This is a genomic window from Phycisphaerae bacterium (assembly GCA_019636475.1).
Taxonomy (GTDB): domain Bacteria; phylum Planctomycetota; class Phycisphaerae; order UBA1845; family UTPLA1; genus JADJRI01.
Genome location: JAHBXN010000006.1, coordinates 1 through 57,671, shown reverse-complemented (window position 1 = coordinate 57,671; position 57,671 = coordinate 1). Strand labels below are relative to the sequence as shown.

The following is a 57,671-nucleotide window of genomic DNA, read 5'->3' as shown; positions in this document are numbered from 1 at the left end:
GCCCGCTCGCGCCCGCGCGGTGGCCGACGGCGGAGGCCAGTCGAATGTTCTCGATCATGCACGACGTGCGACCGGCGTAACTGCACCAGCTTGATGTTCCGGGGCAGACGTGGAATTCCAGCCCCGATTTTGCCGGCCGCCGGCATTCTTCGGTAAACGGATGATCCGCTTCATAGCCCCAGACCAGCGGAATCACATCGCGGGGCAGTTTGCCGATCATCGCCGGCTCCCGCTGGATCCAATCGCTCCAGAACTGGATTCGCCGTCCGTGACGTGCCGCGGCCTGGCGGACCTTCATCAGATACTCGAAGTAGACTTGCCCGGCGCCCATTTGCTCGCAGGCCGCCCGGCTCTTGCCCTGCCCCAGTTCGAAGGGCTCGTCACAGCCGACATTCAGCAGCCGGCTGCGGAAGTTTGGCAGCAACTGGCGGTAAAGCGACGCAACAAGCGCAATGCTTCGCGAGTCGCACGGATTCAGTGTCGTAGGCTTTGTTCGTGTTTCGCCCCACGGCGTTTGGTACGGTCCGTCGTACTCGGCCAGTGGCGCATAACGGCGGCGCTTCAACCATCGCTCCATGTGTCCGAGCGAATTTTGATTCGGGACAAGCTCGATGCCATGATCGCGGCACACCCTGTCCAGCGCGCGAATCTGCGCGCCGGTCATCGGCGAAGCGCCTCGCCAGATCGCTTCGTGGCCGCGGTAGGCGAAAGTGTGCTCCATGTAAAGCTGTAGCTGGTTGAACCGCCACCGCGCGAGCAGCGTCACCAGCCGGCGAAGCGTCTGCATCGTCGGAACCTTGTCCCGGCTGATATCCAGCATTACTCCGCGCACCGCGAAATCGGGCCAGTCGGCGATTCGCACCACGCCTGCCCGCTCACGGTATCGCGCGAATTCAATGCAGGATGTGGGCGCGCCGCGGCCGCCGCGATTCCGCTTCCGATCCATTAAATCCGCGATTGTGCGCATTCCGTAGCGCAGGCCCGCCATGCCGCTTGCCTTGAGTGTTGCAGCATCGGATGTGAGCGTCAGTTCATACGCCTGATCCGCCACGGTTGAGGGCGCTCCGCGGACGTCGCCGTGCGTGATCGTCAACAACAACGGGCGCGAGGCGGTTCCTGATTTCAGTGGTTGGGCGGAATGTTTCGGGCGCGGGCTTTGCCTCGCATAACATTGCGCGGCGCAGGCACGCGCCAATGCGGCGGCGCGCGAGTCGAAGCCGTGAATGGAAATGTGAACCTGCCTGGAAGTGGATGCCCGCCGATCTGTCGCGCCGCGAGCTTTTGTCATCGTAATGTGCTTCTGTCGATGAATCCCGGCCGATTTCAAGGCGTGTCCGCGTCCAGCCCGTCGCTGAACGCCGAATCGTGGTTTGTGCGAATTTCGCCGGCCATGCGGCTCTCTACTCCGAGTGCCTCGTAGCAGCCGACCCGCGCGACATAGCGGTTCGTCGGCGACATGTCCGCCGGAAGCAGCGAGAAGGCACCGCCCGTTTCGGTGAAAATTCTTCGCACCAATGCGAAGTCATGCGGCGGATGCAGCAGGATGCCGTCACGCATGACGAACAACCGCTCCATGCCGCGGTCGATCAATCGAATCTCAAACTCATCCCCATCGACCGAGACACGGCGAGAAGCGGTCAGCTTCGGCGAGAGCTTTTCCACGAAATTATCGTCTGAGAGCCCGGCCCCGCGCCGCGATTCCATGATCGCCTTGGCCAGCGCGTCCAGCACGGCCGCCTCGCGCGCGGCCGCCCACTGCTCCTGCCCGGCGTTGTCCGAAGGCAGCAGGGCCACGCCAGAGACCTCGAACATCAGCGCCCGCGGTGTACGATCGGCATGAGCGTCGGCCGACGCCGATCGGGCCGGCGAAGCAGCGCCGTTTTCGCCCGCGTCAATCCGGACCGTGTGACTCGGTTGTCCTGCAAACTGAATCGACGACTGTGGTCCACCGCGCGAACCGCATCCGGCGAGAGCTGCCACGGAAACGATACCCAGCGCACAGGCAGGGGAAATCAACACACCGCGACGGAGAATAGACAGGGTCCGCATGATCGAAGTCCATTTCGTGGTGAAGGGCGGGTCGATCCGTCGACCCGGCGCGAAATGTAGATTCGCGCCTTCGGGCTGTCAAGAAAAATGGCGATCGCGTCCATCCGGCCTGGTGGGTCCGGCGGCGACGGATCGTCGTTATTTCGCGTATTCCACCGCGCGAACTTCGCGCAGGAGGGTCACCTTGATTTCGCCGGGATAGGTCATGTCCGACTCGATCTTTTTCGCCACGTCCCGGGCAATTCGCATGGCGCCTGCGTCGTCCACTTTGCCCGCGTCCACGATCACCCGGATTTCGCGGCCCGCCTGGATTGCGTACGCCTGCGTCACGCCATCGAACCCGGTGGCAATGCCTTCAAGCTCCTGAAGTCGCTTGATGTAGCGCTCCAGCGATTCGCGACGGCTGCCCGGACGCGCCGCGCTGATTGCGTCGGCTGCCGCAACCAGCGGCGTGTAAGGACTCGTAGCCGGGATATCGCCGTGATGTCCCGCCACTGCGTTGAGCACCTCGGGCCGCTCGCCCAGCTTGCGGCATATCTCCTCGCCGATCGCCGGGTGCGTGCCCTCCGTGTCCTGGGGGACGGCTTTGCCGATATCGTGCAGCAGGCCACAGCGCCGCGCGAGTGTGCCGTTCAGGCCGAGTTCCTCGGCCATGATCTGGCAAAGATAGGCCACTTCGATCGAATGACGCAGCACGTTCTGGCTGTAGCTGGTTCGGTAGTGCAACCGGCCGAGCAGTTCAATCAGCCGGCGGTTCAGGCCCTGCACATTGGCTTCGAGCGCTGCTCTCTTACCGATCTCGATGATTTCCTTCTCGATGTTGCCGGATATTTCCTGGACCACTTCCTCGATGCGCGTCGGATGGATGCGTCCGTCCTGGATCAGTTTCACGAGGGACTGCCGCGCGATCTCCTTCCGCACCGGATCAAAGCATGACAGGATAATGACACCCGGCGTGTCGTCCACGACGACGTCGACGCCTGTCGCCTTTTCGATCGCGCGGATATTCCGGCCTTCGCGGCCGATCACCCGCCCCTTCATCTCGTCGTTGGGAATGTCCACGGTGCCGACAGTCGCCTCGGCCGTGTGCGACGACGCGTAGCGCTGGATCGCCGTGATGATGATCTCTCGAGAGCGCTGTTCGGCTTCGTCCTGGGCCTCGGTCACACGCTTGCTGATGATCTGTGAGCAGTCCCGCTCCAGCTCCTGCTCCAGCCGATCGAACAGTTGTCTGCGCGCGTCGTCCATCGAAAGTTGCGTGATTCGAAGAAGCTCATTTCGCGCCTTCACCGCCGTCTCGGCGATTTCCTTTTGCTTCGTTTCGATCTCCTCGGTGACCTCGCGAATCCGGGCTTCGCCTTTTTCGATGTTTCGCTCTTTTAAATTGAGCATGTCCAGCTTCTTGTCGAGCTGGTCCTCGCGCTTGTCGAGGCGCTTTTCAACTTCGCGAAGTTCGTTGCGCGTCGCAGCCGTTTCGCGGTCAAATTCCTGCTGCCGCCGCACGAACTCCGCTTTCGTCTCCACTTCCGAAGCGCGAATGATCTCGTCCCGGCGCGTCTCAGCGCCCGAAATGATCGCGCTGGCCGCCTGTTCCGCAGCTGCCACTTTCTTCCTGCTGGTGAGCGCCTGGTAGGCCACCACCAGGGCCGCACCGGCAATCGCGCCGATCAGCGCGGGAAGAACGTAGTCCGCCGCGGAGATCTGCGCAAGCATCACAGACCCCATCATCGAATTCCTCGCTTCCGGCAGTCCGGCCGCACCGCGTGCGTTGCCCTCGCGATGTCAACGCACGCGAGAACACACCAGGCGCCCCGGACCACACGGATCGTTAAACAACGTTAAGGGCCGCTTACCCGCGAGGCCGATCGAGGGAATTGAGAATAGCGGGATCGTGGAAGAGGAGGGCTGATCGCGACGTGCTCCGCGGCACGCTCGCTCGATCAATCGGCCCGAGCAATCGTGCGAAGGCGGATTCAACGGGAGCTTGAATCTCAAATTCGCGCGATGCACCGAGCGTAACGAAGTGCAGAAATTCAAATCGTCCCTGATGATGAGCACTCGATACCTGAATGACTTCCTGGCGCGGCCCATGCGCTTCGGCTTCATCGTGCGATGACTCACCCGGTACAAGACCGAGTGTCGCCATCAATCCGGCATGCCACACCAGCAGAATCAAGTTAGACCTTCCACGAGCCCGTACTCAAAATCCCGCGTCCGGTCCTGTTCAGGCCCGAATCCACTCACTCAAGAACGCGGCAGCAACGCATCAACCGTTTCGGCATAGACCGATCGCACGGTCGATTGCGCGGCTCCCGGCGGGTACTGAATACGCTAAATACCGAGAGAATACACACTTATCCTCCCGTTTCCCTAGTATAATTGAGCCCCGATTGCGGTCAAGCGAAAACAAACTTCCCAATTATTGGAACCCTCGGTGCCCGATGCAGTTATCAATCATTGGCGGCGAATTGGATGAAACCTAAAATGCCCTTGGTCATCAAAACACCGGCCTGCGCGCGTACGAACGATCGTCCGGGCCGCGTCGTTAATCTACCGGCCGGGTTGAATCGCCCGTCGCTCGAATTGTGTACGGGCCATTCTCGACCGCGTAGCTCGCGTTGGTGTAACTATTGGTGGAATATAAACATGAATCAGAAAGCCACGGGGGCGGTTCTTCGAGTTGCTGGATGGGCCGTCCTGCTCTCGCTCTTGCCGGCCGGACTTTCGGCTGCCGAAAGCGAGCCATACGTCTTCAACCCGGAGGGTGCCAAGAAACCCATTCTGACGGTCAAGGCCTACTCAGACCAGATCGGCATCGTTCCGGGAGAACCCTTCAACATCCTGGTCTCGATCAAATCCGAGGATGGATGGCACGTGTACTGGACCAACCCGAACGCCACGGGTCGGCCGACGGAGATCACATGGAAGCTCCCCCCCGGATTTGAATATGGCCGGAGCCGCTTTCCGGCACCCATAGCCAAATACGACAAGACTCTGAACGAGACGGCGTTTCTGCTGCCCGAACAGGCGCTGATTGTGACGCCGATCAGGGCGCCGGCGAATCTCAAGGTCGGTGATCAGATCACCCTTGAGGCAGATGTGTCGTGGCTTGCATGCAAGGCAACCTGTATTCCGGGCCATACCAGTCCGCCCATTTCCATCAAGCTTCCCGTTCTCTCCGCCGCGTCGAAACCGAAGCGCGTCAACCAGTCGCTTTTTGAAGACGCGGAGTCAGGCTTTCCGACATCCGACGGCAAAACGCCGAATATCAAGCTCTCGACAAGTCTGGAGCCCGAGGTCGCCCGGCCCGGCGGGAAGCTGACGGCCGTCGTTGATGTCGAAATCGCGCCCAAGATGCACATGCAATCGAGCAAGCCGCTGCAGGATTTTCTGATTCCCGCAGCCATCTTCGTTGATGCCACCGAAGGTCTGGACTTCGGAAGCGTGGAATATCCGAAGCCCCAGCAGCGAGAAGACAAATTTTTCGGAACGGTCAGCGAGTATGGCGGGAAAGTGACATTCCGGATCCCTGCCGATGTCGATCGCGACGCCGGTCAGTCGCCGCGGTGGATTCGGGCCATCTTTCAATATCAGATCTGCGACGACGGCGGCACCTGTTTCCCGCCGGAGCGGGTCAGTTTCGAAATTCCAGTGCGAATGGAGGGCGGCCCTGTTCCGGCGAAGTCTTCCGAGTGGATGACATCTCATGCGACGCCGGACGCTCACGTCGGCATCACTCCCGCCGCAGCGCCGACGCTCTTGAAGCCCGATGGCTCGTCCGTCGACTCAACCGTCGCGGCACAGTCCAATCTGTTTGACCGGTTTTCCAACTGGCTGCTGGAGTTCGGGTACATCGGCGCGCTGGCGGCCGCATTCCTCGGCGGCCTGATCCTGAATCTGATGCCTTGCGTTCTGCCGGTGCTCTCGCTCAAGATTCTCTCCTTCGTGAGGCAGGCCCACGAGGATCGCGCCAAGGTTTTTCTTCTGGGCCTGACATATTGTGCCGGTATCCTGACATTCTTCGGTGTGCTGGCCGCACTGTTCGCCTGGACGGGCACCGGCTGGGGGCAGCTTTTTCAGCGTCCCGTTTTTGTCATTATTGTCGCCGGCGTGGTCACGGCGTTCGCGATGAGTCTGTTCGGCGTGTTCACGGTTTTCACGCCGCGGGTCGTCAGCGACCTTGATGAAAAAGTGCAGGGCGAGGGTTACACATCCGCCTATGCTACGGGCGTGCTGGCCACTCTGCTCGGCACCGCCTGCACGGCTCCGTTTCTTACCGCGGCGATCGGTGCCGCCACCAAGATCACGATCAGCCACAGCGCGGCCCACGCCGCGATGATTTTCCTTGTCGCGGGATTCGGCATGGCGGCACCGTTCCTCCTGCTTGCAGCCAATCCCGCATGGATGCGCTTCATCCCCAAGCCCGGGAACTGGATGCACATTTTCGAAGCCATCATGGGCTTTCTGCTGCTGATCACCGTCATCTGGGTGCTCAATCCGCTTCGCGGCCAGATCGGCGACTTCGGTGTGCTGATCAGCTTGTTTTTCCTGCTGATGGTGTCGATGGCTGTCTGGGTGAAGGGAAAGATCGACTACAACGCGTCATTCAGTAAGAAGGCCGCGCTCTATTCGCTCGCCGTCATTCTCATTGCTACGGGTTGGCTGGTGCCGTTCCGATTGCTGAGCACGATCGATCAACTCGTTGCGCAGCGCATTGAGCGCAACGAACTCATGGCGGACGGCCGGCAGTTCCAGGCGATCAGGAAGTCCGGCAACCTCGGGCCGCTCAATGCCACGGCGCGCGAGGAGACGGAACTTCTCGTTCAGCGGCTTGAGTCGCTGATCGCCGAACAGTCGCGAGGAGAAGGCGAGACCGGCGCCCTGTGTGACATTCTCACGCCGCTGGAGACACTCATCGCAAAGCTGAATGCGTCGAATTCGACTTCGTTCAATCCGCCCAAGGAATTGGACTGGTCCAACGGCATTCCGTGGTATCACTATCGGCGTGATGAAGTCCACAACGACGTGTCGGCCGGATATACCGTCTTCGTTGACTACACGGCCGACTGGTGCGCGAACTGCAAGATCAACCTCGGCACATCGATCACGCACGCCGAGGTCGTCCAGTTGATGAAAGAATACAACGTGGTTCCCTATGAGGCGGACTTCACGCTGCCTGTGCCGGAAATCAAGCAGGACCTGGAACGTTTCGGCAAGGCCGGCGTCCCGATGTATCTCGTCTACTCACCGGGCGATCCGGACAATCCGCAGGTGCTTCCGGAGCTTCTGACACCCGGTATCGTGCTCGACGCCCTTCGAACGGCGGGCCCAAGCCGAATTCGACCCGGCGTGAACGCCGTCGCAACGAAGCCGGAATAGCCGGCCGCGCTGCGCATGACGCACGTCAGGCCGCGGGCTTCATGCGCATGATCGGCGGTCCGCGAAGCTCCCCGATTGGCGGGAGCTGTGGTGTCGGCCGCGCTCTGAATTTCGCGTCGTCCCGGGTGTGCTTGTTGGACAGATCGACCGGCACGCCGCGAATGAATTCCGCCACGACGCAATTGCTCGCCTGCAAGGGCGAGTCGGTCGTGATGATCACGTCCGCGATTTTGCCCGCCTCCAGTGAGCCGAGCTGATCGTCAACACCCAGGATCCGCGCCGCATCCAGCGTGATGGCCGAGAGGGCGGCCTCCTGCTCCAGGCCGTGAGCGACCGCCATGCCCGCCTCCACGCCCAGTTGTTTTGTCAGGCTTGGCTCGCCGACGGTGAAACAGAATCGCACGCCGTGCCGACGCAGTGTCGCCGCATTGGCATAGACGCTGTCCCATGGTTCGAATTCCCCGGCCGGCAGGTTCATTGATCGAGTGATGATGACGTCCGCCTTCCGGTCGGCCAGCTCCGACGCGGCCTTCCACGCCTCGCGGCCGCCGAAAATGATCGGCCTCAGCTCATACTTCTCCGCGAATCGAAGTGCTTCGAGAATCGCTTTGTGGGTGTCCGCCCGGAAGATGACCGGCCGCTCGTGGGCGAGGTAGGGGAGCATTGCTTCAAATCGCCGTTCGAAGGCCGGCTCGGCGCCCACCGATTTCATTCGATGATACTGCCTTGCGGTGCGGAAGAATTCCTCGACCGCGGCCAGACTCTTGGGGAAGTCCTTTTTCGCCTGCTCCTTTGCCTCGTCGTCCATCCACCACGGAAACTGCGATGCCATCGACGGCAATTGAACCATCAACCCCACCGGCGAAGCGAACCGGGCCTCGGGCATCGACCACCCCTCCAGATGCACAATGCCGCACTGGCCCTGCACGACGCCGCCGCCCGAAATCACCAGGGTGCTCGTGACGCCTTCGGAGCGTGCGACGGCGATGCCCGCTGAGAACGGGTTGAATGCCGAGAGCGTCATCAGATCCGGCTGAAAGCGTGCAATGTCGCTGGCATCCACGCTTCCCGCCACCGACTCGATCTCCACCAGTCCCAGCGAAACCCCCGCGCAGATCAACCCCGGATAGACATGCAGCCCCTTCGCGTCGATGGCCGTGAACCCCGCTGGTGCCGCAGCGCCGTCATCCGGGCCGACTCGACTGATGCGGCCGCCCGAAATCACGACGAGTCCTCCTTCGATCGTCGCACCGCTGATCGGATGCACGTTTCCGCCGCGGATCCAGTAATTTCCGCCTGTTGCCGTCGCGATCGGCATCGGATCGCGCGGCGCGGGGAAGCTTCTTGCTTCGATGGGGGGCGCGGGGGTTGCCGGTTCAAGCGATGGATGCACGAAGTATGTTTCGCCGTCGATCAGCGTCATGACGCATTTCGCGAATGTATCGAGCGGGTGGCCGTTGAAAACCGCCAGGTCGGCCCGCTTGCCGACCTCGATGGACCCCACCTGGTCGCTGACGCCGAGCTGAATCGCGCCGTTGAGCGTGACGAGCCGCAGTGCGTCGTTCGCCTTCAGTCCGCCGAACCGGAGCGACTTGGCCGCCTCGAGGTTCATGTGCCGAATCACCTCGTGCGAATCCGAATTCACCGTGGTGACGATTCCGGCCTGTGCCATGCGTGCGGCATTGAACGGCACTGCGTCGTAGGCTTCCAGCTTGTACGCCCACCAGTCCGAGAAGGTTGACGTCGACACGCCGTGCCTCAGTATCTCCGGTATGACGCGATAGCCCTCCAGCACATGCTGCAGCACGCCGATCCGAAAACCATAGGATTCCGCCATGTCCAGCAGGCGCAGAATCTCATCCGCCCGATAGCAGTGGCAGTGCACCCAGATGCGTCCGGCGTGAATCTCTGAGAGCGCCTCCAGCCGGAGATCTCGCCTCGGCGGCTTCGGGTCCTTTCCGGATGCCTTTTCGCGCTTGAAGGTGTCCCATTCCTTCTGATATGCCAGCGCTGCATCGAAGCTCCGCCGGAAAACCGCCTCCACGCCCATTCGCGTATTCGGGAACCGGGTGCCGCGGGTCTGCGAGTTTGACTGCTTCACATTTTCGCCCAGGGCGAACTTCACCGTGCGCGGCGCTTCCGGCATTCGCCACGCGGACACCGGTTCGCCATACTTCAGCCGCAACACCGTATTCTGCCCGCCGATCGTGTTGGCGGAACCGTGCATCGTGTGGATCATGGTGACGCCGCCCGCCAGCGCCCGGAACGCTCCGGAATCCTTCGGATTCACGACATCGGCAATGCGAACTTCGGGTGTTACGGAAAGTGACCACTCATTGACACCTCCGCTGATGCACATGTGCGAGTGCGGGTCGATCAATCCCGGCGTGACAAAGTATCCGCGCAGGTCCACCGTCGTGACGCCGTCCGGCGCTGTCAGGTTCGGACCGATGGCCGCGATGCGACCATCCTTCACCAATAAATCGGTCTGTGCCAGATCCCCGTTGACAATGGTCAGCAGCGTTGCATTTCGGATCAGCAGGCTGCCTCCCGTCCGAAACCGCGGCGTGCGGTCGGCCTCGATTTCGCACGCATACTCCGGCCAGTCGGGTTCGTCACTCGGCGCGCTGGTGGTCGTCGGCTGGCTGGCCGCCGGCGCGCTCGATGTGGTCGGGGCGGATTCATCCGATGTCGCGTCCGTGGTGGTCGGCAGGCTCGTGGCGGATTTCTCGGCTGTATCCTCGGTTTCTTTCGGGCCCCTGCCGCCGCGCGCTCCAGGCCCGCGGCCCTCGCCTTCGCCCTTCGGTCCGCGATCGTTGCGCCGGGCGACATCGAACATGCGCCCGTCGACCACCACCCACTTCACGCTGCCGTCCTTCTCGGACAGCGGGCCGGACATCAGCGTCAGGTTCGCACACTGGCCGGGCACGACCTGGCCGCATTCATTCGCCAGATCCAGAATGTCGGCGGCCACCGTCGTCAATGCCGATATCGCGGCATCTTCCGGAAGCCCTCGTTCGATCGCCTTGCGAAGCTGCTTCAGCAATTCGTCAGGCGACTTCATCTCGAACGATCCGAACGCGAATCGGACGCCCGCTTCGTCCAGCCGTTTGGCGTTGTCGATCTCTTCTTCCCAGAGGCGCACGCGCTCGTCATAGAGCCGCTTCGGTTCCCACGGCTGGTCTTCCCATGCTCGATCAAAGACCGGCGAGCGGTCGATTCCCCGTGCCTCCGCTTCCGCCTCGTCGATTTTCACCGAAGCCGCGGAATCAGCTGTTTTCTTTCCGGGCTTCTTCGGTTCCTCCGTCCACTTCAGGCTCACGATCACCGGCACATTCTCTTCCTTTAATCGCGCCGAGACCTTCCACGCCTCCTTGCCGCCCACGATGATCGGCCGCAGACCGAATTCCGCCGCAAGATCCAGGGCGCGGTGGATCTCCGTTTCGGTGTTGGCCGTCAATGCCGTCGGCAACTCGCCATCGATGATCGGCCACAGGGCCTCCAACTCCCGATCGACCGGCAGTCGCTCGGAAACGGACTGCCGTGACGACCACGCCAGAAGCTCGCGATGCCATTCGGCGTCCGAAAGCGTCTGTCGAAACAGGGCGATGGCTCCCATGGTCGTGCCCGGGTATCCACCTCCGTCACCACCGCCTCCGCGCCGACGGCCTCCGCCTGAGTCCGACCGGGTCACGAGCGCGGCATGTTGCGCCACGCGCTCACGCACGATCGAGCGGCGCGCGGGATCGTCGCCCATGGCAACGATCGCGCTTTCACCGGAGAAAATCACCGGACGCGGCGCTACGAGCGCGGTCGTGAATCCTGCGGATCGGAAGTCCTCGCGTTTCGCATCGGACGGGTCGAAGAGTTCGGCGGTGCGCCAGGAAGGATGCACCAGCCGCCGATATCCTTCCACCGTCGCCGACTGCACGCCTTCGCGCACGTCCGGCGATTCGTCCGCGAGCCGGGCGATCTCCTCAGTCGGCGGTTCCGTCCGGCTGATGCCGCGATGGCTCAGCGCATCAATAAAACCGGAGTAGGCCACCAGGCCCGATCCCTCAAACCGCTCGGCATGCGCGGGAACGGACACATCCGCCCCAACCGCAACAATCCGACCTTCTTCAATCAGAATCGTCGCCCTCTCCAGGACGGAGCCCGGCGAGATCACAACCTTGATATTGGTAATCGCCAGGGGTCGTTTTAGTGGAAGTTCTTCCGAGATCGCCGACTGTGCGGCCATCAACAGAAGGACCAGTGAAGCGATCATTCGACCAGTGCGAAGTTTCATTTCGTTCATGGGTTCCCCTGCAAGTGCGTAAAAATCCATCAGGCGGTGCTTGGAAGTATCGCAATGCACTCGGCGTTGCCGGCGACGGAAAGGTGAAGTATGGAGTGGTTGCCGCCCCCCCGTATTCGCGCCGAATCTGCGGACAGATCAAACCGCCATCTTCTTGAAAGATTGCGTTGGTTTCAACCGGAAACTCCCCAGACTTCCCCGGAAACCGTAAACACCCCTTGCTGTACGCGGGCGAAGCGGATTCCTCCCGGACTCGTTCTTTAATCAGCGGCCGGTGATAGGGTTACGGCGAGGTTCTCGCGGCGGTTCAGCGGGCGAATTGCGAGAAGGCGGATCGGTCGGGAATGTTGTATGCTTTCTATTGAAGTGAGTCGCGCTGTTGCGATATGATGCGCGTTATTCGGGCGTTCCCGGCGCATGGGTAGACGTTGGGAAAGCTCGCCTCCTCGCTTGGCCGATCACTCTTTATACCTGTCCTCGCTAAAGGAACAGCTCCCTTATGAAACTCAACACCCAACGTCTCTCCCCGTCTCCCCGGGCGTACCGCTTCGTATTCGGCGGAACGTCGATGGTTGCCGCCTTAGCAGCCATGATGATCGCGGTCGGATGCGACACTGCCCAATCATTAAGCCCCGTCGGCAACGGGTCGGTCGCGCCCAATACCCCCGGTCCGAACTCGAGCGGTGACTTCGGCGCCCCCTCCCAGGATTCTGGCAGCGGTGCACGTGCGAGCGAAAGCGTTGCTCGCGCCATCGAGGAAGCAGACATTGTCAAAATCGTTGACGGCACGCTCTACGCCCTGAATCGCTTCAAGGGGCTGCTCATCGTGGATGTGCAGGACCCGGATTCCCCGGCGCTGCTCGGCCAGCTCGACCTTCGCGGCCGCGGCGTTGAAATGTATGTTGGCGGAAATCAGGCGTATGTCCTACTGAGCGCGGACACCTACTACTACTATGGCGGCGGCTACGGGTTTGGGCGCGGCGGCGTCGATCTCGCCGTCGGCCAGAACGATCAAGCGCTCGCCATCGCACCGGATGGCCCCATGCCTCCTCGGCCCGATTTCGAGGGCAGCCGGCTTGCGATCATTGACGTGTCCGATCCGACGGCCCCCACGCTGGAGAGCAAAGTCAATCTCGTCGGATTCGCCAACGAGAGCCGTCGCGTGGGCGATGTGATCTATGTCGTAGGCTCCAACTACGCGCCCTATTTTGCGATTGGCGCGGAGAACAGCAACAGCGAGGACGCGCCCGTCGGCGAAGGTTTCGTCGCATCCGTTAACGTGGCCGACCCGGCGAACATCACCCCGGTCGAGCGCAAGTCGCTCTCCGGCGCCGCGCTCACCATGCACACGTCGGATTCAGCCATCTTCGCGGCCAGCCAGGCTTACGACTTCAACTCCGGAAATGTCCTGACCGAAGTGCAGGTGATCGACATCTCCGATCCGGACGGCTCGATCGCGCTGCGCGGCAAATTCACCGTCCCGGGCTGGATTCGCAATCGCTTCTACATGGACGCATTCGGCGATGTTTTCCGAATTGCCACGGAATCCACCGGCTTCGGGTTCCAGGCCGTCAAGCTTTTCACATACGACATTTCGGATCGGGACGACGTCAAGCCGCTCGGTTCCACCAAGATCATCGAAAACGAGTCGCTCCAGGCCATGCGGTTTGATGGCGAGCGGGCTTACGCCGTGACATTCCTAATCGTCGATCCCCTCTTTGTGATCGATCTGAGTGATCCGGCCGCTCCGGTGGTTGCCGGCGAGTTGAAAGTCCCCGGGTACTCCACCCATATCGAGCCTCGCGGCGATCGCCTCATCGCGATCGGCATTGACGATACCAACGGCAATCGACCAGCCGTGGCCTACTATGACGTGAAAGACCCGGCTGCTCCGAAGGAACTCGGCCGCGTCATCCTGGGTCCGCCGGGCTCGTACACCTCCTCCGACGCGACCTATGATGAAAAGGCGTTCAAGGTCGTCGAGGAACTCGGCCTGATCGTCGTTCCATTCCAGCACGTCGATTGGGGTGATTCAATCGGCGGCGCAATGCCGCCCAGCACCGGTACGGCTCGCAACGACGACGTGAAAGAGGATGACAACAACAGCAACGATAACGGTGATGACGAGCCATTCTACTATGGCCCGAGCTGCACCAACGGCGTGCAGTTGATCGACTTCAGTGACACAGCACTGACGCAGCGTGGCTCGTTTGAGTCCAAGGGGAACGCCAGCCGCGTCGGTGTTCTCGGCGACCGCCTCTTCGCGCTTTCCGATATCGCGCTGACGACGATCAACATCAGTGATCGCGACAAGCCCACCAAGGCCGGTGAAGTGACTTTCTTCAGCGGCGAGGATATGCGTCAATACGGCAACTGCGGTTACATCTACGACTATTATCCCGGCAACGTCGTCGATCCGGGCTTCTCGTGGAGCGACTTCCCGCTGTCACCCGAGCAGATTGACCGGCTCATCGCCGTCCTGGAGACGTGTGCCGCGGGAACGCCGCTGCCCGGCGCGGTATTGATGATGACCCTCTGCATCGCGGGCGGCACGATGCGGGCTCGCCGGCGCAATCGGCGCTCGCGCAGGTAAACGTGATGTGCCGGCCGCGGCGGCATCAGCCCGGCCGCCCGTTGATCGACACGACTCGGTTGATTGTTTGAAAAACTCAGGCCCGGCGATCCTCGCGGTCGCCGGGTTTTTTTCTGCCCGCATCGCCGACAGGGAGCGCCTTCTTCACGCCAAGCACCAGCAGATAGGCGCCGCCCGCGAGTACGATCGTCGTCGCGCCGGCCGGCAGGTCCGGACCATAGCTCAACGCCAGCCCCGTGACCGTGAAGAACATGCAGATCGCGACCGAGGCGAGCATCATGCTCAGCAGCGTGCGGCAGAACTGGCCGGCAATCGCGACGGGCAGCGTCAGCAGCGCAATGACCAGCACGATTCCGACCACTGAAATCAGCAGCACGACCGTCAGCGCCGTCAGGCAGAGCAGCAGGAGGTAGTAGGTCTCGACCGACAGACCGCGAAGCCGGGCGAACTCGGCATCGAAACATACCGCCAGCAGCGGATGGTACAAGGCCGCAACGGTCGCGATGATGATCGTGTCCAGCGCGATGAGTATCCACAGATCCACCGTGCGCACCATCACGATGCTGCCGAACAGATAGCTCATCAGGTCTTCGGAGGAACCGGGCGTCTTCTGAATAAACAGAATTCCGACCGCCATGCCGATGGCCCACAAGGCTCCGATGACGGTGTCTTCCCGTTCCTTCGCGCGAAGCGTCACCCACCCGATGATCAATGCGGCCAGAAGTGCCGTTGCAATGGCCCCTGCCAGCGGTGTCGCCCAGGTCCAGCCATGCACGATCTGCATGTATCTTGCCGCGCCCATGCCGCCGAGCACACAATGGGCGATGCTTCCGGCGATATACGTGATTCGCCGCGTCACCACATAGGATCCGACGATGCCGCACGCCACGCTCGCCAGCAGCCCGGCGGCCAGCGCCACCCGGAGATAGCCGTAATCAGGGTTCGAAATGGCCGAAATGAATTCCATAATCTTCGTGCAGACCGGGTGGACGCACTGCTCCGCGCCGTCACCGACGCCATGGCTCAGCCATGGGTGTGATCGTGAACAATCAACCGCATGTCGCGGCCGTACATCTCGCTTATGTAGTCGCCCGCAATTTCCTTCGCCGCATGCACATCCACGTGGCGATTCACGCAGATGATCGTTCGCACGAACTTCGAGACGAAGCCCATGTCATGAGACACGAGTAGCAGCGTCATCCGCTTGTTCAGCTCGTGGAGCAGTTCATACAGGTCGTTCTGTGCCGCCACGTCCAGGTTTGACGTCGGCTCATCCAGCATAAGCACCTCCGGCTCGCATGACAGCGCCCGCGCGATCAGCACGCGCTGCCGTTGACCGCCGGACAAGGCCGAGAAGGGCCGATTCGACAGTGCCGATATATTGACGCTTTCCATTGCCGCCGATGCGGCATCGATATCCTTGCGGCCATAGCGAGCGATTGGGCCGGTTCGTCCCAGTCGCCCCATCATCACGACATCCACGACTGTCACGGGAAACTTCGGGTCAAGCTGTGCGTGCTGCGGCATATAGCCGACGCGACCCCGCGTGGCCTGCGGCGGTCCCCCCATGACCTCCACCTCGCCGGCCGACGGCGTCAACAGCCCCAGCGCCAGCTTCAGCAGTGTTGTTTTTCCGCCGCCGTTCGGGCCGACGATGCATGCGAAGTCGCCCCGTGCGAGCGAGAATGATACTTCGGGGGAGAAGACGGGTGTTTCGTCGTAGCGAAAGGCGACATTGCGGAAGCGCAGCACCGCATCCGCCATGTCGGGACCGTGGCACCGACCGGCGCCCGCGGTCGCCGGCGCCGAGTCCTTCGATCCGTCGCAACAGCCTTTCGTGTGTTGATGAGCCAATGATCTCGCCTCTACGACGGCTGGAACCCGGCCGCAATGGCCTCAGTCATGCCAAGCAGATTGGCCGCCCAGTCCGCCGACATCGGCGCCAGGCGAACCACCCGCCCTCCGATTGCCTCCGCCACCGCCTGCGCTCCCGCCGCCGAATATTCCTCCTGGGCGAACACCACCTTCGTGCCGGCCTTCCGCGCCGATTTGATCAGGTCCGAGATGCGCCGCGGCCCCGGCTCCTTCCCCGCGGTTTCGATGACAAGTTGAGACAGTTCGTATCGCCGGCAGAAGTACGCGAACGATGGATGAAACACGATCAGCATCCTGCCGCCATACGGCTTGAGCGTTTCGGCGATTCGCGAATCGAGCTCGTCCAGCTCGACCTCGAACGCCGCGAGATTTCTCCTGAATTCATCCGCATTGGCCGGCTCCAGTCGCGACAACGCGGCGCAGATCGTCCGGGCCTGCGTCTTGACCAGGACGGGGTCGAGCCAGATGTGCGGGTCCAGCTCGCTGTCGCCGCAGACGTGATCCTCGTCGTGGTCATGCTCGTCGTCGTGACCGTGCTCCGCGAGGCGCAACAGCTCGATGCCGTCGCGCGTGTCGACGATTTCAGTCTGCGGAGAGACATCAGCCAGTTTCCGCAGAAGCGGACCCTCGAAACCGACGCCAATCCGAAAGAACACCCGCGAACCGGCCAGAAGCGCCATCTGCTTCGGAGAAGGATCAAATGCGCCGTGCGATTGCCCCGCCGAGAGCACGGCATGCACGCTGACCCGATCGCCGCCGATCCGCTTCACAAAATAGACCTGCGGCGGAATCGCAACCGACACACGCAAGGACGCTGTCGTGGCCGGCTGTGACGTGGGCGGGTTTGATGAATCGCAATGCGCCAGTGCCGTTACCACGGCGAGCAACGCAATCGAAGCGATCGCGGGCCGCCGCGCATGCACCGTGGGCATCCATCGGATCGGGTTGAAATGGTGTTTCCGTATCGACATGCGGACAAGCCATTGCCAATGGTTGCAGCTTCGCGATTGAAGGTGCGTATTACATTGTAATACGTGCTGCGCGCCGAAGCCACCAGCCGATCTTCCAATCCCAGATGTCAGACCGTGAAAACCTGTCGAAGTGGCGCGGGATGCCGGGCCTTTCCCGGATCTGTCGTCAGCCGCCCAGCAGAATCTGGACAAAGACGGCGACGTCCCGGCCGTCCGCTAACCCGTCGCAGTTCATGTCGGCCTCGGCGACGCCCCCGGGGTTCAATCCCAGCAGGGCATCCACGAACGCCGCCGCATCGTCCGGCGTCACAATCAGATCGCCATTCAGGTCGCCGCCCGAGCCGACGTGCAATAGCCAGGTTCGCGTACCATTCCCGGCCGCGTTCGTTGCGCGAATCGAAATTGAATACGGCGTCGCCCGGGCGATCGGTGCGGGCCAGGACACCACGCCGGTCGCATGATTGATCGTCATGCCGAACGGCCCCGCGTCCAGCGACCAGTTGATGATCGGATTCATGCAGCCGGGATCCGTCACCGCGGGCGTCGGCCCCGTGTACGATCCGGCACATGCCGACCAGCTCTGCGGCGAAATCGTCGAGACCTGCGGCGGCGCACTACCCACGCCGATCAGCATCGATTTCGTGGTCGTTCCTGCGCTGTTCGTCGCGCGCACGAAGATCTGGTACATGAATGGCGATGGAATCGGATTCGGCCATGACACTACGCCGGTCGTCGAGTTGATGGTCATGCCGGGCTGGGGATTGTCGATCGACCAGGTGATCGGGGACATGTTGATGGGGTGCGTCACCGACGGCGTCGGCCCCGAGTACGGCTGCCCGCAGACTGCCGCGGATTGGAAAATGTCATTCACCACCGGCGCCAGGCGAACCACGGTCAACGGCGTGCAGTACGATGCCGCGTTGTTGTCCTCATATGTTTCGTCTACTTCGTCCAGGTCGTCGAAGATTGTTCCGACATAATAACTGCCCGCCGCGAGATCGGCCGGAAGATCGACATCCGCATCGAAATCGACCGCATCGCCATAGGCGAGATCCCACCGCGCGTCAGCCAGCAGGGTGTCCGTCGATTCGATCAGTGGATCAGACGATAAGTAAAATCCCTGGCGGACATACGCAAAACTTCCCAAACCCAGATTCTCGATCACCGAACGAATTGTCAGTGTCCCGCCCGGCGAAATGCTTGTCGGCGTGAAGAACACCGGAATCGCCTTGCCCACGATCGAACCAAACGTGTATCCCGACGCCGCCAGATCAACGTACGGATCCGAAGGGCCCGTGTTCGGATACAGATACCGTGCGCCGTTGCGATCGTCCGCGTGCAGCTCGATGATGTTCTCCTGGCCCATCGGCCCGCCGCTTGGATATCGCGGGTTCATCGTCGCCACCAGAAACGGCGTGCCGGGTGCTTCGGTGCCCTGCGGGTCGTGCCCAAGGCCCAGTGCGTGCCCCATCTCATGCACCGCAACCAGCAGGAATGAGAAACCGTTCGTCGGTGTCGGTGCCGTGACAACGTCGCATGGCGGATTCGGATCGAAGGTATAGCCCACGCCCGACGGCAAATCGCTGAACACCATGTCCATGTCGTACCAGACCGGACCATTGTTCACGAGATACGTCACTCCCAGAACACCGGGATCAAGCGATGAGGCCGGCACCGCTGCGGTGTCGCTGTAGCCGTCGTAATTGTCGATCGGGAACTCCTGCGCGTTGCGAACAAAGCTGTAAAGAAACCGGCTCGCAGGAACGATATTCCAAAGCCCCATGGATTCCTGAATCATCGTGTCGGGGGCGCTGCCGGGCGGAAACGTGACCGGCGAAAGGTAGCGTGTGCTCCGGGCATTAACCCAGACCACGTCGTACGCGCCGTACTGAAACCAACTGAACCCATCGGCGCGGTCGCTCAAGACGATGCCCGCGATCATCGTGGGCAGCGCCACCGCCGCGGCGAGTGTGTGACGGGTCAATGGCTTCATCGCCCGCCTCCGACCTGACTGTCGTCGCGTGATGGTGACGATTGCTCCGCATCGCCGGTTCTTGCGGAATCCGTCTTCCGCGCGTCGTCACGTTCAACCGGCGCTCTGCGCTCAGTGGTGATTTGTGGAGCGACGTTTCCTTCGGCGCTGCCGCGCTGCGCGGATTGTCGGCGATCGGATTTGCCGGCGGTCTGCCGCCGCCCGGCCGTTCCCGCCGCTCCCTTCAGCGGAACCGCGCGCAATTCGACGAGCTCTCGCCGTCCCGCGGGTTCGGTCAGCTTGTGTTCACGGCTCGCATTGAGAATCGGCTGGACACACGCGATGAAATCGGCGAGCGACATGCCGGCGGCACTTTCGTCGGCCTGTGTCCGGTCGATCGCGCGAATGACGGCGCCATTCGCCTCGGCCAGGCGTTTATGGGGATCGACGCGGCGCGCGCCGCCGAGCAGCACGAATCCGTCGTTATCGATTCCCGTCACGGGTCGTAACGCACCCTGGTACACCCGATCAACGCCGGCGGAGTCGCGGACGATTTCAAACGCGCCTTGATCGAGTCCGGCGGTCGGAAATGTCTTGTAGGTCGGGAGCAGAAAGAGAAGGTGGCGCGTTCCGGTCTTGAACTGCGGCGCACAGCAGATGCGCATGCTCGTGTCGCCGACGGTTCCGCCGGGCACAATCAGCGAGAAGGTGTCGCCCGAATCGGTCAAGCGCCCTTTCAGGAACGTCACGTTGCGAAATGTGATCTCCGTTTCAATCCGCCGTGGATTCTCGGCCCAGAAACTGCGAACCGACGCGATCTCGCCGATCAGCACCTGACCTGAGAAATCAGCAAGCGTGCCGAGGCTCATCGCCTCGACGGTGGACGCCCGCACGCCGGTCGAGGAACACAACAGGCCGATCGCAAATGCCGCGAGCGCGCGCCACCTGAAACACGAACGCGAACTGCGATTCGCGACCATCGACATGATCCCGTATTCCCCTTTGAGTTGTGCTGCCGTGTGCTTACAGATCGTATCGATCCGCGCGCCGCCCAGTCAAGTCGGCCGCCCGCAGCGTCCCTGAATAAGCGCGTTTGAGTGAATCCTGAGAATAATCACTCGGCCCGGCGCGTAACGGACTTTTCGATATGCGCTCGTCTCCCCCCAAAAAAAACGAGCCGCCCTCGACGGACGGCCCGATTCGGATCATGGCATTCGTTCGGTGTTACCCAGTCCGCCGTGTTGAGTCCGGCGCCGTGGGCTGATGCCAATCACTACAAGGCGTTCAGAATCTGATCGAGCGCTTGATCCAGTTTTTCGCCGATCGGATAGGTGCCATTCTGAATTGAATTGCGAATGTCCACGATTTTGCGTGCACGAGCCTCCGGCAATTCCGCCAACTGGCTGAGGAATGCCGCGACTTCAGAAATCTCCACGCGGTCCGCGAGCGGGTCCAGGCCTTCGGGCGACGATCGCTTGAACGACTGCTGAGCGAAATCGCGAAGCGTCGACGTCGAGGCCAGGGTTCCAACTCCATTTATGTCCGTCATATCTGCTACCATCCTTGCCGCTTCGTTTGCCCCAACCCTATCTGGTTGTCTCTATTTCAAACGTTCCCATCTCGTCTGATATTCACGTCGTTTTCAGCTTCACTGTGAACGGCAATTACTGCCGCGTCATCGCTGTTCCCAGTGCTGTCGCTGATACCAGAAATATCGGTTTGACAGTGCTGATTACTCCAGTTTTTTCGGAATGGGAAACCACAAGATATAGGTCCAAGTGCCCGGTATTGAAACAGTGCCGATAGAAAGCCCGCATGCGCGATTATCGGTCAAGCCATTGAGAATCAAGCAGTAACAGCAATGAAACGAGCGAAACGGCGGCTTGTGAATTACACTAAATCGCGACTGCAGAATCGCCCTATTACACCATATGTTGTGGCGTGGTCCTATAATTTCCACACCAAACCTTCACCTAATCTTGCCTCCCTGCGTCGCTGAAAGGCCATCTTGCGCCTCAAAAAGCCGTTTTTGCGCAATGTGCCGGGCGTCCGATGAATTCTGACGCATCCGGCTCATTCGCTATAATCGCCGCCCATGGCATCAAACAGAACAACCGATCGGGCGACTCAACTCGCGAAGAATTTTGCGGAACTCGAACCGCGATACACCAACGATGAGGCGGTCGCCGAGGCTGCGCGATGTCTTTTCTGTTACGACGCGCCCTGCGCCCGTGCCTGTCCTACGCACATCGACGTTCCCCGGTTCATCCGGCAGATACTGCACAAGAATCCGGTGGGCGCCGCAGAGACCATTCTCGACGCCAACATCTTCGGCGGCTCCTGTGCCCGAGCGTGTCCAACGGAAGTCCTCTGTGAAGGCGCCTGCGTCGACAACACCCTGCTCAAGGCCCCGGTGCGGATCGGCCGCCTTCAACGATATGCCTGCGACGCCGCCGCTGACAAGAAAATCCGGTTTTTCGAGTCGGGCCAGAGCACGGGCAAGCACGTCGCGATTGTCGGCGCCGGGCCTGCCGGGCTTACCTGTGCACACGAACTTCGCAAGCACGGACACGCCGTCACCATCCATGAGGCGCGCGAACTCCCCGGTGGCATCAACACGCATGGCATCGCCGTTTATAAGTATGACACCGCGTTCGCGCTATCCGAGGTTGAGCAGGTCAAAGCCATCGGCGGAATCGACATTCGGCTGAATTCGCGCATCGACGGGCCAGGCGTCGCCAGGCTGCTTGAAGATCACGATGCGGTCTTTCTTGCCGTCGGACTCGGGAGGACCGCACAGCTCGATATTCCCGGCGAAGACCTGCCCGGCGTGTGGGAAGCCCTCGACTTCATCTTTCAGACTCATACCAAACCGCTCGACCAGTGCGAGTGCGGGCGACATGTCCTCGTCATCGGCGGCGGAAACACGGCGGTTGACGTCGCGACGGCGGCCGTGCGGCTTGGCGCGGAGAAAGTCACCATTGTCTATCGTCGGAGCCATCGCGAGATGCCGGCGTTCAAGTATGAATACGAGCTGACCCGATCGGACGGAATTGACTGGATTTTCTCAGCGGCGCCGCTTCGAATCCTCTCCGGCACGGGCGTCGGACCGGCCGGCGGAACGACGCCAAGGGCGGTTGGAATCGAGTGCGTTCGAACGCGGCAATCGGCCGAGGGCCGCGCCTCCCGGCTGGAGAACATCCCCGGGAGCGAGTTCACTCTTGAGGCGGACATGATCGTCAAGGCGCTGGGACAGGAACCCCTGATGGATCTGCTGCGATCCATCCCGGGGCTGAAGGTCGAGAACGGCCGGGTGTCGGTGGACCGTGCCACGGGCGCGACATCTATCAGGAAGCTCTTCGCCGGCGGGGACTGCATCAGCAAGGGCGCCGAGGTGGTCGACGCTGTTCAGGAAGGCAAGATCGCCGCTCGCGGCATTCATGCGATGCTGACGGCCTGATGCTGCGGTCTTTCGTTCCGCGACGGTCACTGGATGGCGCAAATGCCCCTGCCATCGCCCGATCACTGACTGGTTGCAGGTGATTTCGCGGCGGCCCGAAGGCGTACAAGCTCTCGCTGAATATTCTGTTGCAGAACCCGCGGCGCTCGCGCTTCGGGCGGCAGATACGAGAGAATTCGCAATTCAACGAAATCCTCATTGCCGGATTCGACGCGGAGTTGAGCGGACAGGCGCCAGAGCGGGTAGAGCCGCTCCGGGAACTCGGTCGGCACGATGATGCCGCCGACGTAGCCCTGGTTTGGGTCGGGGTCGGCGACGAATTCGTGCCTGATTCCCAGAACGGCGTAGCGTTCCGCCGCGACGATGGCCTTGAAGGCTTCGTCAAGATTCTGCGGGCCGGCGGCTCGAAGCATGGCGGCAAGGGAAAAATAGACATCCGTCTCTGCATCGTGGCCGCGGCGGTAGGGGCTGTCGTACGCTTCGATGTAGGTATAAAGCGCGGCTGCGGGGCGCTGGGAATTGAGCGCCTCTTCGGTGCGGCCCGCACGCCAGGCGATGTAAGCGGCAGCTCGGAGCCGTTCGCCGGCCGCGTCGTCCCACTCGATCGGCTGCATGGCCAGCGCACGCGCGCGGGCTTCCTGTATTTTCTCCGATTTCAATCCGGCGATGCCGGCCGGATTGCCAAGTGCGTCGAGGACGGCACCGCAGCCATCGGCGACGGCTGAATGACGCAGCGCCCGCAGGACCGCCTCGAATTTCTCGTTCGGGTCATCGGCGATCGCCCGCGCGTAGAGCAGATTGGCGGTCGGCTCATAGGGATTCAGGCCGAGCCGCAGGACGCGATCCAATACCCGGTTCGCCTCGTCGCGGTCGTTCGCATCGAGCAGTGCGGCGGCATAGCGAGCGGCCGTGTCCTGCGCGCCGGGAATCCAATCGTACAGGCGTCGCCAGTGTTCGACGGCCTTAAGCCGCGTTGTCATGTCCGCAGACTGTGCAGCACGTTCCGAAGATCGATCCGCGCCGCGGCGCCAGAGCTCGAGCGTGCGAAGCGAATAGAGTCGTTGATCCATCGGACCGGGCTGGATCATCCTTTCGGGTGCGCGAATGTCGGCGTTGGAAAGGTCGATCCACGCGACCAGCAGGCAGGCGGCCGACGTGACCAGTGCGGGCAGTGTCACGGTCCATGCACGTTGTTTGTGGCGGGGAACAGGATGCCGAGCGTCGGGGCCGGGCTGTAACGAGACGGATCGCGGCGACGCACAGGCGCAAAGCAGGCCAAGCAGCGTCCAGTACCAGACCGTCAGAATCGGGCCGCGAAGCATGATGCCGGAACATTCCGCGAGGAGGATGGCAAGCAATGCGCCGCCGAACGCGAGCGTGAGCGGTTTGCGGGCAGGATCGCCGAACGCATGTCTGGCCCGAACGGCGGGCTGATGGAGATGATCTCGGATCAATGGGTCCGTCGCGTTTGGCCGCCAGACGAGCAGGAGCACTCCGGCGGGCAATGCCGCCCAGAAGATGGCGCCCGGCACGCCCAGTTCGACCGCCGCCTGGATCCATTCGTTGTGTGCGTCGGCGTCGATTGTGCCATGATAGACATGCGGCGAGATGCCGCGTAGCGGCGCGACGGTTGTCGTCATTCGGGCAATGAAATTGTCCGGGCCGGCGCCGAGCGAAAGTTGCTGGCGCACCAGTTCGAGTGACAGCTTCCAGTATTCAAGACGGAGATTCACCGCGCCGGATGCCACGCGGTCGGCACGGTTCAACTCGCGAACAACGTAGAACCCCCCGAGCCCCGCTGCCGCGGCCATGGCCGCGATGATGACCGCGCGGTGTCTTCGTTTTGAAGCGGCGGCCCAGCGCTCATGGGCTATCATGAGCAGTGCGGCCCCGAGGATTGCGACCGAGGGCCCGCGTCGCCCGGTCTGAGCCAGCGCGTAGGCGGCGAACGCGGCGATCAGGAGATAGGTGGCGCTTCGGGACATCATTTCGCGACGGAATCCCGTGCCGACCAGGGCGCCGGCGGCGAGTGCGAGCCACACAGTTGACATCGTGGCGGTGGCGGTAATCGGTCCGATCGGCCAGACGAAGTGCGCAAGGTGTCGGTCCGCGCGATGAAGCACCGCCAGCGCGATGGCGACGACTCCGACAACCAGCATGCCGTGAAGCGTGATTCGGATCATGCGGTCGTCAAAGTATCGACCGATGAGTACGGCCCAGAGGATTCCGGCGGCGGTTCGAAGAATCCAGCCGCTCGATGTGTTCCACGAGTCGTTCACGATGGCCGAGAGAATCGCGATGCAGATGACCGCAAGCCCGGCCTGAAGGAGCCAGCGAAGCGGTGGGTTCACCGGCGCCGGGGCTTCGAGACGGCGAGCGCCCGGGCCGGCGGCGGGCGACCCCTGTTCGGGTCCGCGTCGAATCGCCAGCACAACGAGGAATGCGGCGAGCGCAAAAAACAGGACGCTGTCGCGGATGTCTGCGATGTCAGCCGTCGCGGCCGGCACGGTGCAGAGGTCGGCGATGATCGCAAGCGGTTGGGACCACGTGGCGGACGAGGGGTCCATGGGTCCTGCGCCGGAGAAAAGCAGAACCGATGCCGCACAAGCGGCGATGACACAGGCGCAAATCAGTCGTCTGTCGGTGATCGACATCGGGGTCATGTTGGGGTCGATTCCGGATCTTGGCAAGGCGGCATGGTGCGAAGTGCGAAGTCGTGGCACAAGCGGTGATGACCGCGAGCGATTGACGGGCAATCGCGACCGAAAATCGGGCGGGAGCGTTCGCGCGTCGGATGATTTGCGGCCGCGCCGAATGGAGCGCCGGCGGTCGCGGCCTAGCCGCGGGCGATCCACGGCGCGACGAACTGGCTGATCCACTCGATGGAAAACGCGTAATCGGTGTGTTCGCCCTCATTCCCGAATACGGCGAACTGCGGGCCGAACTGGACCTGCTGCAGCTTGGGATTGTTGTTTGCGAAGCCCAGCGTGGCGGCCGAGGGTCCGAAGAATCCATCAAGCGTGCCGAGCAGGCTGGTGGCGAAGTTGACGACGGTATCCAGAGGCGACCAGTAAACGATCGCGTTGCCGGCGGTATTCGCGAGCATGGGCTCCAGATCGTAGGTCGTGGACACGCCGGGTGACATCATTATGACACGATCAATCGCATGGCCGGCGGGAAGTTCCTCGGCTACAAGTATACAGACCATGGCTCCGCCCGAGTATCCGAGCAGGGTGACGGGCCTTCCCGGATAGTCGCGTTGATATTGGGCGATTCGCCGGGCCTCTTCGCGCGCCCACGGCCGCTCATACTCGACAAAATCCCGGGGTATGACGAAGTTCAGCAGCGGCGGCGCCCACGGCTTGATCTCGATTGCCTGTTGAACTCCGGCCGCGCGCATACCGGCATAGAATCCCAGCATTTCGAACGTGGTGTTCAATGCGCCGGGGTACATGATGATCAGACCGCGCCCCAGCTCGGCATCGGAAGGTGGTGATGGATCGAGGAATCCACAGCCCGACACGAAGAGGGTGAAAGCGGCGGCAACGTGACGAAGACGATTCATGGCAACAGACGGCAAGAGAAGCCCAATGCCGCGAGCGGCATTCGTTTCGGTGAACCTTTACCTTTATGCGAGTGAGACCATCATAGCACGCCGAACGGGGGCATGGAAAGTCACTTTGCGCGTTCGCGAGCGGCATCGCGCCGGGAAACCGGATGTTCTGTCGCCGAAACAGGGCATGCGCTCGGGCGGCTCGGATATTCGGAGCCGTCATTTCTTCTTTTGTGCTTTGGCCCAGGTATCCTTGAGCGAAACGGTTCGGTTGAAGACGGGCATACCGGGCGTGCCGTCGGGGTCGGTGGCGAAGTAGCCGTGGCGTTCGAATTGGACGCGATCGGGCGCGATTGCGCCGTGTTCATCGCGATGACATGCCGCCGTCGCCAGGCTGGGCTCGAGCTTGCAGCCGCGAAGCGTGACAAGCGAGGTGGGGTTGAGCTGGTCAAGATATCGGCCGCCGGCGGGAACGTTTTCCGGATCTTCGGCTGTGAAGAGGTGATCATAGAGCCGCACCTCCGCCTCGATCGCGTCGGGCGCGCTGACCCAATGTATCGTGCCCTTGACTTTTCGGCCGTCGGGCGAGTCTCCGCCCTGGGTCGCCGGATCGTACGTGCAGTGAACTTCGCTGATCGCGCCGGTTTCGGGGTCTTTGATGAATCCGGTGCATCGGACAAAGTACGCATAGCGCAGTCGCACTTCATTTCCGGGGAAGAGTCTGAAATAGCCTTTGGGCGGTGTCTCCTGAAAGTCCTCTTGTTCGATGTATAGCTCGCGCGAGAACGGGACCATTCGCGTTCCGGCCGCGGCGTCTTCCGGGTTGTTGACGGCCTCGAGAGATTCTCCCGCTTCCGGGTAGTTGGTGATGACGAGCTTGAGCGGTCGCAGGACGGCCATTCTGCGCGGGGCGGACTTGTTGAGGACTTCGCGGACGGCGTTTTCGAGCCGGACCACGTCGATCGTGCTGTTGAATTTTGCGACGCCGATGTCCGCTGCGAAATTTCTGATGGCCTCGGGTGGATAGCCTTTGCGGCGAAGGCCGCTCAGCGTGGGCATGCGCGGATCGTCCCAGCCGCGGACATGCCCGCCTTTGACAAGCTCAAGCAGCTTGCGTTTGCTCATGAGCGTGTGAGTCAGTTCGAGCCGTGCGAATTCGATTTGCTGCGGGTGGTGGATTCGCCGATCGGGAGGTTCTCCTTCATTGATGGCGTCGATAAACCAGTCGTAAAGCGGCCGGTGATTCTCGAATTCGAGCGTACAGATGCTGTGGGTGATTCCTTCGATGCTGTCTTCGAGGCCGTGCGCCCAGTCGTACATGGGATAAACGCACCATTTGTCGCCCGTGTTGTGGTGGGTCGCATGAACGATTCGGTACATGACCGGGTCCCGCAGGTTCAGGTTGGGTGAGGCCATGTCGATCCTGGCGCGAAGCGTTCGGGAGCCGTCCGCGAACTCGCCTCGGGCCATTCGGGCGAAGAGATCAAGATTTTCGGCGACCGGTCGATCGCGGAAGGGGCTGTTCCTGCCGGGATTTGTCAGCGTGCCGCGGAATTCGCGCGTCTGCTCGGCCGTGAGATCGCAGACGTAGGCCTTGCCCTTTTCAATAAGTCGGACGGCCCACTCGTACATTTTCTCGAAATAGTCCGACGAAAAGATGACCCCCGCCTTGGGGTCGCCGCCTGCCGAGGCGGCCGCTTTCGAGGCGCCATCCCAGTGGAAGCCGAGCCATCGCACGTCCTCGATGATGCTCCGGACATACTCTTCTTCCTCTTTTTCCGGATTGGTGTCGTCGAAACGAAGGTTGCATTTTCCGGCGTATTGCTCCGCCAATCCGAAGTTGAGGCAGATGCTTTTCGCATGGCCGATGTGGAGGTAGCCGTTGGGCTCCGGGGGGAAACGGGTATGGACCCTGGGGGTGCCGCTGTCTGGCCATGTGCCCCATTTCAGGGCGGCGTTGTCGGCATTGATGATCTCGTGGATGAAGTGGGTTGGTTTTTCTGCTGGTTCGGGCATGGGTCGGTGTTCCTCGATCGCTCCTGAGCCCTGAGATTATTGCGGGGAAGCCGGGATCGTGGAACAGGGGGAAGCGGATGAAACGCCCGACCCTCGAATAATCGGGAAATGCGGGCCTGTGGGGTCGATTTTCGGGGTTGGCGTCCATCGCGCGGCATTTTTTTTGAGAATTCCTGATCGCGGGGAGTGATTTCATCTTTTAGACGAATAGAGGGGACGTTCTGCGTGGTCGGGGCGGTCAGGGAACCGTCGTTCATCGCTGTTTCGTCCGTTCAAGGTCTTGGGGCGGTGCGGCTCGAACGATTCGGATTTTCCTCGCAACCGAATCCGGAGCCCCGCGGAGCGAAAGATGGTTTCGGCAAATCCCTCGGCTCCCCGATTGAATGGTTCACGGGTCGATCGAGTTCTGTACTTCCTATCGCGGTTCTACCATGAACCGGAGGGCTTAAGCAGTGGGCGATTGCGACTGGAACTGGGTATCAGCCGCCGGACGTTTCATCGGTACATCGAACGGCTCGGCGCGGCGGGGATTGAGATTTCGTACGATCCCATAAGTCGGCGTCACCTGCTTCGTCGATCCCGCGGAATAAGCGTCGATTCAGGGCTGACGGCGGATGAGATGGCGGCATTGCTTCTTCACTTCGAAGAGGGGTACACGCCGCTTCATGGGTCATCCTTCGAGTTTTTCCTTGGGTCTGCGCTTCGGCGCATCATCGGTTCCATCTCGAACAGCGACCAAAGCGAAAAGGTGTCGCGCGCCATGGCATCGTTCCGTCGCGAGGCTATCCGGCGAATTACCAAAGAACGGCTGAACGGCGCGACGCCCACCCGACATGCCAATTAAAGTCGCCATGTCCGGCTGACGCCAGCCTCGGCGAAGAGCATCAAACGAACGTAATGGATTCACTGCAACTAGCATGGCACTCGTGAACGGGTGCCGTGCGGGTGTCGGTATGTTCACAAATAAGCGGGTGTTGTGGTCAACCGTGGATCAGGTAAACACCCGGATATTATTATAGGACATTTTCTTATGAGCGCGAGCCTGGCCTGAGTCTTTTAGAGATGAGGAGCGGTACATTTGACTGCGGCGTTTTCGCCGCGTGCATCGCTCGGCATCTTTGCGAGCTCGGGCCAACCTCGCTTCCATTATCAGATTGAGCAAGTCAGCCGCCAATTTGAATGGCCAGCGCGATCGGTGCGCCCGTGCCGCATGAGGAGTGATTCCCATGCAAAGGCGAAAGGTTGTCTTGGCGGTCATGGTCGTTGCACTTTCTGTCGGCGTTAAAGTAGAAGCGGAGGGCCCTATCCCGGCTTATGGGATCAGATACACGCTGCCTGCGGATCAAGTCACCGGTGACTATTACGTGCTCAGGTTGGCGTTGTCGGCGGAGGATCAATCAGGCAGCAGCGTCGGTTGGGGTGTAAGTCAGGTCGATATTCGGCTGTTCAATCGGTTTGATGTTGAACAGGGGCGATGGATCGACACGGGGCCGGCCGTCGGAACGATCGATGGGCTGTTCTGGGTTCTGCACGATGATCCGGAAGCGCCGGAACTCGCGGAGTTCGAAGCGCTTCCGAAAATCTCGGGGATTGCGGACGAAGCGGGGCAATCGTTCCCCGCCGGCCTGGAGTATGAAATCGAATCGGCGGGGCCGAGGAGCCTGGCGACAACCAGCCTGATGGCGCAGATGAACTATCGGCTCCAATTCGAGAATGAAGAGAATCCGGAGACCGAGGGCGAAGATGAGACGGTGGTCGTTGATGAAGACGAGGTGGATCCAGCGGCCGGGAAAGGCGGCGGGCTGGATGAGTTCTGCGGGCGATTGGACGATCGTGATCGGGCCCGATCCAGTTTCAATGCGCTCAATTGAAGTTTGCAGGTACACGAGGATTCCAAATGACGAATGAGCGTAATAGATTCGGAGTCTCGACAGCGCCATTGAGCGGCGGCATCGCAATGTTACAGAGTCACTGCGAACTGCTGAATGAGATTGTCGAGCGGCTCCCCCATGTCGGCGGATACTCCTATGTGGAGCTACCGGACGAGCTGAACCTGTGGATCGGCAGTTCCAGTCCGAATACGCTGGTCAACGTGATCGAGGTCTGCCTGTCTCGGTTGGTCTCGCAGCGCGCCGACGAAGTGCACTAGGCGTCCGGTCATTGAGGGGCGACGGGCTCGGTTGCCGATGACAATCGCTTCCGAGCTCGTCGTTCGATTGAATTTCGATTGGTCTTGAGGGCGTGTCGATGCTTCGCGTAAATCGCGTCGCGTCCTTCGAGTTTGCCTTCGGCTTTCAGTTTCTCAATTGCCCGGTCGGCCGCGTCCATCAGGCTCAGGGCGGCCAGGTCGTCTTCAGCCGTATTCCGGAGGAGGTGCCACGCTGCAAGCTTCATCTTGGACACGACCAGGTCGATCTGGTAGTCGATGATTTCGGAATTGGCCGCGGCCAGTTCGCTGCGAATCTTCATGGCCTCTGAATACAACTCGAGCGATTGCTGCGGTCGCCGGAGCGCCTCGGCGCATCGGCCCGACCAGTCGAGCGTTCTGGCGAGCGAACGCTTCAAGGTGTTATCCGGGTCATCAACGATCAGAAGGCGGTAGCGCCGGATGGACTCCAGAAAATCGCGGTCCGCGTCTTCAAAATACTCCAGCCGGAACCGTCCGATTCCGCGTTGCCGGTAAGCGCCCGCGTGCAGCCGTTCCCATTCGAGGGTGTTGCTGTCCTGATTCGGACGGCGCTCACAAAGATCAATCGCGCGTTGGGCGCTCTCAACCGCGGCGGCATCGCGCTGCTCGTTTTCGTTCAGGAGGCTCTGTCGGCTGTAGGCGTGAGCGAGATCGAGCAGCCACAGATCGTTCAGGGGGTTCGCCCGAACGAGATACTCTCCCTGCGCGACGGCCTCATCGATAAGCTTTCTCGATTCCACGAGGTTGCCGTTCTTCAGCAACAGGTCGAACAGCCGGTGCTGCGTTCGCATGAGGCCGCGGCGCGCCTCGGTATCCGTCGGCCGGCGATTGATAATCGTTGTGCGAATTTTCAATGCAGATCGAAGAAATGCAAGCGCGTCGGCGTATTCACCCAGTCGCGAGCCGATCTCGGCGCACCAGTCTTCGTGCTCTGCGAGGAGCCGAAGCAGGGTCGAGTCAAGATCGTCCTCCGGATCAATCAAACCGTGCTTCGCTTCGAACCGATCGATCAGTTGCCGGCCCTCAACGAATCGGCCGCGATGCACGAGCAGTTCGCAGAAGGCGTTGATGGCGCGCAAGTACCATTTCAGCGCCTCTTTATCCCGAAGCGAGGAAGTCATCAAAGCGTCGGCGCGCTCCAGAGCCGTTCGAAAATTCTCTTCCGGCTCATGTCCTGATTGTCCCAGCGCAATCCACGCTCGAATCTGACGGAATTGATGTTCCGGCAACGAAGACGGAATTGCATTCAGCTTCTCAATGGCGGATTCAAAGTATCGGATCGCGGTTTCGTGGTTGCCCTCACCGGCGGCCAGTTCGCCCATATTCAGAAGAATGCCGCACTCAAGATCGTCAGCCGTTGCCTCGGATCCGATCAGTTCGTGCAGCTTGGTGTACTGCCGCGCCAGTATCCGGTGAACGCGAAGCCGCGCCTCGTCCCCGCCGGCGAGCGGCCGGATCAGGTCGTTCACCTCGTCCACGATTCGGTTCATAAGCTCATGCGACAACTGTGCGGTGGCCTGCGCGGCGTCTCTCTGTCGGACGGCCTCGTCACGCTCGCGTGAAATAATGACTCCGGAAATGATCACGGCGACGATTAGCAGGACCGACGCCGCGATCGGCAAGCGGTGCCGCAGGGCGAATTTACGAGCGGCGTACAATCGATTTCGGCTGCTCAGCGCCAGAACGGCTTCGCCCCGCGCGTATCGCTCCAGGTCCTCCGCCATGGCTTCAGCAGACTTGTACCGCTCGTCCGGATCATATTTCATCGCTTTGAATGCAATGGCGGCGAGATCGGTCGGAATGCGGCTCAGGCTCTGGGCGGCGTCGTCACCATCACCGGACGAGATGATGAAGCCACCCATGATCGCTTGGTGCAGCGCTCGGCCCTCTGATTGCTCCATGTAGGGCAGTCTTCCGGTCAGTGCTTCGAACAGCAGCACGCCCAGCGTGTAGATATCACTGCGTGTATCGACAAGTTCGTTGCGACCACGGGCCTGCTCGGGGCTCAGGTAGCAAAGAGTGCCAACGACCTGACCCGGCAGGGAGATACGCTGTTCGGGCGCGTCATAAATCGAGTCGGAAAGGATGGTCGAAAGGCCGAAGTCGAGTACATGGGGTTCGCCATCAGAGTCAACCATGATATTGGCGGGCTTCAGATCGCGATGAATAATCTGTCGCTGATGGGCGTGGTGAACCGCGTGCAGGATTTTCGCGAAAAGAGATGCAATATACTGTGTGGTCGGTTTGGTTGCTTCGAGGTACTCGTTAAGGGTCCATCCATCGACGAATTCAATAACGATAAACGGCCGGCCACGGAGTGTTCCGCTGTCGTGCAGCTTGATGATGTTGGGGTGCTGGAGACGGGAAATGGATTTGACTTCGCGTGCAAAGCGCTCGGCACTGCTGACGGAGACCGGATTCTCGCGAGGAAGTATCTTCAAAACAACGAGTCGCTCGGTGGATCGCTGCTCGGCCAGCACAACCTCGCCCTGTCCGCCCTGCGCGAGCATTTCGATCGGCTGATATTCCGGCAGCGAATCGGCGATTTCGTCCAGAACGCGCGCGTTGTCAATCGGGTTGTCGCTGTGCATGCGTTGCATTCCATCGATCGCACAAGTTTCGAATTCTGTGGACCGAATTAAAGCGGCGCTTCATCGCGAAAGGGCCCGCACCGGGAGCGGCTCACGAAAGCCCCGATAAGCGGGCATCGTCGCCATTCAAGAAATCGATCGACGACCAGATCATTTTAGTTGAAACTGTGCCCGGCCTGTAATACAGCTCTGTCAGTGCAACGATGAGTTGATTCGGGTACACCGCCCGGACCCATGTCAGGGCGACGTCATCCGACCCTCCTGTTTGGGCAGATCAAAAGTGTCGGAAAGATACTTCCCCGGCCTGCCCATTTTGGCACGAAGTCTGCGAAGTCCATTCGCAATCAGGATTCTGGCCGCGGGGACTGAGGTCAGATCCAGCTCCTTCACAATTTCGTCAATGGATCGCTCTTCGATGTACCGCATTGTGATGGCTATCCGGTACTGCTGGGGAAGCTGCGAGATCGCCTCTCTTGCGGCGACTCCGGCCTCGTCGAGAACGGCAATGCGCGAAGGCCCGGGTCCGGGGGCGACTGCGAGGTTGATGTTGGGGACCATCGAGCCGTTGGAATCTTGACCATAATCCACGCGGAGGTCACGGCTTCGGCGCTGGCAGCTCTTCGACTTGATCGCGTCTGCCAATTTGTATCTGGCTCGATTGATCAGCCATTGCCGGGTCGCGCGTGCGCTGATGGGTCTGAAGCGGCAGGAATGCCGAATCGCATCGGCGAAAGCGTCCTGAACGATGTCCGCCGCCGAGATCGTGGTTGTCAGATGCCGCGGAATCTGCTGATCAATGAGTCGCTCGATTTCCGCCGCAAAAAGTCGGAATGCCGCCTCAAACGAGGCATCGTCTGCGCCGACCGGACTGTCATGGCCTTCGTTGCTCACAGAAATTCCCATGCGTTCGCCCGACACTGATCCGGCCCGGCGCGCCTACCTGTGTTATTATACCCTTCGGGGTCCGAAACCGTCCGGAATGCCTGAATCGGGCTTGCGATGCCGGTACCATCCGGAAGGTGGGTCCGCGACCGATTGCGATCGGAAGTCGTTTTTTATTAAGGGGTTACGATTAAACATGGCGGAGGATGTCATGCCGTGCATGGCAGCTTGATTCGGCCTGCCCCCCCCTGCTCGGATTGAGAACGATCCGAAAAAGCCGGGTCGGCCAATCCGGGCCCGCCGGCCTGGTGGCGGGCCTTACCGTGCCCGCAGTGTGTCCGCAAGACCCACGCCCAGCATGAAGCGCATCTGCCGCAGGATCCAATAGCCGTAGAGCGCCAGTCCCGCCGTATAAACCGCGTGCCAGAATGCCACCGTAAAGACACCCGGGAACCGGCCCCAGTCGTCAAGCACATAGAGCATGTGGGAGCCGACCATCAGATTCAGGGCCAGCTTCGCGAGAAACGTCGTGATCAACTGAGTGGCCGCACTCTCGCGGAAGGCCAGCTCCCGCATGCTCACGACGATGAGCCCGATGATTCCAAATGCCATAGCGCTGACACCGATATTCGAGTAGCCCTGCTCCGTATAGCTTGTGCCCGCGAGGTCGGTCACCAGCCCGATGATCCAGCACGCGATCAGGGCGTCGTACCGCCGCGCGTGCATCGCGTAGTACACCGCAAGGATCAGCATCAGGTCCGGTCGAACCGTATGGATCGCAATGAAAGGCGCGAAGGCCGTCTGCAGGACGGTGGTCACATAGAGCAGTATGGCGAAAGGGAGCCAGCGCATGCGGGGTATTCTACTCGCTACGGCTCTTCACGGCCCATATCGCCGACCAGCGGGTCCGGCGAACGCCGCTTCGGCAGAATCGGCGCGGCGTCATCGGCCAGTTCGGGGCGGCACAAGTCGATGATCCGCACCGCGGCCCGAGCCGTCGCGATCTTCACGTATCGCGACTGGTTCGGCTCGTCAAAGGCCTTGCGAAGGTAGACCAGCGTTCCCGGGTCCCCCACGGCCTCCAAGGCCAGCGCCGCAAGACCCCGGACGCGCCGCACCTGCTGCTCCGGCGGATCGTTCGGTATGTCCGTTCGGGGCGCGTTGAAAAACAGGCTGCGCACCGCATGATTCCGACCCTGCGGATGACCCCGGCGGGCCAGACCTCGGACCGCCTGCAACTGAACCTCCGGCCACTTGGCTGACTGCATGCGAAACCAGAACAGCTCCTCGGCCGCTTCGGCCCGGGCATTCGCCAGCATCATCAGCGCAATGGCTGACTGCTGCGGAATTTCGCTATAGCCCTCGAAGATCAGCCGTTCCGTGCCGTACCGATCCCCGAGCGTCGCCAGCGCTTCAAGAATCTGAAGCCGCGGCAGGTCTTTCTGCTCGCGCCGAAGCGCTGTCTTCAGCAATTTGATCTGCTGTTTGCCGCCGATCCGGCCGAGGACCAGCGCCGCATTCGCCCGAACCTTTGCGTCGGGATGGCTGAGAAGGTAGTTCGCGATCTCGCCGGTTCGGCTTCGGTCGCCGAACTTGTGCAGCGCGAAAATGGCCGCCAGGCGGACATTCGGATCGGCATGTTCCGCGCGCGTGCGGACAATATCAATGAGGTAGTCCGCCCCGATTTCGCCGGCCGCCATGAGTGCCGCAAAGCTTGCCCCGGGATAAGCATTTTCAAGGTTCAGCGGAATTGCCTGAAGTGCCAGTCCCTCGCGCGGCGCCACTTCCGCGAAGGCTTCCAGTGCCTGCATCCGCCCGGCGGGGTCATCGCTGAATGCGGCATCTTCCAGTGCCTTGATCGCATCGGTGCGAAATGCGGCCAGCTCGTCGTGCGTCATGCCTTTGGACTGTGGCGCCTGCGGTCCGACACATCCCCACGAGGCGGACAATGCGGACATGGCCGGCGCCATCAGCCACCAGCCGGCCCGAAGATTCCTGAAGCTCCGTTTCATTTCGCGTCGCCTTCCCTGGAACGCTCGATCATCCGGCTTCGGCGAATGTGAACCCGAAGCCAATCCAGCAGCACCAAACCCGTCAGCCCCGGCATCAGTGCCGAAAACAAATCACCCCAACGGGTATACCATGTCAATCGGCTGTCCAGCATCGCTCGGTCCACCGCGAATCCCGGAGCCGTGTCCGGCCGCGCCCGCCAGCGACGGACCGTCGCCAGATCATCGTCGGCCTGTGCGACGAAAGTCGCAATCGTCTCAGATCGCAGCATCCTGGCCTCGCCGATGTTGCTCTGCAATCGATCCAGCCGCTCACCGTACATCCGAAACCCCGGCCCGACCGCGGCATACGCCGGAATCAACTCAAAGCTGATCGCTTGTGCCAGATTCTGCCGCGCGGCCGCGAAACCCGATGCGCCGCCCCCTTGTCCGGCCAGATTCGCACCCAATGCCCTGATTTTTGCCAGTGCCGAATCGACGGCATCAAGCTTCGCCAACTGTTCAGCCGGCATTGAAACCCGGCAGTGAATCTTTCCGTTGGGATAGATCATCGCGCTTGCGCCCGTGTTCACGCTGCGCGCCACGGCAATGCGATTTTCCACCGCGCGGAACACGCCTGCCGCCAGATGCTGTTCCAGTTCGGCGCTGTGCAGAAACCAGCCGTCGTTACTGATCGGCACAAGGAGATCGATGTTCTTCTTCGGCGCGTCCGGCCCTGCATTCGTGCCGCCCCGTGCGAACTCACGCGCGATGTACGGCATGATCTCCTCGTAGCAGATCGGCGCGCCCGCCCTGAAACGACGATCGCGCCGGCCTGCCGCCGCAAACTCAAACGTCACCGCCGCCTCGCCAACACTCAGCGAGAAATGGCGTCCTCCCCTGCCCCAGGGTGTGAACGAATTGAGCTGGTCATACAACCAGGGAATCGAAAATCGAAACGGCACATACTCCCCGAACAGCACGAGGTGACGCTTGTCATTCCTGGCCGCTGGTCGTGATTCGCCCGGCAGAAGCAGATATGCCGAGTTGTAGCGTTCCGCACGCGCGGGGATCGCCGTCGGTCGCCATTCCGTGGCCGTCGCGCCGATGACAAAGGATACGCCCGAATCCGTGCTGAGCGACTGAAACGAATCGCGACTTTGCCGCGCGAACTGCTGCAGGATGCGAAGATCGTTCAGCGACCAGTTCGCGGCATAGACGCGTTGAAGAATCTCCTGCAACGTGTCCGCGCTCGCCAGAATGAACTCATCGTTGAAATGACCATGAAGCGCCGTCTCAGGCAGGACGACCAGGTCCGGCTTCTTCTCGATGGCGGCTCGCGATAGCTCCAGCGCCGCGTCCAGCGTCTCGCCGGGCGTCGGCCGAATATAATCGCTGCCGACATACATCGGCACATCCTGCTGGATCATCGCGATCAGCGGCCCCTCCGCCAGATGTCGCGTGGACGACTGCGAGATCCCGTAGATCACCGTGCCGGCGACAACCAGCACCGTCGCGAGCGTGCCCAGCGGCATCCGCACCGACTTTTCCGCGCGATGAATCACGATCGGTTGTGTCAACAGATCGGCGAACAGACCGTTGATCATCGCCAGCACGAAACTCACGCCATACGCGCCGACGAGATCGCTGATCTGAATCATCGTCAGGACTCGATACTGGCTGTGACCCAGCAGAATCATCGGAAACCCAAGCGGCCCGATGCACCGCAGAAACTCGAAGGCGGTCCACGCAACCGGGGCGATCAGGGCGATTGACAGCCCACGCTTCTGATATAAATGACGAATCGGCCACGCCGTCAGCGGAAACTGCAACGCGAAAAAGAATGACAACGCAAAATATCCGGGCGCCGTCACCGGATACATCCAGCGCACGTTGATGAGAAAGTAACCGGCCCCCAGCAGGTAACTTGCGAAGTAAACAAAGCGGGCCCGGGCCGCGCAGGCAACGCAAACCAGCCACGGAACAAGACACACATACGCGATCGGCCACCAGCCCACGCCGGGGACCGTCACGCACAACATCACCAGCGACGCCATCGTCCAGAGGAACAGGGCCGCCCGGCTGTGAATGCGCGGGAGCGAGCCGGCAACTCGAATCGTCCCCGGCGGGTTTGCTCGACGCCATGAAAACGGCGAGTGGGTCGGCGCCTCCACCTTTGGCGCAGCTGAAGCAACTTTTCGCTTGCTCATGAGGCGGAAGTCTAGCCGACTCGGCGCTGGAATCCGAGCCTTGCAACAACGATCGCGCAAGCCGCTGCCGGCAAACCATCAAAGAACCCCGCCGTCCGCCTCGAGCAGACCCTCTATCGAGCAAAATTTGCCCTTCGGGTTTCTCCAAGGGTTCCAACCGCGGTTTCCGTTTATCAGAGCGGACGGTTGTCTGATTCTCTGTTCACAGACAGGCCCGGCCGTTGCATCCCGCGGATGCGGCGGCCAGATTCAAGATGTCTCGGCGCAGCGGTGCGGCCGAGCCATCGACGCGGGGCGGGTTGAATTTTCGGGTTCTGCCCGCCCCTTTTCTTTTCTCTTTTTCATGGCGCGAAATTGCATTGGGAATTCACGCGCCCAATGATGAAAAGCAATTTGTCACACTCGTCCCGCCCCGGTTGGCGGTCGCGTGACGTTCGGTCTCCGATCGTCATTGCCGCGCGCGCGTTGCCTCTTCCAACTCGCGTTTTTCCGCCCGAGTCAGGCTCCCGATCCCCTTCTCGCGCACCTTGTCGAGGATTGCGTCGATCCGGCGCTCCGCGGCGGCCGCTTTCTCGTAAATCTCCCGGCGGTTTCGAGCCTCGCGGCGTTGGCGCCAGGTGTCGAGGAAACCGAACCATCGTTCGCCGTCGTAGCCCATGTATATCCCGAATGCCAGGCCCGCGAGGTGGCACGCATCGCCTCCCGCATTCTGTCCCCGCTCGAAAAGATTCCACGAGTACATGATCACAAAAATCAGGCTCGCAAGCCGGATCGGAACCGGAAAGAACACAAAGATAATCTGGAAGCTCGGAAACAGGACCGCACACGCGCCGAGCATCGCCAGGACGCCGCCGGACGCGCCGATCAGGCTGACCGGAACACCAAGCACCCTCGCCGGCAACCAGCCGATCAGCGACAACGCAACATACAGCGAGACACCGACCAGGCTGGCAACCGTGTAGAACACAAACAGCCGCAGCGATCCCCACCGCCGCTCCAACGGCATTCCCAGAAAATAAAGCCCGATCATGTTGAACAGGATATGGAACAGCGACGCCTGGTCATGTAGATAGCTGAATGTCAGCAGCCGCCAGATCTGAAATCGGTGTGTCACGTCCTCGACATACATCGCGAGCGATCGGTAGATGATGCCGTTGTCGCCGCCAGTCAGTTTGCACAGCACAAACATTCCGACATTGGCGATCAACAGCCACTTCACCGTCCGGCCCGGGGCGGGCATCCCGCCAAGCCATGAGGAAAAACCGCCCCGGCTGGGCGGTCCGCCCCCGCCGAAAGAGCCCCGATAATCATCTTCCTGTGTGTACGGCCTCTCGCGCCAACTCATTGATCGTTCCTGCTCTGCCAATCCCAACGAACGAGCGTCACCACCGATTTTGCATCGGTCATTCTGCCATCGTACGCCATCCTCAGCGCGTCGTCCCGCGGCGCCGACGCCACGACAATTCGCTCAGTCGGCTCCAGCTGCTGTGCCACCTGAACAAGCTCCGTCGCAACAAACGCATGAATCACCTCATCCATCACGCCCGGCGACGGATGAATCTCGCCAATCGCACGAAGCGCCCCCGCCCGATAGCCCGTCTCCTCCTCCAATTCGCGCGCCGCGGCCGCAATCGTCGATTCCCCCTCGCGATCAAGCGTGCCCGCGGGCAGCTCCCACAGTTCGCGGCCCAGCGTGTACCGGAAGTTGCGGATAAGAACGATGTCTCCGTTCGCCAGCAGCGGCAGTACGACCACCGCGCCCGGGTGCCGAATCAAATCGACCGACCGCGTCCCGCCGTCCGATGTCGGGATGTCCGTCCGTATAACGCTGAACTTCCGAGACCTGAATACGGTTTGCATGGGCTCCTCTGCCGAGTATGTCTGGAATTATAAGGCACGGTTCGCTGCGGATTCTGACTCAGCCCCCCGACCCGGCGGTTTTTTAAGTTTCGACTTTCCCCGCCCCGCCGACCCGCCGATGAACGTTTCGATGGCCTGATTCCCGGTTTGACGGCTCGGCCTTTGCGCCGGCATCCGGCTTGATACGGATTGATGCGATGCCCAATGCAAACTCCGTTTTGGCGCAATGTTACACCTGTAATAGTTGCGGTCTGCCGTTGCCCATTCGATTGCCCCTGCCCGGCGAGGTGGCCGCCAGTTGGGAGTGCCGCTACTGTGGCAGTCGATTTTTCGCGACCCTGATCGACTCCTACCCGCCCGAAATTCTTGCCAATGTCCGGCCGGCCGAGGACCTGAACCCGCGCATCGCCATCGGCGACAAAGTCCTTGCCGAACTTCACCGGCGCAGCGGCCGAATCGGACGCGGACTCGACGAGCGTCATTTCATCCGGGTGCGGTCCGATTTTGCGATCACGATCCTGCAGAACGACGGCGAGCGCTCGGCTGAAATTCTCGACCTTTCCGCCGGCGGCGTCGGCTTCTGTTCCAGCGTGCCCTCGTCGATCGACGAATTGATTGAGATTCGATTCGATTCCATTCCCGGCAGGCCCCGAACGCGCTGCATCGTGCGAAACTGCATCCAGACTCCGGATGGACGATATCGCATCGGCGCGGAGTTTCGCCCCGAGAAAAGCGAGTAAGCAACCGAACGACGAGCCTCCGTAATTCTACGGGATGCGAACTCGGCCCGTGAGGTGCCGAATGATTGTGAGCTTGCGCTCCGCGCGATTGATGTGCGGTCGTGCGACAACGTCAGGCCCGAGGCGGGGCCCCGCGCGACATCCGTATGGGGCAATAAAGCCTGACAACGCGCCCGCCGGTCGGCAAGTCGATTCGGGAAGTCGAAATCAGGCCCCTTCGGTGTTTGCCGGGGCCGGTGCGATCTCGCGTTGCGCGGCCGCGGCTTCCGCCGCCGCGGTCTCGGCGTTTCGCTTGCGCAGATTGTGGTAGTACTCCCACACGGCCCATCCTGCCAGGGCCGCCGCGAGCGCGCCGAGAATCACATAGGTCGCCATCTTCGTGTTGCTGAAGATTGCTCCGATTTTTTCGGGAATGTACCAGCCCAGCCAGATCCAGACCGGCACCGAGATCAGTGCCGCGCCCCCGTCAAAGGCCAGGAGCTTCCAGTACGGCAGTCGAAAGGTGCCGGCAATCAGGAACATGATCGCGCGCAAGCCCGGCATGAACCGCGCAACGAACAGGATCTTGGCTCCGTGCCGTTCAAACTTGTGTCGAGCCTTGTCCACGAGCCAGGGCTTCGCAAATCGCTGAATCCATCGCCGATCCAGAACCCCCTGCCCATACAGACGACCGATCCAAAATAGACAGGAGTCTCCGACGATCACGCCGGCAAGGCCCGTGAACATCATCAGGATAAGCGGCTGTAGCTCGTGTCCTGACGCCTGCCTCACGATCACGCCCGCCAGCACGAGCGGAACATCCTCCGGCAACGGCAGGCCGAAGCCCGCCGCCATCAGCACGACAAACAGCCCCACGTGCGACCATTGTCCGATCACTTCTCGAAAAAAAACTTCCACTCACACACCATCCATGCAACGGGACGCGCCGCAAAAAAACGGCGGCGAGAACCGGGCTAATCCATGTTCAACTTTCAAGTCGCGCCGCCGCGGCCGCGCTGCGAACCGACTCCGCGCCGTCTGCCTGAAGCATGTCCAGCCAGGCGCCCTGCTCGGTCGAAGGCGTCGCGGCACAGTAGTTCACAAGCCACATGCGCCGGCCCTCCGACAACCGTCCGATGCGCTTTCCCATCTCGACGCGACCCGCCTCGCCCAATCCGTAGAGTGCAGCGCACGCGGCATCCACGCCGCCCGCCGTCTTTGAATCCGTCAGGCACTGGCCGATCAGGTCCACGGCCCGCGCGGGCGGCTGCAATTCCGACAGCACGTCAATCGCCGCCGCCGCGATCGTCTCGCGATCGTCCAGCCGCAGATCGAAGAGGGTCTTTACGATCGACTCATCAGTCAGGAATGCCCTGGAAATCTCAATTGCCGCGCGCTGCCGCCCTTCTGATTTCGCAAGCCGGATGGTCCGCGCGATCTCCGGAAGGACGTAACGCGCGACCTTGGGATGAGCCTTCAGACTTGCCGCCCGCTCCGCCAGTTCCGCCGGGGTTCGATTCTCCAGCGAAGCGACAAACATCTCCACCTTCGATCGCAGTTCGGACCGGTCAATCACTCGCCAGACAAGGAAGATGGCGGATCCGGCGATTGACACGGTCAGCAGACACGCGCAAACCGAAACGACCAGATGTCCCCAGACCGACCCCCCGCCGTGTGCCGCGCCGGCGGCACGTCCGGAGGAATTCTTTTTCGCCATGAAACCCACCTATAAATAGACGCGCGTCTATATACTGCGGTCGGCCGAACGACCCGGCCCGCCCGGCCGACCGACTCACACCTCTTCGATCGGGACGCCCAGACGCCGGACGATACGATCAAAATCGTCGAGACTGTAGTACTGCAGCACGATTTTTCCGGTGTGGCGCCGCCGTCCTTCCTGGATCGTCGCGCGAACCCCGATCGTCGTGCGGATTCGCTCCTCCAGTTCCGCCACGTCCGGCCGCTTGCTTTCCTTTTTCTCGTTGTTGCGATCCGACGCCCCGCTGCCGGGCGATCGTGCTAATTCCTGTTCGAGGCGTCGTACGGACCAGCCTTCATTCACGACCTGCTGGGCCATTGCGTGCCTCGCTCGATTGTCCGCAATCGAGAGCAGCAACTTGGCGTGAGCGGATGAGAGTTCTCCTGACTCAAGCAACGGGAGGATATCTTCTCCTAATGTCAGTATTCGTAGGTAGTTAGATACTGTTGCGCGGTCTTCGCCAACTCGCTCCGCCACCTGCTCGTGCGTGAGGTGGTACTTCTCCGCCAGCAGGCGATACCCTCGCGCGCGCTCGACCGGATTGAGATCAGCTCTTTGGATATTCTCGATCAGTGCCAGTTCGAGCATCTGATCGTCCGCTACGGACCGGATGATCGCCGGAATTTCGGCAAGCCCCGCGAGTCGCGTCGCCCGAAGTCGCCGCTCCCCCGCTACCAGTTCGTACCCTGCGTCCGACGGCCGTACGACGATCGGCTGCAAATTCCCGCGCGTTCGGATCGAATTCGCCAACTCAGCCAGCTTCGCTTCCTCAAAGACGCGCCGAGGCTGGAGTGGATTGGCGCGAATCATGTCGAGCTTCAGATTGGCGAGGCGATAACCGCGCCCTGGTGACAACGCTTGATCGGTCGCCGGCTCGACTTCGGCGGGAGACGGCGCTACAGCCTCTACGCCCGGTTTGGCTGAAATGGCGGGGGTTTGATCGCCGCGAATCGAGTCCGTTTCGGCAACCGGCGGCCGGTGGGCCGTAAGTTCACCGGAAATCAGCGACGACAATCCGCGGCCGAGTCGGCGGGGCGGAGGTTGTTTTGATGACATATTCTCGGCTCCCAATGCGCAGTTTGATCCATATTTTGGAGGTGTTTCCCGCGATTCTTTAAGCGTTTTCGCGGTCGTGCGAGCTGATTTTGGGTTAAGATAACGTCTTATAATGGCTGTGTCATCATCGAATCGTGGGAATTTAGGAGTATCAGGCGCATCGTTTTTGCGATGTTCCGCGCGGAACATCGCATGAGTTTTTTGGCGCCGCCCTCACTTTTTTGAGTTCGGCGCGACCCGCCGGCGTCTGATTGCGTGGCCGTCTCGCGCGGTCAGTTGGGGATGTTCCGCGCGGAACATTACCGACTTGCCCCTTAGGAAGTCGGGCGCAGGATGCGGAGTTTACGGAAAGGGAGTTCGGCTGATTCGTTACCGGTGGCCCACCTCGCTAACAGCACATGAAGCCGGTGGATACCTAACAAAAACAGAACACTGTGGGCGATTTCGAATGGTGACATGGAGATCAGTTGTTGCACGCGCAAGGTTCGCGCGGATCAGAATTTAATACTGGTTTTCGGTCCTGCTTTCGGAAGTGTGACTGTGTGGTGGGTTTCGGGCACGTCTCGCGCGCCGATTGGAGCGATGCGATTACAAAGCCCGATAGCTGTGAATGTCTCAGCGATTTGGAATTCGCGGTCGCCATTGCTTCGCACTTGGCAGGGCGGTAGAATTCGATGAAGTCGATCGCGGTACAGCCTACGGGGGGCCGCGGGCGGCACACCCACCCGGATCGCTCTGCGGAGTTCCGCAGGCGCACGAGAGTACCGGCGACACCGATTCGTACCTCGCGATAGATGCTCGCTGCTCACCCTCGCATTCGGCGACCATCCGTGCTTGAGCCTTCAGGAGGCAACTTATGTTTTTTCGCGTGACCAAGGTGGCGAGTTTGGCCGTTGTCTGTCTGGCGGCATTGGGCGCCGTGACAGTCGGCATCGGTTGCGGCGGGACAAGCCCGTTTCTGGCGGCCCAGTTCAACCAGGTGCTATTCGACTTCCTGAACGGGGCGCCGCCGTCTCCGCCACCGACGAACAACAACAATAACAACAATAACACAAGCGTGCTCGCGTCGGTCTGCGATCTGCCGACCGCTCAGCGTTCGATTCGCGTGGAACTACGGAACTCCGCTCCGCAGAACGTCGAATTTGCGATGACGTTCGTGGTGTCGGCGGGGCCGGGCGGGTTCATCTGCGACGACGAACTTCAGAACTACATCAATGCGGGATATTCGGACGCCATTGTTCCGGGTTCGGGGGCTCAGCTTCCGATCGGCTGCGACATCATTTCGCTTTTGAGCGGCACTCGCATCCTGACGCTTGAGTTCGGCTCAAATCAGGGCGCCGCAGGCATTATTCCGGCGAATGCGTCAGGTGACGACGCTCAGACGGGCAATCCGGTATTCCTCAGACGGCGTGACAACGGCGGGCTGGATGTTCCGATTCCGGAGATCATCGTTTTCGGCACCGACGACGTCAATTACATCTGCATCGGCGGCGCCAACGCGGGCGACCTGTGCACCCAGAGAGGTTTTCGATACTTGAGTGCCGCAGGCTTGACAGTTGGCAAGTCGCCGGAGGCATCTCGAATTCAGGGCACGGTCTGCAACGAGAATTTCGGATCGGCTCCGGAGTGGCGGCTTGACAAGACGCTCGACCTGGTGACCCAGCCGTTCCAGTATGGCCGGGGCGGCGCGATTCTGGTTCGGGTGCTCAATCGGGCAAACGACGCGGTGGGCAACCCGCGAAATCAGGTGGTCTGGACGGTGCTCGACGCCGACGGCGACACGTTGCACCCTGAAGATCCTTGATCCCCGGCTGCTGAGAGCGGTCAATTTGTAACGATCAGGCGTCGCCTTCCAGTCAATGTGGGGCGACGCCTTCTTTTTTGGGCCTCCGCTGCGGGAAGGGCCAGGAGGGACCGGAGCGCTGATGGCCGACAGTATGGAAATAGATAGGGATCGATCATCGGGATTTGGGTTTCGCGCGTGTTGAATGTTTGGCAGGGGGGGGTTAGACTACTTGGCTCGACAGATTGGATTTAGAGAGGTGATTTCATGGCGATTGAAGCGAAGCCCGGCAGCAAGATCAAGGTAACCGTGAAGTTGACGCCGAGGAGCGAAGCGGCGGCCAAGACGCTTTCCCGCGTGTTTGGTCGCGGCGACGGGGCGAGAAAACTTCGGGCTGCTCGGCAGCGCATTCGGACATCCAAGATGTGGCAGCATCAGCGCGGCGGTCGCCCCTGGACGGTGCGGCCGAAGGCGCCGCGGCTGTTTCAGCCGACGGCCGGTGATTCGTGCGAAGTTCTGGCGACGACGGCGCTGATTCGCGACCTGAAGAGCGTGTCGCGGTTCGTGGATGTGAAGTCGGCCTGAGCCGTCGCAGTCCTGAATGCAGTGACCAAATTCTGGAGGCCGCCGTTCCGATGAGCACGGCGGCCTTTTCCTATTTGAAGCTGGGCGGGTTCCGATCGTTCAGGACGGGCGGGCGTGCCGCGGCTAGAATCCCGGGATTATGAGTTCTACAACGATTCAACACGCGGCGGGCGGCCGTCGACGGAGGCGGGGAGTCCTTGGATTCATCTCGGACTTTCTAAACAGTATCTGGCTCGGCATCTTTCTGGTCATTGCGATTCTTGTGTACGGCACGCTGGGTTCGGCGGTGCCACCGGTTCGGCAGTTCTTTGAGTTGACCGAGTTCCAGTATTTCAATCACTGGGTATTCCTCGGCCTGATTCTGCTCTTCTGCCTGAACCTGACGGTCGCGACGTTTCGTCGCATCAAGTTCAACTGGATCAATGCCGGCGTGCTGACGGTGCACACCGGCCTGTTGATTCTGTGCTACGGTTCGGTTGTCTACTTCGGCAACAAGATCGAGGGCGACGTGTGGCTTGGGACGCCGACGATCAAGATTTATTCGATCGAGCGCTTCAAGACGGACCGTGAGAACTCGGTGGTCGGCCAGCTTCCCGCGATTGAAGGCGAGGTGTGGGAGCAGAACATTCCGATGCTTGGCGGGCGACATCGGCTCGAAGTGCTCGAGGTTCGGCATGAGGGTCTGGAGACCGGTTCCCATGTCAAGCTGAAAGGGAAGATCGGCGACGGGCCGGAAACGATCCACGAGCTGAATCTGGGCACCTCGGAGCAACTGGGTCACATTGCCCAATTCTCCAACAATTTCGCGATCATGCTGCACCGGTCCGCCGAAACGAACTACTTCTATGATGACACAACGCCGGCACTCATCATCCCGCTGGGCGAGAACCGATCGAGCTGGGCCTACTTCGAGCTGCCGAGTCTGCCTTATTATCATGAGCGGTTCGTGGCCTATTCGAAGGATGATCCGGTCGCCGCGGATCTCGCTCCGATCAAAAGCACCGACGGGTCGGCGGCGATTTCGGGCCGGCTGAGTCCGATTCCGCTTGTTGAGCGTTGGCGGATGCCGATTGATGTCATCCCCGCGACATCCGCGATGGCGAATGACTGGCCGATTACGATTACGGTGGACGGCTTTCTTCCATATGCGGAGCTGGATCAGCATCCCATGCCGGGCGGGGATCGGCTGTTTCCCATTTCGCGGATTTCCTATGACCACGGACACGATCCGCATGAGGAGTGGTTTGCGGCGTTGTCGCCGGTGCGGTCGGCGGCGGAGTTTCACGACGGGACGCGGGTTGAATTCGCCTGGTTGGGGGATGCGACGTCGCTGGATCCGTCGTGGTCGGCGCCGATCGAGGGCCGGCATGTGCTGTCGGTTTATGTGAAGGATGTGAACGTACGGCGATCGTATGACGTCACCGCGGGGCAGGTTCTGCCGGTGGAGGGGACGGATTATACGTTGACGATCGATGAGCTTCGTCCGAGTTGGCCGTTGATGACGAAGGGCTTTGAGAACGCGCGGACGGCGATTGCGCTGGTGGTGTTGAAGCGGGGGGATTTGGAGATTCAGCGTTCGGTGCTTCAGCGTTTTCCGTCGTTGAATCAGGACCGTTATCCGCAGAGCCACCCGGACGAATCGAAGCGCGGCAAGCGCGTGGACGACCAGCGAAGCATCGTGGACGAGAACATCGAACTGCAATACTTCGATGCGGCCACCGATCATGTGCTGATCGCGGCGGGCAGCAACTATGCGCCGACGATGATTCATACGGCGCCGGGCGGGAAGCGGACGATGCAGCGTCTCGACTTCGGCAAGCCGGTCAGTCTGGGTGGGGACAAAGTCGTGACACTGCACGAACTGATCGAGCAGCCACGGCTGGAGACGCAGCCGGTCGTGATTCCGAAGCAGAATCGGCGTTCCCTGATGGATGTTCGTCGTGCGAACTCGGCGATACGTCTTCTTCTTCGGAGCAAGGATGGGAAGTGGAGCCGGCATGTCTGGCTGCCTTTCAGCCAGTACAACGGCGACAACCTTCTCGACCCGGTTCAGCCGACGGTGGTGAGCGATGTTCCGTCGCTGGGCGAGATCCGGCTGATGTATGGTCGCGCGACGCGAAGCCTTCCGACGACGATGACGCTTGAGCGCTTGCAGACCGACATGTATCCGGGCGAGATGCAGGCGCGTGAATGGACGAGTCTGTTCCGATATCGCGATCCGGTGACGGGGCAGGTGCAGCGCGGGCGGGCGTTTCTGAACAACACGTACTCGATCGGGGACTGGACATTCTTTCAGGCTCGCGCGGCGGGCGATCACAAGTCGTGGACGATTCTTGGCGTCGGCAATCGGCGGGGTGTCTGGACGATGTTGGCGGGATGCATCCTGGTCTCGCTTGGAATGGTTTACGCATTCGCAGTGAAGCCTGCACTGGTGAAGCGGCGACGAGACCGGATTCAGCGGGGTTGAGCGGAGGGTTTTCGGGCTCGATGCGTTGGAATCCATGTCGAACGGGAATAGCCATGAATAATACGCAAGGGACACGACAGTTCGGGCGACGGCGGGCTCACGGAGCCCGCGGCCTGTTGGTGTGCGTGCTGGCGGTGGGGTTTGCCCGGATGGCCGGGCCCGCTGCGGGGGCGGAGGGTTCGACGGAAGGTGCGTCCTCTTCGACAGCGGCGACGCAATCATCGGACCCGGCCGCATCGCTTCGAGCGATTCAGGATCGGGTCGATGTTCGAGCGCTGGGCCTTCTGCCGATGCTGGACAACAACAGCTGGCGGTACTCGACGGTCGACTCGTGGTCTCGCAAGGTGGTCCAGGCGATCTACGGGCCGGGCGACTTTGAGGGACTGGATCCGGTTGTGGCGGCGATGGAACTGCTGTTCAACGTCGGTGCGTATCACGATCAGCCGGTGCTCTACGTCAAAGACCTCGGGGTGTTGCGTGATCTCACGAAGTACCCGATCGAGGTCTCGGATGGTCAGCGCCGGCAGATTCTCAAATCGAAGCGCATCAGTTACGACTTTTTCACGTCGCCCGCCGTCTCGCAGCGGTTGCAGGAATTGTCGGGCGAAGTCATGAAGAACAAAGCGATGGGGCGTCTGGGTACGGCTCGGTTCACCTACGAGCGGCTGCCATCGATGTTCACGATCGTTCCGTGTCCGAATGGAGCGCGAGAGACTCCATGGATTCCGGTTGAGACGCTGCTGAACGCGGAGGGTCGGGCGAAGGCGGGCATTTCGTTGGAGCAGGCGCGTCCTATCGTGGAGGCGTATCGGAACTTCGGGCTGGCCTGGTTGAACCGGGATCTGGGGGGGATCAACGAAGGCATTTCAAAGCTGTCGCAACTTCTGCCGACGCTCGCGCCGGCAGGCGTTTATCCGCCGATGTCGGCGCGCGAGGCGGAATTGAAGTACCGTCGATATGAACTGATCAAGAAGGGATGGGGCGTTTATATCGTCGCGTTCTTCGTATCGATCTTTGCGGTGGCGACGCGATATCGATGGGCTCGGCTGATCGGCGTATCGCTGCTTGCGGTGGCGCTGGGGCTGCACGGCTATGACCTGTGGATGCGATGGGAGGTTGTGGGCCGTGTGCCCGTGGCGAACATGTACGAGGCGGTCGTGTCGAGCGCGTGGATGGCGTCGCTGCTGGGGTTTTTGCTGGAGTTGTTCACCCGGAAGCGGGTGTATCTGCTGGGGTCTGCATTTCTCGGGTTCTTCGCGCTGGCGCTGCCGGAACTTCTTCCCGACCAGGTGAACAACAATCTGCAGACGATGATGCCGATTCTGGATGACATCATGCTGCGGATTCATACGGTGCTGATCATTGCGAGTTATGGTGTCATTACTCTGGCATATGCCGCGGCGAACTGCTATCTGGTCGTTTCGGCCTGGCGGGATCGCAGTGCGCTGGCCCGTGTGACGATCGGAGCGCAGATTGGCGCGGTTGCCTGCCTGTTCGGCGCATATGGCGGATTTTTCGATACGGCGTCATCCATCTCGTCACGCCTGTTCGGCCTGATGGGCGTTGTGGACGAGGATGTTCTGCTTGTGTGGCAGTTCATCGGCACGTTGATTCTGTCGATGGCGGGTTGTTCCCTGCTGTCGCTGGGCCTGTTCGGCGTATTCGGCGGCTCGACGGGGAACGGCCGGATCGCGTCGATTTCGCCGGCGGATTTTCCGGTCGGCCGGGACGTGCTGGAGGAATTTGACCTTGCTCAGCGGGTGCTGATCTACACATCGATGGTGGCGTTGTTCGTGGGCATTGTGCTGGGTGCGATCTGGGCGGATTATTCGTGGGGGCGGCCCTGGGGATGGGATCCGAAGGAGGTGTTCGCGCTGAACACCTGGCTTGTGTATGCGGTTCTGATTCACGTTCGATTCGTGACGAAGCGCCGTGCTCTCTGGACGAGCGTGCTGAGTGTTCTGGGGTTTGCGGCGATGCAGTTCAACTGGTGGGTCGTGAATTTCTATATTGTGGGGCTGCACAGCTACGCATAACGGGCCGCGGGCGGGGGCATTGCGGCGTGAATTCTGGCGTACTTCGCATCCGGCGACGGGTCGAGGCCTTTCCGGCGAGGGGATCGGGTTCAGTCGGACGGGTGGAATCGATAGAATATGGTGGCGGCTCTCGGGTGTGCCGTGCGTGTGGTTTCGGAAAGGGGCCTGTAATGAACGGATCATACAAGCGCTGGTTTGCGGCCTTGATGGTTATTGTGGCAGTCATGTTGGCCGGGGCTGCACTGGTCGTGGGGCCGTCCGCCGGGGTGGTTCGCGCGGATGATGAGGAGGGTGGCGCGACCACCAAGAAGCAATCGAAGGATGAGTCTTCCAAGACCGGGAAGAAGGACGGCGCTTCGAAGTCTGGGGGTAAATCCAAGTCGAGCGATCGGAAGACGATCTCGGTCGGCAACAAGATGGACATGTCTCCGGTGCCGGCCGACGAGAAGCTTGAGAAGAAGCTGCTCAAGGAGCTTGGCGCGGGATTCAAGGTCAAGCGGACGCCGCATTATTCCATATTGTATGACACGAACGAGGAGGATCTTGCGGCCTTCAGTCATGCGATCGAGCGAACGTATCGTGGATGCGGGAAGTTTTGTCTGAGCCTTGGGATTGAGGTGCTGATTCCTGAGCGGAAGATGATCGCGTATTTCTTCAACGAGTTCGCGGATTACGGAAAAATGAAGGAGAGCCTTGGCGCGGGCAAGCCGGATCCGAACAACACGGGGTTCTATCTTCCGAAGAATAACTACTCATACTTCTACAATTTCCGAAATACGCCGGAATTCAAGCGGGCGAGGGAGGACGCGGAGAAGCGGCTGGCCGATCTGGGGAAGCAATTTCGCGATTCGAAAGACGCGGCGGCTCGCAAGAGTCTCCAGTCTCAGATGAACGACGCACGGAGAATCATCAATCGCACGGACAGTTTCGGCGGAGGTGTCACTGAAGAGACACTTCAGCACGAGGTGGCCCACCAGGTTCTGTGGAATATCGGGTTTCACAATCCGAAGGAGTTTGTCGCCAATCCGCGATGGTTCGCGGAGGGTATCGCGCAGCTCTTTGAGCCGGTCAGCGAAGGCGGCGCCGGCAACATGGGGCTGGTGAATCGGGAGCGGCTCAAGAACTACCAGGCGGTGGCGGACGCGGACCGCCTGATTCCCTTGAAGGATTTCGTCTCGACCGCGGAACCCTTCATGCGCGGTGATGCCGGCGGGCTGGCATATCCCCAGAGTTGGGCATTGGCGCATTATCTGGTTCGGGTGAAGCGGAAAGAAACGAAGGCGTACGTTGAACTGATCCTGAAGCGACCGAAGGGATACAAGACTTCGCCCGAAGAGGAACTGGAGCTTTTTGAGAAGTGTTTCGGCAAGGCCGACAAAAAGTGGGAAAAGAAGTGGAAGAGCTGGATGAAGAGCGTCAGACCCTGATTGATGGGGCCAGCGACACGCGCGTGTCATCTATTCGCGCGGTCGCATCGGAGAGTGCCCTTGCTTCAATTGAAGAGGGAGTCGAGCAGGTCGGCGATTTCGTCGTCCGAGTCGCGCCGGGGTTGATTGCTGCTATTTGAGTTGCCGAAGAGGTCGAAACCGTTGTCGGCCACGTTGTCATTCGAGCCGAAGAGTCCGCTGAATGGGGATCCATCGTCGGCGCCCTGCTCGACGCTGACCGCGACGTCGTAGTTGAAGAGCGAGCCGGTCAGCCGGACCCGTATCGCATCACCGCAATCGAAATCCACGTCGCGTCGGAGCGATCGTCGCTTGTTCGTGTCGCCGAGCGGGAATCCGAAGGTGGCATCGCGGAATCGCGCGCCGTCGATAGCGATCGTTTCGAGTTCGGAGCAACTGAGCCGGATCGTGATCGTCTGGTTGGGTCCGACCACGCCGTTATCGCCCAATCCGGTGATCAGCGTACCGGTGTTGAAGCCGTCTTCCAGCAGGTTTCGACTCCTGCTGGTTCGAATTTCGGGGGAGGCGGCGAAGGCCGTTTCATTGACGATAATGAGCTGGGTGGATCGCGTCTGGAGCAGGCCGGCTACCGCGTCGCAGGCCGCAATGCCGGTCGGCAGAATGATGACGGCAAAGGTGATCGCGGCAGTTTTTGCGTGGCTGAAAGGCTTCATGGCGGGCTCCCAGTGGTGATCGGCCGGTTCCGTCGGCCAGTCGCTCGATGAGCGTGCGGCCTCCACGGGGGCATATCGGTTATTGGCCAGCGGAACTTCAGGGTGGGTCGTAAAATGGGGTGCTCCGGTGAGCGGGTGCGTTATGCGGTCACGCGGGGAGTTGGAGCGGATCCGGTTTGGCCGGCGGTTTGGCGAATCGTTGGTATCGGTATAAAGTGTAGAGTCTGTAGTTCGCTGCTCCGCGGTGGCCGGGACCCAACGGTCTTAAGGGCCCTATCGGAGATAGTCCGCCGGCCCGTCGCAATTGTTGGTTGAAATTGGGCAGGGTCGAAGCTCCGGCGGATGTGCCGGAGTTCCTCGCGATCTTATGAGAGGGTCGTCGCCATGGCTTTGCATCTTGGCGGTGTGCGTATCTGGCTGGTCTTCGTCGGCGTAAGTCTTGCGTTCGCGCGATCAGCGCTGGGTGAGGTCATTGGCGTCACGGGTTCGTCAACGGCAACCGTGATCCAGTTTGACGGAATCTTGCCGGTTCAGAGCGACTTCGCGCAGATTCTGGTCCCACTGACGAAGCCGGAGCCGCCGGCGTTGTCGGTTGCCCAGGTCGATCGTTACATCGGCGAGGAACTGACGGCGTCGGGCTCGGTGCTGTCACTCTTTCAGCAGCCGAACTTCACGGGCATCGGCGTCCCGAATGATGTCGGGATGGACCTGGCGGCGTTTGCGGAGGATGGCGGCACGAGCTGGTTCCTGCGGGGCGAGGCGACGGAGACGCGGACGATTATCGTCCGGCCGCAGGATGCCGGAACGGATACGTTGACTTTCGGTGCGTCGAATCGCGGCCGTAGCCGGGTGGTTTTGTCGGGAGTGATGTTCATCACGTCGCGCGAGCCGACGCGGAATCTGACCGGTGCGGAAGTGAAATTGAATGTGCTGGTGGAGCGCCGGCAGTTCGGGCGATTGCCCACGACATTGATGGAAGGTGAAGTGGTTCTCGGCGGCGGTTCGAACGGAACGGTTTCATTGACGCGGGCGACCGGGAGCTTTCAGGGCGCTCTGCTTCCGGTTGTGGACTTTTCGGGCGTGGTTTCGGAGCTTCCGGTGGTTCAGGCGGTTTTGTTTGCGGGGGTCGAGTTGCCGTATGAGTATTCATTTGATGTGAATCTCCCGTTTGAGTTGGAGTTGAAGGTTTCGTGCGAGGCTCGGACGTTGCCGGACGGCGTGGGTGCGAGCGCGGTGTTCGGTCTGCCGCAGGTCAACCTGCCGACGGTGATGCAGAAGGTCGCGCGGGATGATCGCGGGGCGCGTCTGGCGAAAGCGATCGCCGGGCGCGTGGATACGACGGGGGTCCGGTATGAGGGCGGAATCGGCTCTTTGCTGCCGTCGTTGTGCGGGGCTGTGGGGATGGAATCGTTTGCGATCGGGATGTTCTGTTTCTTGACTGCCGCATTTCGTGTGCGCCGCCGGAACAGCCGATGCGTGGTGGGCATGAAACGGGGCTTCTGATTCGTGTTGATGGCGAAAACGGGCTCGGGGGACGTCCTGTTCTGGTGCGTCGTTCTCGTCGCGTTAATCGTCGTTCTCGGCGTGGGTCTTTGGTTTCTGCGGCGGTCGATCTGGGGGACGACGTCGTCGGCGGTCGAGGACGGGCTTACGCTGCAGCAATTGCGCGAGCTTCGTGATGCGGGGGAGATTTCCGAGGCCGAGTTTCAAGCACTTCGCCGAGCGATGATTGACCGATTTCCGACGTCGAAGCAGCAAGGCGCGGAAAATGCGGGGTGACGGCTTTGATTCGGCGTGGCCTTGGACGCAGTCTTCGCGCGAGTGACGCCTAAGCGGTTTGCGATTAAGGAGATGTGGTCGCGGCGTCGATATCTTGCGTGCGGCATTTGAATTGGTTGTTTGCTAGAATAGGTTCGGATAGCGGTCAGGCAGTTGGCCGGACGGAACCACTGACCCAACGAGGTACGCTCACTTGTCGAACGGAAACAAAGGTGGAACAGGCGGAGGCCCTCCCGGGCGAGGCGGATCGCGTGGCGGTGGCGGCTCGGACGATCTGGGCAAGCAGCGGAAGCGTGCAAGCGAGTGCAGCTTTTGCGGCAAGACGCATCGCGAAGTCGGCCCGATGGTTGAGGGGCCGAACGATGCGTTCATCTGCTCGAATTGCGTGGACTTGTGCCACAATATCATTCAACAGGAGAAGCGCAAGGCCGGCGGGCTGAAGCCTTTGTTCAACAAAATTCCGTCGCCTCGCGAAATCAAGGAATATCTCGATCGATACGTCGTCGGCCAGGATCACGCGAAGAAGACGCTGTCGGTCGCGGTTTACAACCATTATCAGCGTTTGACGTATTCCGATCGAAGTGAGCCGGATGACATCGAGATTGAGAAGAGCAACATTCTGCTCCTGGGGCCGACGGGAAGCGGCAAGACGCTGCTTGCGCGAACGCTCGCGAAGGTGCTTGATGTGCCGATCGCGATCGGCGACGCGACGACGCTGACGGAAGCGGGCTATGTCGGTGAGGACGTCGAGAATGTGTTGTTGCGGCTTTTGCAGGTCGCGGACTTCGATCTGGAGACCGCTCAGCGCGGCATCATCTATATCGATGAGATCGACAAGATCGCACGGAGCGCGGGCAACGTCAGCATCACGCGCGATGTTTCGGGCGAGGGTGTTCAGCAGGCGTTGCTGAAGATGCTTGAGGGCACCGTCTCCAATATTCCTCCGCAGGGCGGACGCAAGCATCCGGAGCAGCAGTACATTCAGATGGACACGACGCAGATATTGTTCATCTGCGGCGGAACGTTTTCGGGATTGGAAGAGATCATCAAGCGCCGAATCGGTCGGAAGGCCATCGGATTCGCAAGCGAGCTGAGCGGCGACGATTCGGCGGATGCGCGGAGCGCGATTCTCGCGCAGGCGCGGCCGGAGGACCTGATTGAGTTCGGCATGATTCCCGAGTTTGTCGGCCGCCTGCCGGCCATGGCGACGCTCGGACCGCTGGATGAGTCTTCGCTGGTTCGCGTACTGACGGAGCCGAAGAACGCGCTTATTCGTCAGTATCAGAAGCTCTTTGAGATTTCGGGCAGCGAGCTGGAATTCACGGACGCGGCGCTTCATGAGCTGGCACGGCGGGCCCTGCAACGCGATACGGGCGCGCGGGCGCTTCGAGGCGTTGTCGAGGATTTCATGCTCGAGATCATGTTCCATCTGCCGGAGCCGGAGCGCAAGGGCCGGTATGTGATTACCGATGCCGTTGTGCGCGGCGAGGAGAAGGCCGTGCCGGTTCGCGAGTCTCGGCGGAAGGAATCGGCGTAGGGAATCACCGGGCCGGTTCGCATTTCCGAATCTGACGAAACCACGCTGCCCGTTGGGCATGAGACGGTCATCCCAACTTTGTCCATATTGAACTGATGTCACGCACTGCTTCGCGAAGGTGCCGCGCACGCGGCAAACGATGAGATTGTTCATCCTGCGAGTGAGCGATTGCGCCCCAGCCACGTTTGACTGGTGGCGTGCATCGAACAATCAATCGATGATGTAATGGAACGGTCCGTTCGCAGTGCCATCGTCAAAGCCCATGCCCGCAAGGTACGACGCAGTGCTCGTCACGCCGCCCGAGCCGATGTGTTGGGTGTATGGAGACCAACGGATCGAGCATGGAGGCTCGCGATGACTCTTGTATCGTCGTTCACCTCGCTTTGGCAAGAGATTTCGTTCGTGATGACGCAGCCGACGTTCCCCAGCTTTGCGACCCTGTTGACCGGCTGGGTCTCCGCCCGTAGGGTGGACGAAGTTTGCGAGTCAAGCTCCCGTTCGCCCTCCGGGCGGGAGCCACTTATTGAATCAATGTTGCCGGCGATTGAAATCCCTGGCTACCAACGCGCACCCTCAGGGCGTGTTAACAGAATGGCTTTCCATTTCGAAACTCAGACATAACTGACATCATACTGTCACTCTGCCGGCTGAATGGTCGGCTTTGGTACCTTTGGACATACGCTAACACGGCTGTTGTAGAGGGAGAGGGCCGACTCGGAGCACTTCTTGAAGGTGTCGGTGGCGTCGGTCATGCACTTCGCATACTTCTCGGGATTGGGGGCATTCGGCGCCTGGGCATTCTGCCCATGAAGCGTGTTGCAGTTGCCTTCCATCTCGCCTCGATTCAGGAGGCACTTGGCATAATCGACGAAGTAATTGCCCATGGCGATCGCCACACAGGGGGGATCGGGGATCGTCTCAGACGGCTGTGTTGTTGCAGGTGGCGCGAGGTCCTGATCGAGGGCGTACGCGAGCGCCGAAACCACGTAAGATTCGACCACCGGGTCCATCGGCGTAATCTGGTCGAAGCTGGGCCAGAGCAAGCCTGGCTCTACTTGTGGATCTTCACGATTGTCCGTCTTGAACAGCGAATAACCCAAGTTCGTCGAATTGAATTGCCAATATGCCGTGGCGGTTGTTGCGAAGACAGCCTCATCAGCGGGCACCGAGCGATCGTTGTCATGCCATGCATGGAGTTGGATCAACGTCGCCCCGTGGTCTGACGCGTAGCACCTGAGCTTGTCGAGGAAAGTAGGCTCGTCGAAGGACCAGTGGATCGATATCACAATGTCATCCCAAACGCATTGATTCAGTTGTTGCTCGAGTTCGGCAGCAGTCGTGACGAGGTTGGGCGTATCGCAATTCGCCAAGGTGACGTGGTATGCCGTCCGCGCCTGCAGGAGCGCCCCCGGAGTTAAATCGGTGAAGATAAGGACATGCTTAGAATTCCCCTCTGCTCGAAGAGACTGCACCGTGAAACCACAAAGCAGCGAGACCGAAACAATGAAATGCGCGACGACTTTTTTTGTGTTCATTGTTGGTTACCTCGCACTGGAATGACCAGCACGCTGACTTCATCCTCACCTGCATACACAATCGTCATTACCGCCAGCTTAGAACGTACCACCACGGTGCGAGCAATGGCGCCACCCTCTGCACCAATTTCGCGGATCAGTTTTCTCCAACATGCATGACAGAAACGATCCGGATCCGGATCCCGATGCGGCACTCGCATCAACTTAAGCTCCGCACCGAATTCCGTGATTCGAACCGTGATGGCACTGATATCCCGGCTCCAATCGGCAGACCGTTCTGCAATTAGCCCGCAGACGGAGATTGCGCACGACAGTGTCGGATGAGTGACGGGGCCAGGACGACCCCGGAATAGCCTGCCAAGCTTGTGAATTAGGCCATGCATCGATCAGCCCCCACCTCCAATACGAACAT

The 57,671-nt window shown here is 60.9% G+C and carries 43 protein-coding genes (1 of these 43 running past the window's edge); 15 read left to right on the top strand and 28 right to left on the bottom strand.

What is annotated here, in order from left to right; genetic code table 11:
- From KF841_10975 to KF841_10960, 4 genes are all read right to left on the bottom strand, one after another.
- Positions 1-1,051 carry the 5' portion of a beta-N-acetylhexosaminidase gene (locus tag KF841_10975; protein ID MBX3395878.1) on the bottom strand. 692 nt of this gene lie to the left of the window's left edge, so the window shows 1,051 of its 1,743 coding nt (coding positions 1-1,051); it begins with the start codon at positions 1,049-1,051; the stop codon falls past the left edge of the window.
- A 272-nt stretch (positions 1,052-1,323) separates the two neighbouring features.
- Positions 1,324-2,049: a hypothetical protein gene (locus tag KF841_10970; GenBank protein MBX3395877.1), complete on the bottom strand. Its 726-nt coding sequence runs from the start codon at positions 2,047-2,049 to the stop codon at positions 1,324-1,326.
- A gap of 138 nt (positions 2,050-2,187) precedes the next feature.
- Complete coding sequence (gene rny, locus KF841_10965) at positions 2,188-3,762, bottom strand: ribonuclease Y (protein MBX3395876.1); 1,575 nt, start codon at positions 3,760-3,762, stop codon at positions 2,188-2,190.
- A 136-nt stretch (positions 3,763-3,898) separates the two neighbouring features.
- On the bottom strand, positions 3,899-4,225 hold the full coding sequence (locus KF841_10960) for a hypothetical protein (protein MBX3395875.1): 327 nt from the start codon (positions 4,223-4,225) through the stop codon (positions 3,899-3,901).
- Positions 4,226-4,695: 470 nt separating this feature from the next.
- On the opposite strand from KF841_10960, the gene KF841_10955 reads away from it, so the two are divergent.
- Complete coding sequence (locus KF841_10955) at positions 4,696-7,428, top strand: thioredoxin family protein (protein ID MBX3395874.1); 2,733 nt, start codon at positions 4,696-4,698, stop codon at positions 7,426-7,428.
- 25 nt (positions 7,429-7,453) lie between these two features.
- On the opposite strand, the gene KF841_10950 is transcribed toward KF841_10955, so the two are convergent.
- Positions 7,454-11,725, bottom strand: a complete 4,272-nt coding sequence (locus tag KF841_10950; GenBank protein ID MBX3395873.1) for an amidohydrolase family protein — start codon at positions 11,723-11,725, stop codon at positions 7,454-7,456.
- A 499-nt stretch (positions 11,726-12,224) separates the two neighbouring features.
- Here KF841_10950 and KF841_10945 point away from each other — a divergent pair, with 499 nt between their 5' ends.
- On the top strand, positions 12,225-14,318 hold the full coding sequence (locus tag KF841_10945; protein ID MBX3395872.1) for a beta-propeller domain-containing protein: 2,094 nt from the start codon (positions 12,225-12,227) through the stop codon (positions 14,316-14,318).
- 76 nt (positions 14,319-14,394) lie between these two features.
- On the opposite strand, the gene KF841_10940 is transcribed toward KF841_10945, so the two are convergent.
- From KF841_10940 to KF841_10915, 6 genes are all read right to left on the bottom strand, one after another.
- A complete protein-coding gene (locus KF841_10940) occupies positions 14,395-15,288 on the bottom strand; it encodes a metal ABC transporter permease (protein MBX3395871.1) in 894 nt (297 codons plus the stop codon).
- A 53-nt stretch (positions 15,289-15,341) separates the two neighbouring features.
- On the bottom strand, positions 15,342-16,082 hold the full coding sequence (locus KF841_10935; protein ID MBX3395870.1) for an ABC transporter ATP-binding protein: 741 nt from the start codon (positions 16,080-16,082) through the stop codon (positions 15,342-15,344).
- 101 nt (positions 16,083-16,183) lie between these two features.
- Entirely contained in the window at positions 16,184-17,164 is a 981-nt protein-coding gene (locus KF841_10930) for a zinc ABC transporter substrate-binding protein (protein MBX3395869.1), read from the bottom strand.
- Between the two features lie 166 nt (positions 17,165-17,330).
- A complete protein-coding gene (locus KF841_10925; protein ID MBX3395868.1) occupies positions 17,331-19,157 on the bottom strand; it encodes a matrixin family metalloprotease in 1,827 nt (608 codons plus the stop codon).
- Positions 19,154-20,122: a hypothetical protein gene (locus KF841_10920; GenBank protein MBX3395867.1), complete on the bottom strand. Its 969-nt coding sequence runs from the start codon at positions 20,120-20,122 to the stop codon at positions 19,154-19,156. The genes KF841_10925 and KF841_10920 overlap by 4 nt, the downstream gene beginning before the upstream one ends.
- A gap of 287 nt (positions 20,123-20,409) precedes the next feature.
- Complete coding sequence (locus KF841_10915; protein MBX3395866.1) at positions 20,410-20,685, bottom strand: flagellar biosynthesis anti-sigma factor FlgM; 276 nt, start codon at positions 20,683-20,685, stop codon at positions 20,410-20,412.
- A 546-nt stretch (positions 20,686-21,231) separates the two neighbouring features.
- On the opposite strand from KF841_10915, the gene KF841_10910 reads away from it, so the two are divergent.
- Positions 21,232-22,596, top strand: coding sequence for an NAD(P)-dependent oxidoreductase (locus tag KF841_10910; protein MBX3395865.1), 1,365 nt, complete (start codon positions 21,232-21,234; stop codon positions 22,594-22,596).
- A gap of 62 nt (positions 22,597-22,658) precedes the next feature.
- Here the strand turns inward: KF841_10910 and KF841_10905 are convergent, their stop codons facing one another.
- The 3 genes from KF841_10905 to KF841_10895 all read right to left on the bottom strand — a co-directional run bounded on the left by KF841_10905 (position 22,659) and on the right by KF841_10895 (position 28,165).
- Positions 22,659-25,259: an O-antigen ligase family protein gene (locus tag KF841_10905; GenBank protein ID MBX3395864.1), complete on the bottom strand. Its 2,601-nt coding sequence runs from the start codon at positions 25,257-25,259 to the stop codon at positions 22,659-22,661.
- A 173-nt stretch (positions 25,260-25,432) separates the two neighbouring features.
- Positions 25,433-26,161 (bottom strand): hypothetical protein, encoded by a 729-nt coding sequence (locus KF841_10900; GenBank protein MBX3395863.1) that lies wholly within the window; start codon positions 26,159-26,161, stop codon positions 25,433-25,435.
- Between the two features lie 207 nt (positions 26,162-26,368).
- On the bottom strand, positions 26,369-28,165 hold the full coding sequence (locus KF841_10895) for a glutamine--tRNA ligase/YqeY domain fusion protein (protein MBX3395862.1): 1,797 nt from the start codon (positions 28,163-28,165) through the stop codon (positions 26,369-26,371).
- A gap of 349 nt (positions 28,166-28,514) precedes the next feature.
- Between KF841_10895 and KF841_10890 the strand changes: the two genes are divergently transcribed.
- The 3 genes from KF841_10890 to KF841_10880 all read left to right on the top strand — a co-directional run bounded on the left by KF841_10890 (position 28,515) and on the right by KF841_10880 (position 30,314).
- The gene (locus tag KF841_10890) at positions 28,515-29,009 is read left to right on the top strand and encodes an HTH domain-containing protein (protein ID MBX3395861.1); all 495 of its coding nucleotides are present in this window, start codon (positions 28,515-28,517) and stop codon (positions 29,007-29,009) included.
- A gap of 382 nt (positions 29,010-29,391) precedes the next feature.
- The gene (locus KF841_10885; GenBank protein ID MBX3395860.1) at positions 29,392-30,036 is read left to right on the top strand and encodes a hypothetical protein; all 645 of its coding nucleotides are present in this window, start codon (positions 29,392-29,394) and stop codon (positions 30,034-30,036) included.
- Between the two features lie 86 nt (positions 30,037-30,122).
- A complete protein-coding gene (locus tag KF841_10880) occupies positions 30,123-30,314 on the top strand; it encodes a hypothetical protein (protein ID MBX3395859.1) in 192 nt (63 codons plus the stop codon).
- An 8-nt stretch (positions 30,315-30,322) separates the two neighbouring features.
- Here the strand turns inward: KF841_10880 and KF841_10875 are convergent, their stop codons facing one another.
- From KF841_10875 to KF841_10845, 7 genes are all read right to left on the bottom strand, one after another.
- On the bottom strand, positions 30,323-32,944 hold the full coding sequence (locus tag KF841_10875; protein MBX3395858.1) for a serine/threonine protein kinase: 2,622 nt from the start codon (positions 32,942-32,944) through the stop codon (positions 30,323-30,325).
- A 237-nt stretch (positions 32,945-33,181) separates the two neighbouring features.
- Positions 33,182-33,847 carry a sigma-70 family RNA polymerase sigma factor gene (locus KF841_10870; GenBank protein ID MBX3395857.1) on the bottom strand — a complete coding sequence of 222 codons (666 nt, stop codon included), beginning with the start codon at positions 33,845-33,847 and terminating at the stop codon, positions 33,182-33,184.
- A gap of 297 nt (positions 33,848-34,144) precedes the next feature.
- Positions 34,145-34,678 (bottom strand): rod shape-determining protein MreD, encoded by a 534-nt coding sequence (gene mreD, locus KF841_10865; protein ID MBX3395856.1) that lies wholly within the window; start codon positions 34,676-34,678, stop codon positions 34,145-34,147.
- 17 nt (positions 34,679-34,695) lie between these two features.
- Complete coding sequence (locus tag KF841_10860; protein MBX3395855.1) at positions 34,696-35,838, bottom strand: HEAT repeat domain-containing protein; 1,143 nt, start codon at positions 35,836-35,838, stop codon at positions 34,696-34,698.
- Positions 35,835-38,024, bottom strand: coding sequence for an apolipoprotein N-acyltransferase (lnt, locus tag KF841_10855; GenBank protein ID MBX3395854.1), 2,190 nt, complete (start codon positions 38,022-38,024; stop codon positions 35,835-35,837). Before lnt ends, KF841_10860 begins: the two co-directional genes overlap by 4 nt.
- A 448-nt stretch (positions 38,025-38,472) precedes the next feature.
- Positions 38,473-39,369 (bottom strand): rhomboid family intramembrane serine protease, encoded by an 897-nt coding sequence (locus tag KF841_10850; protein MBX3395853.1) that lies wholly within the window; start codon positions 39,367-39,369, stop codon positions 38,473-38,475.
- The gene (locus KF841_10845; protein ID MBX3395852.1) at positions 39,366-39,884 is read right to left on the bottom strand and encodes an NUDIX hydrolase; all 519 of its coding nucleotides are present in this window, start codon (positions 39,882-39,884) and stop codon (positions 39,366-39,368) included. Before KF841_10845 ends, KF841_10850 begins: the two co-directional genes overlap by 4 nt.
- A gap of 197 nt (positions 39,885-40,081) precedes the next feature.
- Between KF841_10845 and KF841_10840 the strand changes: the two genes are divergently transcribed.
- Positions 40,082-40,624 (top strand): PilZ domain-containing protein, encoded by a 543-nt coding sequence (locus KF841_10840; GenBank protein ID MBX3395851.1) that lies wholly within the window; start codon positions 40,082-40,084, stop codon positions 40,622-40,624.
- A 207-nt stretch (positions 40,625-40,831) separates the two neighbouring features.
- On the opposite strand, the gene KF841_10835 is transcribed toward KF841_10840, so the two are convergent.
- The 3 genes from KF841_10835 to KF841_10825 form a co-directional block, all read right to left on the bottom strand.
- Positions 40,832-41,521: a DedA family protein gene (locus KF841_10835; GenBank protein MBX3395850.1), complete on the bottom strand. Its 690-nt coding sequence runs from the start codon at positions 41,519-41,521 to the stop codon at positions 40,832-40,834.
- A 67-nt stretch (positions 41,522-41,588) separates the two neighbouring features.
- Entirely contained in the window at positions 41,589-42,320 is a 732-nt protein-coding gene (locus KF841_10830; GenBank protein MBX3395849.1) for a hypothetical protein, read from the bottom strand.
- 75 nt (positions 42,321-42,395) lie between these two features.
- On the bottom strand, positions 42,396-43,418 hold the full coding sequence (locus KF841_10825) for a ParB/RepB/Spo0J family partition protein (GenBank protein ID MBX3395848.1): 1,023 nt from the start codon (positions 43,416-43,418) through the stop codon (positions 42,396-42,398).
- 856 nt (positions 43,419-44,274) lie between these two features.
- Here KF841_10825 and KF841_10820 point away from each other — a divergent pair.
- The 5 genes from KF841_10820 (at position 44,275) to KF841_10800 (ending at position 51,716) form a co-directional block, all read left to right on the top strand.
- Positions 44,275-45,222, top strand: coding sequence for a hypothetical protein (locus KF841_10820; protein ID MBX3395847.1), 948 nt, complete (start codon positions 44,275-44,277; stop codon positions 45,220-45,222).
- A gap of 246 nt (positions 45,223-45,468) precedes the next feature.
- Positions 45,469-45,786 carry a hypothetical protein gene (locus KF841_10815; protein MBX3395846.1) on the top strand — a complete coding sequence of 106 codons (318 nt, stop codon included), beginning with the start codon at positions 45,469-45,471 and terminating at the stop codon, positions 45,784-45,786.
- A 139-nt stretch (positions 45,787-45,925) separates the two neighbouring features.
- Positions 45,926-48,253, top strand: a complete 2,328-nt coding sequence (locus tag KF841_10810; GenBank protein ID MBX3395845.1) for a hypothetical protein — start codon at positions 45,926-45,928, stop codon at positions 48,251-48,253.
- A gap of 53 nt (positions 48,254-48,306) precedes the next feature.
- A complete protein-coding gene (gene ccsA, locus KF841_10805) occupies positions 48,307-50,289 on the top strand; it encodes a cytochrome c biogenesis protein CcsA (GenBank protein ID MBX3395844.1) in 1,983 nt (660 codons plus the stop codon).
- 170 nt (positions 50,290-50,459) lie between these two features.
- Positions 50,460-51,716 (top strand): DUF1570 domain-containing protein, encoded by a 1,257-nt coding sequence (locus tag KF841_10800; GenBank protein ID MBX3395843.1) that lies wholly within the window; start codon positions 50,460-50,462, stop codon positions 51,714-51,716.
- A gap of 65 nt (positions 51,717-51,781) precedes the next feature.
- On the opposite strand, the gene KF841_10795 is transcribed toward KF841_10800, so the two are convergent.
- The gene (locus tag KF841_10795) at positions 51,782-52,408 is read right to left on the bottom strand and encodes a hypothetical protein (protein MBX3395842.1); all 627 of its coding nucleotides are present in this window, start codon (positions 52,406-52,408) and stop codon (positions 51,782-51,784) included.
- 384 nt (positions 52,409-52,792) lie between these two features.
- Between KF841_10795 and KF841_10790 the strand changes: the two genes are divergently transcribed.
- The 3 genes from KF841_10790 to clpX all read left to right on the top strand — a co-directional run bounded on the left by KF841_10790 (position 52,793) and on the right by clpX (position 55,724).
- Complete coding sequence (locus KF841_10790; GenBank protein ID MBX3395841.1) at positions 52,793-53,911, top strand: hypothetical protein; 1,119 nt, start codon at positions 52,793-52,795, stop codon at positions 53,909-53,911.
- 9 nt (positions 53,912-53,920) lie between these two features.
- Positions 53,921-54,187 (top strand): SHOCT domain-containing protein, encoded by a 267-nt coding sequence (locus tag KF841_10785; protein ID MBX3395840.1) that lies wholly within the window; start codon positions 53,921-53,923, stop codon positions 54,185-54,187.
- 274 nt (positions 54,188-54,461) lie between these two features.
- A complete protein-coding gene (gene clpX / locus KF841_10780) occupies positions 54,462-55,724 on the top strand; it encodes an ATP-dependent Clp protease ATP-binding subunit ClpX (protein ID MBX3395839.1) in 1,263 nt (420 codons plus the stop codon).
- A 210-nt stretch (positions 55,725-55,934) separates the two neighbouring features.
- Here clpX and KF841_10775 read toward each other — a convergent pair whose 3' ends face one another.
- The 3 genes from KF841_10775 to KF841_10765 form a co-directional block, all read right to left on the bottom strand.
- Positions 55,935-56,114, bottom strand: coding sequence for a hypothetical protein (locus KF841_10775; GenBank protein ID MBX3395838.1), 180 nt, complete (start codon positions 56,112-56,114; stop codon positions 55,935-55,937).
- A gap of 245 nt (positions 56,115-56,359) precedes the next feature.
- Positions 56,360-57,259 (bottom strand): hypothetical protein, encoded by a 900-nt coding sequence (locus tag KF841_10770; GenBank protein MBX3395837.1) that lies wholly within the window; start codon positions 57,257-57,259, stop codon positions 56,360-56,362.
- Entirely contained in the window at positions 57,256-57,459 is a 204-nt protein-coding gene (locus KF841_10765) for a hypothetical protein (protein ID MBX3395836.1), read from the bottom strand. Before KF841_10765 ends, KF841_10770 begins: the two co-directional genes overlap by 4 nt.
- Positions 57,460-57,671 lie beyond the last annotated feature (212 nt).

Coding starts and splice junctions, on each gene's coding strand:
- KF841_10765 (MBX3395836.1), bottom strand. CDS start 57,459: ATGCGAGTGCCGCATCGGGATCCGGATCCGGATCGTTTCTGTCATGCA.
- KF841_10800 (MBX3395843.1), top strand. CDS start 50,460: ATGAACGGATCATACAAGCGCTGGTTTGCGGCCTTGATGGTTATTGTG.
- KF841_10810 (MBX3395845.1), top strand. CDS start 45,926: ATGAGTTCTACAACGATTCAACACGCGGCGGGCGGCCGTCGACGGAGG.
- KF841_10890 (MBX3395861.1), top strand. CDS start 28,515: ATGGTTTCGGCAAATCCCTCGGCTCCCCGATTGAATGGTTCACGGGTC.
- KF841_10815 (MBX3395846.1), top strand. CDS start 45,469: ATGGCGATTGAAGCGAAGCCCGGCAGCAAGATCAAGGTAACCGTGAAG.
- KF841_10795 (MBX3395842.1), bottom strand. CDS start 52,408: ATGAAGCCTTTCAGCCACGCAAAAACTGCCGCGATCACCTTTGCCGTC.
- KF841_10875 (MBX3395858.1), bottom strand. CDS start 32,944: ATGCACAGCGACAACCCGATTGACAACGCGCGCGTTCTGGACGAAATC.
- KF841_10880 (MBX3395859.1), top strand. CDS start 30,123: ATGTTACAGAGTCACTGCGAACTGCTGAATGAGATTGTCGAGCGGCTC.
- KF841_10770 (MBX3395837.1), bottom strand. CDS start 57,259: ATGAACACAAAAAAAGTCGTCGCGCATTTCATTGTTTCGGTCTCGCTG.
- lnt (MBX3395854.1), bottom strand. CDS start 38,024: ATGAGCAAGCGAAAAGTTGCTTCAGCTGCGCCAAAGGTGGAGGCGCCG.
- KF841_10900 (MBX3395863.1), bottom strand. CDS start 26,161: ATGAATCGTCTTCGTCACGTTGCCGCCGCTTTCACCCTCTTCGTGTCG.
- KF841_10925 (MBX3395868.1), bottom strand. CDS start 19,157: ATGAAGCCATTGACCCGTCACACACTCGCCGCGGCGGTGGCGCTGCCC.
- KF841_10915 (MBX3395866.1), bottom strand. CDS start 20,685: ATGACGGACATAAATGGAGTTGGAACCCTGGCCTCGACGTCGACGCTT.
- KF841_10845 (MBX3395852.1), bottom strand. CDS start 39,884: ATGCAAACCGTATTCAGGTCTCGGAAGTTCAGCGTTATACGGACGGAC.
- KF841_10850 (MBX3395853.1), bottom strand. CDS start 39,369: ATGAGTTGGCGCGAGAGGCCGTACACACAGGAAGATGATTATCGGGGC.
- KF841_10785 (MBX3395840.1), top strand. CDS start 53,921: ATGGCGAAAACGGGCTCGGGGGACGTCCTGTTCTGGTGCGTCGTTCTC.
- KF841_10930 (MBX3395869.1), bottom strand. CDS start 17,164: ATGTCGATACGGAAACACCATTTCAACCCGATCCGATGGATGCCCACG.
- KF841_10790 (MBX3395841.1), top strand. CDS start 52,793: ATGGCTTTGCATCTTGGCGGTGTGCGTATCTGGCTGGTCTTCGTCGGC.
- KF841_10955 (MBX3395874.1), top strand. CDS start 4,696: ATGAATCAGAAAGCCACGGGGGCGGTTCTTCGAGTTGCTGGATGGGCC.
- KF841_10830 (MBX3395849.1), bottom strand. CDS start 42,320: ATGGCGAAAAAGAATTCCTCCGGACGTGCCGCCGGCGCGGCACACGGC.
- rny (MBX3395876.1), bottom strand. CDS start 3,762: ATGCTTGCGCAGATCTCCGCGGCGGACTACGTTCTTCCCGCGCTGATC.
- mreD (MBX3395856.1), bottom strand. CDS start 34,678: ATGCGCTGGCTCCCTTTCGCCATACTGCTCTATGTGACCACCGTCCTG.
- KF841_10860 (MBX3395855.1), bottom strand. CDS start 35,838: ATGAAACGGAGCTTCAGGAATCTTCGGGCCGGCTGGTGGCTGATGGCG.
- KF841_10910 (MBX3395865.1), top strand. CDS start 21,232: ATGGCATCAAACAGAACAACCGATCGGGCGACTCAACTCGCGAAGAAT.
- KF841_10895 (MBX3395862.1), bottom strand. CDS start 28,165: ATGCCCGAACCAGCAGAAAAACCAACCCACTTCATCCACGAGATCATC.
- ccsA (MBX3395844.1), top strand. CDS start 48,307: ATGAATAATACGCAAGGGACACGACAGTTCGGGCGACGGCGGGCTCAC.
- KF841_10935 (MBX3395870.1), bottom strand. CDS start 16,082: ATGGCGGATGCGGTGCTGCGCTTCCGCAATGTCGCCTTTCGCTACGAC.
- KF841_10945 (MBX3395872.1), top strand. CDS start 12,225: ATGAAACTCAACACCCAACGTCTCTCCCCGTCTCCCCGGGCGTACCGC.
- KF841_10870 (MBX3395857.1), bottom strand. CDS start 33,847: ATGGGAATTTCTGTGAGCAACGAAGGCCATGACAGTCCGGTCGGCGCA.
- KF841_10840 (MBX3395851.1), top strand. CDS start 40,082: ATGCCCAATGCAAACTCCGTTTTGGCGCAATGTTACACCTGTAATAGT.
- KF841_10905 (MBX3395864.1), bottom strand. CDS start 25,259: ATGACCCCGATGTCGATCACCGACAGACGACTGATTTGCGCCTGTGTC.
- KF841_10970 (MBX3395877.1), bottom strand. CDS start 2,049: ATGCGGACCCTGTCTATTCTCCGTCGCGGTGTGTTGATTTCCCCTGCC.
- KF841_10825 (MBX3395848.1), bottom strand. CDS start 43,418: ATGTCATCAAAACAACCTCCGCCCCGCCGACTCGGCCGCGGATTGTCG.
- KF841_10950 (MBX3395873.1), bottom strand. CDS start 11,725: ATGAACGAAATGAAACTTCGCACTGGTCGAATGATCGCTTCACTGGTC.
- KF841_10920 (MBX3395867.1), bottom strand. CDS start 20,122: ATGTCGATGGTCGCGAATCGCAGTTCGCGTTCGTGTTTCAGGTGGCGC.
- KF841_10885 (MBX3395860.1), top strand. CDS start 29,392: ATGCAAAGGCGAAAGGTTGTCTTGGCGGTCATGGTCGTTGCACTTTCT.
- KF841_10820 (MBX3395847.1), top strand. CDS start 44,275: ATGTTTTTTCGCGTGACCAAGGTGGCGAGTTTGGCCGTTGTCTGTCTG.